The sequence below is a fragment of the Burkholderia sp. YHN3-13 genome, from assembly GCF_055810675.1.
In genome coordinates this window covers 227,455-282,386 of sequence record NZ_JBVVNQ010000009.1, presented here as the reverse complement: position 1 = coordinate 282,386, position 54,932 = coordinate 227,455, and the positions used below count along the sequence as shown (strand labels likewise).

The following is a 54,932-nucleotide window of genomic DNA, read 5'->3' as shown; positions in this document are numbered from 1 at the left end:
CGCACGTCTCGCGCCACGCCCCACCTTTATGCGGCCACGTCGCGCGCCCTCGCCGTCAGCCTCGCGATCAACCTGATGCTGCTCGCCGCCGAGACGGCCGCGGCGTGGTCCGCGCATTCGTCGGGGCTGCTCGCGGATGTCGCGCATGCCGCGATCGACCTCGCGGCCGATGCGCTGATCCTCGTCGCATGCCGGCTCGACGCACGCCTGCCGCCGGAGCGGCGTCCGACCTACGAACCGCTCGCGCTCGCGGGCCTCGGCGCGCTGCTCGTCGCGACCGGCGCGCAGATGATCTGGCAGGCGATGAACCGGTTCGATGCGCCGCCCGTCGTGCAGCCGGGTGCGGCGACGCTCGCGCTCGTTGCCGTCACGCTCGTCGGCAAGGCCGCGTTGTCGCACTGGATGCTGCGCAAGGCGCGCGAGACCGGTTCCGCGCTGCTCGAGGCAACCGGCTGGCATGTGCGTACCGATGCGCTGTCGTCGTTGCTGGCGGCGCTCGCGATGAGCGCGGCGCTGGTCGGCTTCGCCCGCCTTGACGACGTGGCCGCGCTCGCGATCGGCGCGCTCGTGATCCGCACGGGCGCCGGGTTCGTCCGGCGCGGCTGCGCGCAATGGCCGGCGCTCGCCGGGTGGGCGAATCGATCGACGCGCGGATCGTGAACGCGGCGGGGTGAACGTCCGATACATGCCCTCGGCGGCACGGCATGAAGAAGAGGCTCGCACGGTGCGAGCCTCTTTTGCAGAAGGCCGTCGCCACCGCGCAATTCACGACCCCTCGCCCGATGCCGATGGCTCGGCCACTTACCCGAGCGGCACCGCACTTCCGAGCGGAATCCGCATGAGCGTTGCCTGCCGCGTGACACCCGCCTTCGAAAAGATCGCGCGCGGGTGCGTGCGCGCCGTGTGCTCCGGCGCCTGACCGCTCAGCCGGCGGCGCGCGCGCGGGCGAGCGCCGCGAGGTTTCCTTCGCCGAACCCGTGGTGCCCCTGGCGCTGCACGATCTCGAAGAAAATCTCACCGGGCCGGCGCTTCACGAAGGTCTGGAAGAACAGCTTCGGCACGCCGTCGCTGCCGATCTCGCCGTCGACCAGCACCGCACGGCGGCGCAGCGCATCGAGATCGACGCCGTGCCCCGGCAGCCGCGCATCGACGTCGTCGTAATAGCGCGCGGGCGGCTCGATGAATTCGACGCCGTTCGCACGCAGCGCATCGACGCACGACAGGATGTCGTCGGTGGCCAGCGCGACGTGCTGCACGCCCTCACCCGGATGATCGGGCAGATACGCGTGCATCAGCTCGGTGCGCCGCGTGCCTTCCTCGTAGACCGGAATCCGCACCGCGCCGCACGGCGACACCATCACACGCGATTCCTCGGACACATGCCAGTGGGCATCGATTTCGTGGATCTCGCGAAAATGCAGCAGGTCATGGTAGAAATCCAGCCACTCCCGCATGCGCCCGGCGCCGACGGTTTGCGTGAAGTGGTCGACCTGCTGCAGGCCGACGCCGACGCAGTCGAGATCGGTGTGCGCGGTGGCGATGTCGATCGGCCGGAAATCGATGTCGAAGATCGAGATGTCGCCGACGCCGCCGCGCTGGCCGCCCCGCCCGCGCCAGCGGTCGACGAAATACAGGTGCGAATCGCCGATGCCCTGGATCGCCGGGATCTTCAGCTCGCCCACGCCGACCTTTTCACCCTCGAACGCCCACGCGCCGAGCTCGATCGCGCGTTCGAACGCGCGCCGGGCGCTCGCCACCCGCAACCCGATCGCGCAGACGCCCATCCCGTATTCCTCCGCATAGCGCGCGGCGAACGAATCGGGCTCGGCATTGATCAGGAAGTGCATCTGCCCCTGCCGGTACAGCGTGACGTTCTTGCTGACGTGGCGTGCAATCGCCTTGAACCCGAGCTGCTCGAAGCGCTGCGCGAGCGCCTCCGGCACGGGCGCAGCGAATTCGACGAATTCGAGGCCGGCCATTCCGAGCGGATTGGCGGCCGGATCGGCAACGGGCGGCGTATCGCTGGGCAGGGGGTGGGAATTGCCGGGCATTCCAGTCTCCGGGGGCATGCGGTCGATGGGGATGGCGCCCGTCGCGTGCGGCGTGCGCGGCTGATGGTGGACCACGCATCCGCGCCGAACGGGCGAATTGTCGATGCTGCAGATTTTAACCAGATCGTTCACGACGGCACACCCTGGCCGAACGGGATATCGTCACGACGCCTAGTGCAAACCCGAAAAGCGTTCGATAATCGCACGAATTTGAACGATAATCGCGCATTTCGTCCGTTTGGCCAATTGCCGCCATGCGGCGCGCACCCTATTCTCCGTTCACCCATCGACTTCAATGCAGCATTGAACGCGGCGCCGCCACGATTCCACGATGCGCCGTGCCAGGAGACACCGCCATGACCCCAACCTTCGACACCCTCGACGCCGCGGCCGGCGCCCGAGCCCGCAACCAGGCCCGCAAGGCCGCGATCGGCAGCTTCGTCGGCGCCGTCGTCGACTGGTACGACTTCCTGCTGTACGGGATCGTCGCCGCGCTGGTATTCAATTCCGAGTTCTTCCCGAAAGTCAGTCCGACGATGGGCACGCTCGCGGCGTTTGCGACGTTCGGCGTCGGCTTCCTGTTCCGGCCGCTCGGCGGCGTCGTGTTCGGTCACTACGGCGACCGGCTCGGGCGCAAGCGGATGCTGGTGCTGACCGTGATGCTGATGGGGCTGTCGACGGTCGCGATCGGCCTGCTGCCGACATTCGCGACGATCGGCTGGTGGGCGCCCGTGCTGCTGGTGCTGATGCGCGCGATCCAGGGTTTCGCGGTCGGCGGCGAATGGGGTGGCGCGGCGCTGATGGCCGTCGAGAGCGCGCCCAAGCAAAAGAAGGCGTTCTACAGCAGCGGCGTGCAGGTCGGCTACGGTGTCGGCCTCGTGCTGGCAACGGGCATCGTGTCGATCCTGAGTCATACGCTCGGCGAGGCCGCGTTCAAGTCGTGGGGCTGGCGCCTGCCGTTCGTGTTCAGCATCGTGCTGGTGCTGATCGGGCTGTGGGTCCGCAAGAACATGGACGAGTCGCAGGAGTTCGTCGAGAAGGTCGAGCACGGCAATCGCAAGCTTCGCCTGCCGGTGCTGGAAGCACTGACGCGCCATCCGAAGGCGTTCCTGCTGATCATCGCGCTGCGGCTCGCCGAACTGTTCACGATGTATATCGTCACCGCGTTCGCGCTCAGCTATTCGACGACGAACCTCGGCATGTCGCGCGACCTGTTCCTGAACATCGGCCTGCTGGTCGGCGCGGTGAGCTGCGTGACGATCCCGTGCTTCGCGTGGCTGGCGGACCGTTACGGCCTGCGCCGGATCTACCTGATCGGCGCGCTGATCGGGCTCGCGTCCGCGGTGCCGTTCTTCGTCGCGCTGGAGGCGCGGTCGATCGCCTGGATCGTGATCTTCTCGATCCTGTTGGCGAACGCCGCGCACGACATGGTCGTAAGCGTCCAGCAGCCGCTGTTCACCGAGTTGTTCGGCGCCGAGTACCGCTATAGCGGCGCGGGTGTCGGCTACCAGTTCGCGAGCGTCGTCGGCGGCGGGTTCACGCCGTTCATCGCGGTCGGCCTCGTCAGCCTGGCCGGCGGTTCGTGGCACCTGGTCGCAGGCTATCTCGCGGTGGGCTGCCTGATCTCGCTGGTGGTCGCCGCGCGAATGCGCGCGGCGGGGTGAGGGAATGAGTGCGTGGCCGGCCCGACTCGCTGCCGGCCATTTTTCGTGCGTCGGCGGGCAATCGACCGCCGTATCGCGGGCCAACGTCAAACACCGTCAATCGCGCGCCCGATTCCCCCTTTTCCCCTCTGAACATTCCACGCCACCGGCCGACCAATGGCATCATATGGGCCTACGTCAGTCACCGATACGCCCCCATATCATGTCGAATCTCATCGTCCACGGCGGCACTCCGCTGCGCGGGGACATCAAGCCGTCCGCGAACAAGAACGCCGTCCTGCCGATTCTGTGCGCCACCCTGTTGACCGATCAGCCGTTGCGCCTCGTCGGCGTGCCGGACATCACCGACGTGCGCAAGATCCTCGACATCTTCCGCACGCTCGGCAGCGACGTGTCGGTCGACTTCACGACCGGCCTGCTCGAACTCCACCATCGCAACACCAGGTTCGATCCGGCCGTCCACCGGCTGCCCGAGGCGATGCGCTCGTCGATCATGCTGATTCCGCCGCTGCTCGCGCGCTTCGGCGTCGCGCGCCTCGAGAACGACGTGAAGGGCTGCACGCTCGGCGTGCGCGAGATCGACCCGCACGTCGAGGTATTCGAGCGCTTCGGCGCGCACATCGAGCGCACGCCCGATTCGCTGATCGTTCGCACCGACGGCCCGCTGACGGCCAACGATCACTGGTTCGACTACGCGTCGGTGACGACCACCGAGAACTTCGCGCTGTGCGCGACGGCCGCGAGCGGCACGTCAACGCTGATGAACGCGGCGTCCGAGCCGCACGTGCAGGAGTTCTGCCAGTTCCTCGCGATGATCGGCGTCTCGATCGAGGGCATCGGCACGTCGCGGCTGTGCGTGACGGGCGGCGGCAAGCTCGGCGGCGGCGAGTTCCGCTTCGCCGAGGATTTCCACGAGATCGCGACGTTCCTCGCGCTCGGCGCGATCACCGGCGGCGACATCACGGTGCGCAACTCGTCGCCCGAGCATTTCCCGCTGATCGATCGCACGTTCGCGAAGTTCGGCGTCAACGTCACGCACCGCGACGGCTGGTCGCGCGCGGAACGCGACGGCCCGCTGCGCGTGCGCCGGCCGTTCACGCAGAACATCCTGACCAAGGTCGAAGCCGCGCCGTGGCCGTACCTGCCGGTCGACCTGCTGCCGATCTTCATCGCACTCGGCGTGCGGGCGGAAGGCAGCGCGATGTTCTGGAACAAGGTCTACGACGGCGCGCTCGGCTGGTCCGGCGAGTTGTCGAAGTTCGGCGCGCACGTGCTGCTGTCCGATCCGCACCGGCTGATCACGTTCGGCGGGCTGCAACTGACGCCGGCACGCGTCGAGAGCCCGTACATCATCCGCGTCGCGATCGCGCTGCTGATGGTCGCCGCGAGCATCGAAGGCCGCTCGGAAATCATGAACGCGCTGCCGATTCGCCGCGCGCATCCGCATTTCGTCGAGAACCTGCGGTCGGTCGGCGCGAACGTCGAGTGGACAAGCAGCGAGTAACGCGCTGAAGCACGCGGCGCGCGCGATTCGGGCGCCGCGTTCACGTGGCGGCTTTGACCGGCCGCCGGCCTCTGCCAGGCCCCCTTCCCGCGTTACTCGCCGCCACTGCAATCGGCGTCGCCGGCGCCCATGTGGTCGAATCCATTGAGCATCACGGCCGTCGTGCCGCGTGCAGGGTTGCTCGGCCGCTTCGCGAGGCGTTCATCGAGCGCGGCCGACGGATACTGGACGCTCGTATCCATCACATTGCCCGGCTGCGACCGCAGTTCCGCCTCGGTCAGCTTGCTTCCCTCCGCACGCGGCAGCCCGAATGCCTTGCGCACCTCCGCTTCGTTCCACGTTCCCTTCAGCGTGACCGTGACCATTTGCAGGTTGCCATGCTCCCAGTCCAGGTCGACCTTCGTCGCGAGCGGATGCACGCTGGCCGCAAGCCGGTCGGGGAACGCCGGGCCTTCGTAGTACGCCTTCGTGTTCTTGCATGCGTCGCCCGCGTTCCGGTACTTCTTGAGCGCGCAATTGAAGCGTTTGTCGCGGTAACCGAACGTCGTTTCGACGTAGCAGCCGAATGCCGGCGACGCCATGCGGGGCCACGCACGGATGTCGACGGCCGGTTTGGGGAGGGTTGCGTCGCCAGTCGCGGGATTCGCCGCGGCAAGCAGCGGCACGGCCGCGGCGAGCGCGGCCAGGGCGGATTCTCGGATTTTCATTGTTCTGTTCCAGTCGGAGCGGCGATTCTAGCGCGGCTTCGCCAGCCCGGTCGATCTGCGCGATAATCGCCCAATTCTGCGCGCTCACCGCGCACACGCGTTCCGCCATCCACCGATGAAAAAGCCCGAGCTCGACCGACGCGACTGGATTGCCGGCCTCGAAAAAGGCCTGATGATCCTCGAAGCCTTCGACAGCCAGCACGCACGCATGACGCCCACGCAGGCCGCCGCCCGCACGGGCCTCACGCGCACGGCCGCGCGGCGCTACTTGCTGACGCTCGAATCGCTCGGCTACGTGTACACCGACGGCAAGCTGTACGGCCTCACGCCGCGCGTGCTGCGGGTCGGCTGGTCGTACTTTGATTCGGCGCGTCTGCCGCGCACGGTCCAGCCCTATCTGCAACAACTGAGCGCGTCGCTGAACGAATCGGCGTACGTCAGCGTGCTCGATGGCTGGGAACTGGTGTTCATCGCGCGCAATGGCGTGTCGCGGGTGATGACGACCGGCTTCGTGCTCGGCGCACGCGTGCCGGCGCCGCTGACGTCGCCGGGGGTCGTGCTGCTCGCCCATCACCCCGATCGCGAGGCCGTGCGCGCGTGGCTCGACGAAACCGAGCTGCCGCCGTTCACGCCGCATACGATCACCAACAAGGCGCGGCTGCTCGAACAGGTGGACCATGCGCGCGACGCCGGTTTCGCGGCGATCGAGCAGCAATTGCAGGTCGGCGTGCGCGGGATCGCGGTGCCGCTGAAGAACCGTCACGGCGAAGTGGTCGCCGCGCTGAGCACGAACATGCCGATCGGCGCGGAGACGGCCGACGCAGCCGTGCGGCGCGTGCTGCCGCACCTGCAGGAAGCCGCACTCGCGATGCTCAACGTGCTGTAGCGGCGGGCAGCCCCACCTGCTCCGTCATCCGATCCGCCACCATCGCGGCAGCAGGTCGCGTACTTCGCGCCTGCGATACCGGTCGTCGATCAGGTGCACGACACCTTCGTCGTGCTCGGTGCGGATCACGCGCCCGGCCGCCTGCACGACCTTCTGCAAGCCCGGATACAGGTACATGTAGTCGTAGCCGTTGCCGAAACGCGCCTCCATCGTGCGCCGCATCTGCTCGTTGATGTCGTTGACCTGCGGCAGCCCGAGCGTCGCGATGAACGCGCCGATCAGCCGCTCGCCGACCAGGTCCACGCCTTCCGAAAACGCCCCGCCCAGCACGGCGAAGCCGACGCCGCGCCCGCCCGCGTCGAAGCGCGCGAGAAACGCGTCGCGCTCGCTTTCGGCCATGCCGGGCGCCTGAGCCCATACGGGCACGTCGGGATGGCGCGTTTGCATCAGCGCGACCACGCGCCCGAGGTAGTCGAAGCTGCTGAGGAAACCGAGGTAGTTGCCGGGCCGCGTCGCGTATTGCGCGGCGATCAGGTCGGCGATCGGTTCGAGCGACCGGTCGCGATCGCGCCAGCGCGTCGACACGTGACTCGCGACGCGCACCGTCAGCTGCTCGGCGCGGAACGGCCCGTCGACGTCGAGCCAGCCGGTATCGCTCGGCAGCCCGAGCGTGTCGCGATAGAAATGGAACGGGCTCAGCGTGCCCGAGAACAGCACGGTCGCGCGTGCGGTGTCGTAGCGCGCGGCCAGAAAGCCGGCCGGAATCACGTTGCGCACGCACAGCGTCGACTGGACGCGGCGGCGCCGGCTCGCCGAGGCGACACCATCGAGCGCCGGCTGGCGCGGCATCGGTTGGCCATGCAGCGTCGCGTCGAAGATCGATGCGCTGTCGAACGCTTCGGCGAGTACGCCGAACTGGATCGCGTCGAAATGAAATCGCAGCAGCGCATCGCCGTTCGCGCGCGGCGCGTCGGTCAGGTGTTCGCCGATCGCCGCGACGAGGTTCTGCACGGCCGACACGATCGGGCCCGGCACGTCCGGATACGCGGCATAACGCTCGGTCTGCGCGCGATTGACCGTGCCCCAGGCACGAGCGAGCCGGTCGAACGCCTTGCGCAGCGCCGCCGGCGCAGCTTCGCGGGCGGCCGCGAACGCGAACGGATCGAGCGACGCGCTGTACATCCTGCGCGCGCGGTCGAGCAGGTTGTGCGCTTCGTCGACGAGCACGCCGACGCGCCACTGGTTCTGCTGCGCGAGCGTATGCAGCATCGCGCTGCCGTCGTAGTAGTAGTTGTAGTCGCCGATCACCATGTCCGACCAGCGCGCGAGTTCCTGCGACAGGTAGTACGGACAGACGTCGTGAGCCCGCGCGGCCGTGTGCACGGTATCGCGATCGAGCAGCCCGGCCTCGATCGCCGCATCGCGCGCGGCCGGCAGCCGGTCGTAGAAGCCTTTCGCGAGCGGGCACGATTCGCCATGGCACGCGCTGTCCGGATGCTCGCACGCCTTGTCGCGCGCGACGAGTTCCAGCACGCGCAGCGGCAGCGCGCGCGTGCCGGCGCCGAGCGTCGTCGCCGCTTCGAGCGCGAGCGCCCGGCCGGGCGTTTTCGCGGTCAGGAAGAATACGTGGTCGAGTTCGCCCTCGCCGCACGCCTTCAGCAGGGGAAACACGGTGCCGAGCGTCTTGCCGATGCCGGTCGGCGCCTGCGCCATCAGGCAGCGCGCGTCGCGCGCCGCGCGATAGACCGAGACCGCCAGCTCGCGCTGGCCGCTGCGGAACTGCCCGTGCGGAAATGCCAGCGCACGCAGCGCCGCGTCGCGTGCGGCGCGATGAGCCGTTTCGCGCTCGGCCCAGCCGACGAAGCATGCACATTGCTCGGCGAAGAACGTGGCGAGCGTGCCGGCATCGAGCGTCTCGGTCAGCACGGTCTCGCGCTCGGACACGATGTCGAAATACACGAGCGCGACGTCGATTTCCTTCAGGCCGCGCGCGTCGCACATCAGGTGCGCATAGACCTTCGCCTGCGCCCAGTGCAGCGTGCGGTGGTTGGCCGGCATCGCGTCTAAGCTGCCGCGATAGGTCTTGATTTCCTCGATGCGGTTCGCCACGGGATCGTAGCCGTCCGCGCGGCCGCGCACGGTGAGCGTGCCCCACGTGCCCGTTAGCGCGATCTCGGTTTCGTAGCGCGCGCCGCGCTTCGACGTGACCGCGCCGTGGCCGGCGATGCCTTCGAGCGCGGTCGGCGCGGGCGTGAAGCGCAGGTCGAGATCGCCGCGCCGCGCGGTGAACTCGCACATCGCACGCACCGCGACGACGTAGCTCATGCGGACAGCCCCGCCGCTTCCGCGCGCGCCACGCCCTCGCCGGCCCATGCCACGTCGACGACGCGCACCGGCATGCCGTGCGCGACGCAGTAGGCGAGCCAGCGCGTCTGGTTGTCCTGCAACCGGTCGCCGGGGCCTTTCACCTCGATCAGCTCGTAACGGCGCTCATCGGGCCAGAAGCGGACCAGATCGGGCAGCCCCGAGCGGTTGCTGCGGATATCCGCGAGCAGGCGCGTGAACCACAGCCGCAGGTGCTCGGGTGGCAGGCACGCGAGCGCCTCTTCGAGCAGCGCGTCGGTCAGCACGCCCCAGAATACGAACGGCGACTGCAACCCCGCCTTCGTCGCGAAATGCCGGCGGATCGTGTCGCGGTACGCGCCCGAATCGAGCTGCGCGAAACAGGCGTCGAATGCGTCCGCCCGGCGCACGGCGAAATCGGGCGCGTGCAGGTCGGCCGGGCCGCGCTGGAACGGGTGGAAGAACGCACCGGGCACGGCCGCGAACACGGGCTCCCAGCACAGCAGGCCGAACAGCGAATTGATCAGCGTGTTTTCGACGTAATGGACCGGCGCCGCCGGCTGCGCGAGATGATCGCGCACCGCGAATTCGACGCTGACGAACGCGTCGGGACGCGCGAGCACGAGCGTCTCGCGCGGCACGTCGGCCGCGGCTGCCGCACGTTCGACGCGCTGGCCGGCGCGGCGCAGCAGACGCGGCAGCATGCGCTCGACGCGCTGGCGTTCCTCGTCGCTCTCGAAGCGGCCGCGCGCATCGAGCGCCAGCGCGAGCGCGTCGGCGTCGCGCCCGCAGCGCTCGAGCACGCGGATGCGCCGGTGGCGGCTGCCGGGCCACGCGCTGCGCGCATACGCATCGAGCGCGGCGTCCCAGTCGGCCCGCCGCTCGCAGGTCTGCCCGAGCGCAAACAGCAGTTTCGCGCGACGCGTCGCGAGCCATGGCTGCGCGCAGCCGACCGCATCGATCGCGCGCGTCAGGTCGTCGAACGGCACGTCGTCGGGCCACGCATCGAGCGCGTCGCGGCACGTCTGAAGCGCGAGATACGCGTCGACGTCGCCGCGCTGCTGGAACGCGCGCGACGACGGCGCGATCGGCACGCTTTCGTACTGGAACACGCCGAGATCGGCGAGCACGAACTCGCTCCAGTCCTGATGGAGATTGCCGAAGAACATCAGCCGCAGCCGGTCGCACAATGCGCCGACCGTCACGCGCAGCACACGGTCGCCGGCCTGCGCGCACCACGCGTCGAGCGGCTGCGCGGTGTCGTCGTACGTGGCCCGCAGCCGTTCGAGCCATTCGGGCTTGCGCTCGCCCGCATGCGCCGCGAGCGACGGGAAGATGTGCAGCAGGTCGGCCTTGGTCGACAGCGCGAACAGCGCGTCGAGCGTGAGCGCGGGCGCCGGGTCGACCCAGCCGAGCGCGACGAGCGGCGCGGCCGCGTCGAGCGTGCAGCCGATTTCGTCGTACACGAGCTTGCTCGCGCGGAAGTCGGACCCGCTGCGCATCAGCATCCGCACGAGCAGCGCGCGCGACGGCTGCGGCAGCGTCGCGAACTGCCGGACGAACGTGTGCTCGTGCGCGTCGAACAGGTCGTCGTAACGCTCGCCGAGCCAGGCCAGCGCGCGTTCGAAATTGGTCAGGTAGTAAAACGCCGGGGGCGTCGGCGAAGCAGGCGTCACGGAGATCGATCACTGTACGTTTGTACAGGTCGGAATCATATCAAATGTGACGGCCGATGCCGCGTGCGGCATCGGCCCTCCGCGGCCCGGCGCGGTCAGAACTGGTAATTCACCGACATGTCGAACACGCCGTTGGTCGACTGCTGCGTGATCGGGCTGCGCGCCGCGCGGCCGACGAGCTGCTCGAGCGCGCCGTCCATCGTGACGAACCAGTGCTTGTTCACGAACCACACCATCGTCACGCCGACGCCGGCCGACTTGATCCCCGCGCCCGACGAATAGGCCGGCAGCCCGGAGCGCGCGGCGGCGCCCGCGTTCACGCCGAACCAGCTGTTCATGTAGCGCGAGTCGGCGAACGACACGGTCGGCCCCGCGAACCAGAAGAAATTCTCGTTGCTGCCCGGCATCGGCATGTACGCGGAGAAATCGCCGGTCCAGCCGTTCGAGCCGCCGATGCTGCGCCGGACATCCGCACGCAGCACGAGCGGGAAATCCTTCGAGATCACGTAATCGGCCGCCAGTTTCATCACGGGCGCCGCATTGATGTTGTCGAGGCCGTTCAGGTGGCCGAGATCGTCGGCCGAGCGGCGCCCGAGGTCATAGCCGACCGACAGGCTCACGCGCCAGTTCGGCCCGCGCAGCACGTTCGCGCCGAGGCCTTCGCCCGTCGACAGGAAAAACAGGTCGCGGTAGCGGATGTCGACGTTCGGGCCGCCCATCACGCGATAACGATCCGAGCCCGCGTAGCGGGGCTGCAGCGTCATCGCGGCGCCGAGGCTGACCTGCCAGGTCGGAATGTTCGGGTCGAACAGTTTCTGGAGCGGCACGCCCGCCGAGTATTGCCATTCGCCGAGCGGCGAAGGCGTCTGGGCCGACGCTTCGCGGGCGCCGGACGCGGCGAGCGCCGCGAATGCCGAAAGACCGGATACGAACCGGCGGGTGCCGGGTGACAGCAACAGGCGAGCAACTGTGGCCAAGGTGGTCTCCGTCGGTTGCGCGAAACGAACCTGGGGGAAAGCGCATCGCGCGTCGTCGGCGGCACCGGCCGGCAGCGTGCTGCGCGAACGTAGCGTGCGCTGAATTAACGGACATCCTACGCGACACGCGCGCAGACGCAAAGCGCCCGTTGTGCGCGGGCACTTTGCCGGATTCCGGCACGCGCCGGTGTTGGACGGCGGAATCAGAAACGCTCGACGTGATAGTCGCCGGCCAGCGCGGCCGGGCTGCGCGACGACATCATTCGCGAGAAGCCGTCGGCGAGCCGGCCGAGCGCCAGCTGTTTCTGGCTGGCGTCCCAGTGCGTATAAGCGTCGTACGCGGCATCGTCGAACGACACGGTGACGGCGGCCGGGCGGCCGCTGGCGCGAAAGCCGATCTGCAGCACGCCGCCCGGCAGTTCCTCGATGTGATAGCGCAGCGAACGCGATTCGAAATAGCGGCCCAGCACCTGAGCGATCGCGCGCTTGTCGGGTGATTGCACGTGAATGTCCATGACGGTCCTCCTTTTCAGTGTTCGCGCGGCCGGTTGTGGCGCCCCGCTTCCGCCCGGCATCCGCATCGGCGGCGGGTTCGACGGCGGGTCGCCCTGCGGCAGCCCGTCGGGCACGGGCGGGTCGACCGGATCATCGGGTCCGGGCGGTACCGGATGCGGGTCGACGTCGGGGGTCGTCGGTTCGGGGCGGTGCAGCGTGGATGGCGTCTTCATGTTTCTCCTGCGCGACGGCGCGCGCCTCTCGATGGCGCCGCGAGCGCGCAAGCGGCGTGCCCGCTCTTACCCGTCATGCATGCGGCCGCTCAGTCGTCATAGGCCGCCATCACCAGCCACATCATGCGCCCCTCCGCGTTCAGCCGAACCGCGAGCGCGAACGGATCGGACGGCGCGCAATGCGCGACGAGCGCCCGCTGCGCACGCTCGGGGCCGTCGTAGACGGTGTCGTTCAGTTCGCGTACCTCGTCCTTGCCGTCGAACATCCGCCGCTCGGGCCGATAGACCAGCGATTCGCGCTTCCACGCGGCGAATCGCGCGCGCACGCTGGCGAAATCGCCGCCGCAGACGTTCGCGTCGTAACGTATCCTTTCCCTGGTTGCATTCATCACGATGTCCTCTTGTCCATGCGGACGGCACGCGGCTCACGTCCCGCGTGCGCGTCCGGATTCCCCGGCGCGCAAGCGCCGTGCCGTCGGCCCGTCACGGGCACGGCGCTTGCGCGTGCATCCATGACCAAGGAGGTTCGACCATGACCGCTTACGCCACCGGCCGCCGCGACGCCGTGTCACCGGCTGCCGGACCGTTCCGTCTCGCCCCGTCGCGCCCGCCGTCCGAAGACAAGACGGAGGAACGCATCGACGAAGGGCTCGAGGAGACGTTTCCGGCCAGCGATCCGCCCGCCGTCGGCGGCGCGACCCGTATCGACCCCGCCAAGCCGTCCGGCAAGCACGAACGTCGCGCGCCGCACGCCCCTTCCCCGCCCCGCGATCACGGCTGACGGCGGCACCCGGCTCGCGATGCGCACCGCCGCATCGGCGGGCCGGATCCATTCGGAGCGATCTGATGAAACACCTCGAACGCAGATGGCATGAGATCAGCGGCGCCGCCGGCGTCGCCGCGCTGGCCGCCATCGAGAGCGCAGTGGTGCTGGCCATCGTCGTCATGACGGGCGTCGGCCACTGACGTTTCGCGCCGCCCGTCGCGGCAGCCGCCGTGGAAGATGTACAAGCGGGCTGGCAAATTTCTCCGTTGCGCGGCCGTCGAGGCCCGGCGCATGCGCAGTGCGCGCGGCACGGCATCTGCTCCCGTTTCGTCCTGCTCACGAAGGAGGCGTTCATGTATCGCGTCAACGAGATCATGTCGCGCGACGTGGTGTGCGTCGCACCGACCGACACGATTCGCCATGCAGCCGAACTGATGCAGCGCTTCGATATCGGCGTGCTGCCCGTTTGCGACGGCACCGAACTCGTCGCGATCGTCACGGACCGCGACCTGGCGGTGCGCGGGCTGTCGCACGGCCATGCGCCCGATACGCCGGTGCTGGCCGTCGCATCCGCGCCCGTGCAGTGGTGTGTCGAGGACGACGGCGTCGGCGACGTTCAGCAACGGATGGCCGACGTGCAACTGCATCGCTTGCCGGTGCTCGACCGCGACCGCCGGGTGGTCGGCATCGTGTCGCTCGGCGACATCGCGACACGCGCGGGCGGCCCCGAACGCGACGAGCTGGCCAATACGCTCGAGGACGTGTCGCTGCCGCGCCGGCGCTGACCGCCCCCGGCTTCGACCAGGAGAAGATCGATGACTATGGACAGAGCGTCGCGCGGCGACACGCGCATCGTGGGCGGCGATCGCCGCCCGACCGGCCGCGGGCCGGGGCCTGACGTGATGGCCGCCCGGACGCTCGCGGGCGATCGCGTGCTGACGATCGAAGGTGACGACATCGGCCAGGTGGCGAACATCATGCTCGACGTGCGGGCCGGCCGCGTCGCCTACGCGGTCGTCGCGTCGGGCGGCATACGCGGGCTCGGCGGCAAGCTACTCGCGGTGCCGTGGAGCATGCTGGTGCTCGACGTCGAGCGCACATGCTTCGTGCTGCCGGTCGCGACCGAACTCGTGCGCGACGCGCCCGGCTTCGACCCGGACTGCTGGCCCGCGATGGCCGATCCGGACTGGGCCGGGGCGCTGCATGCGTACTACGGCAGTGCGCCGTACTGGCTGATCGAGGAAGGCGAAACGGCACTCGACTCGCCGCCGCACGAGGCGTCGCCGGACGGTCCCGAGGACGCCAAGCGGCGCCGTTGATGCCGGTCAGTGCGCGGCCGCGACGGTCCGCGCGAGTTGCCGCGCGGCGGCCAGATGCGCGTTCAGCGTCGCCAGCGTGCCGGCCGCGAACGCGCGAAGCTGCGGATCACGGCCGTTCCTCGCTTCGGCTTCGTACAGCCGGATCGCCTCCTCATGCGCTCGCGGGCCCGCCAGCGCGACATATGCGGTGTCGAACGCATGGCCCTCCTTCGTCCGCAATGCCGTCACCGCCGGATCGACGAGCATCCGCGCCTGTACCGGTACGCCCTTTTGCGCGCCGAGCTGCCGCAATTCGCCGGCGATGCGGGCGTGATCGTCGATCATCCGGCGCGCGAACGCCTTCACGGCGGGATTCGACGCACGGTCGAGCGCGAGCTGGCTGGCTTGCCGTTCGACCTTGTCGAGCATGCCTGCCTTGTCGACGAACTCGGCATCGATGCCGGTGGGCCGCTGCGTCATGCCGGCCTCGTCGGCGGTCGTGCCGGGGCGGACGACGCCCGGCGCGACCTGTATCGACGACGCGGGCGGCGTCTGCGCGTGCGAATACGCCAGCGCCAGTACGCCGACGGCGGCAGCCAGCGCGAGGGTCACCCGCGGGCGACCGTGCCGTTTTCTCGGGCTCCTGGTCATCCTGACCTCCGTGTGCCGCGACGGAGCGGGCCGGCGCTGCCCGCGCGTCACGTTACTTCCGGCGGATCTGCAGCTTGTCGCTCACCCCGCGTACGCCGTCGACGTCACGCGCCACGCGGATCGCGGTCGCGCGCTGCCGTTCGTCGGGCACGCTGCCCGACAGTTCGGCGACACGATGACGAACCTGGACGTCGATGTCGCCGGACGCCAATCCGCGTTCGGCGACGAGCGCGGCCCTGACGCGGGACGCGAGCGTCGCATCGCGGATCTGGCCGCCGACGGCCGACGCCTGGCTCGCGAGCTTCGCACCGACGCTCTCGTCGGCCGCTGCATGACGGGGTGTCGCGATCCATGCACACGACAGCATCAGCAGGCTCGCGATCGACACGACCGGCCGCATGCGCCGCCGCGCCTGCTTGCTGCCCGCGCCGTTGCACCGCCTGGTTTCCGTTGCATCCATCGATGCCTCCCTCGTTCCGTTGTCGCCGGGCGGCGCTCAGCCGCGCCGTTTCCCGCGCTGCGCATCGTCCGGCGCGACGTCGACGATCACGCTCGCGAGCGTCGGCATGTCGACCGGCTTGCACAGATACGCATCGAAGCCGGCGGCCAGCACACGGTGGCGGTCGGCCTTGCCGGCGTGCGCGGTGACCGCGACGACCGGCAAGTGCCCGCTGCCGCCCGGCAAATGGCGAATCCGGTCGAGCAACCAGAAACCGTCGCCGTCCGGCATCGCAAGATCCGACAGTACGACGCTCGGCGGATGCTGCGCCACCGCGTCGAGCGCGTCGTGCCCCGACTGCGCGGTCGACACCTGCGCGCCCATCGTTTCGAGCGCCGCGGCGAGGCTCGCGCGCGAGGTGGCATCGTCGTCGACGACGAGCACGCGCTGGCCGTCGAGCGCGACCGAGTCGGGCCCGCCTGCGCGGCGCGCCCGATTCTCGGCCGGGTCGTCTGCGTCCCAGCCGGCCGGCAGCGTGACCGTCACGGTCATCCCGCGTCCGGGGCCGGCGCTCGTCGCGACGACGTCGCCGCCGTGCAGCTGCGCGATGTTGCGCACGATCGACAGGCCGAGCCCGAGGCCGCGCTTCGGCGACGCGAACGCGCCTTCGGGGCGGCTGAAGGTCTCGAACAGATGCGGCAGGTATTCCGGTGCGATCCCTTGGCCCGTATCGGCGACCGACAGCCGCACGCGTTCGCCCGCACGCGTCAGCGATACGGTGACGCGGCCGCCCGCCGGCGTGAACTTGATTGCGTTCGACAACAGGTTCGACAGCACCTGGCGCACGCGCTCGCCATCGGCCGGAATCACGCAGGCGGGCATCGTGTACGCCGCCGACAGTTCGAGGCCGTTCGCCTGCGCGGTTGCAGCGAGCTCGCGCGTTGCATCGCGCACGACGCGCACGAGATCGACCGGCACGCGCTCGAGACGCAGCCGGCCCGTCGCGAGCGACGACGCGTCGAGCAGGTCGCCGACCATGTGCGACAGCGACCGCGCGCTGCGGTCGATCGCGTCGATCGCCTGCTCCGCGAGCCCATGCCCGTCCATGTTGCGCAGCACCTCGACCCATCCGTAGATCACGTTCAGCGGTGTGCGCAGCTCGTGCGACACCGTGGCGAGCAATTCGTCCTTCAGCCGGTTCGCGGTGTCGGCCTGCGCACGCGCGTCGCGGGCGCCGCGCAACGAGCGCAGGTCGCGCCGCTCGCCGCGGCGGCGTTCGCGCGCCTCGCGCAGCGTCATCGACAGGCCCGTGCAGTTGCCCTGCGCATCGACGATCGGCGACGCGGCGAAGGTCGCGCGAAAACGGCCGCCGTCGCGCCGCACGCACAGTACGTCGAGCGGCCCGACCGGCGCATGCAGGTTCGCGAACGTCGCGGGCACCGGATGCCGCCGCAGCCAGCGCGGCGTGATCATCTCGGCGACGTCGCGCCCGCTTGCCTGCGCCGCGTCGAGCCCGAAGAGCCGGCGCGCGGCCGGGTTCCAGCTCGTGATCCGGCGCGTGGTGTCGACGCCGACGATCGCATCGGGCGACGCGTCGACCACCCGGCGCAAGAGGCTGTCGTCGGGATCGCGTGCGAGCGGCGCGGGCTCGCGATGCAGCGGGCGCGCTTCGGTGTTCGCGTCGTCATCGTCGTCGACTGCGTGCAGGCGATCGTTCGCGATCAGCGGCTTCACCGCCGCCACCAGCACGCACTCGACGAAGCTGATCGCGACGAACGCGCCGGCCTGCGCGAGCAGCGTGGCCAGCGGCGCATCGCGCCACCACAGCGTGCCCATCACGGCCACGCTCGCGACGGCCGCGGCAAGGCCGCCACCGAACGACGTCAGCCATGCGGCAGCCGCAACCCCCGCATAAAAAGGCAGCGGCGCAAATGGCGCGTGCCCGCCGACGGCGTGAATCGCCCACGCCTGCAGCGCGGACGCCAGCCCGACGGCCAGCACGACCCATGCACCCTGCCGCAACAGCTCATGGGTCAGGGTCTTCATTGCATCCTTGCCTCGCGCCGGTTCCCGTCGTGCGGCGTCGTACCGTTCGGCCATCCGAGATACCGTCGAGCGTGCCGGGCGGGCCCGGAGACATCCGCAAGCCATGTGCCCGGGACGGGCGTGACGCGGCGATCCGGCGAGGATGGCGGGACGGTGCATGAGCGCAGGCGGTCCGGCGCCGATGCAGGCTGGCCGCTGCTTCGGCCGAAAGCGGTCGCGACCGCCTTTTTTCATCGGCTTTCTGTAAAAAGGCGCGAGTCCGACCCTCGATCGAGCTGCCTTTCGCGGTGAGCCCGGACACCGATGGGCGAATTCTTCCGTCCCCGTCGCGGACATTGGAAATTACTATTCCGCGGCACCTTCGCGGCCGTTTCGCTGTCGATGATAAATATTGCAATGAACGGAACGCGTGATGCCGAATTTCAAAACGGCCCGCCTATGCCGATGAATGAAACCGCAAACCGGTCGAAGCAGCGCGCAGACGGCCGCCGGCTGTCCGGCCGGTCCTCCGCGATGCGCACGCTGCTCGGCCGCATCGAGAAAATCGCGCCGACCCGCGCCAGCGTGATGATTGCCGGCGAAAGCGGGGTCGGCAAGGACATCGTCGCGCGCCGGCTGCACGATCTGAGTGCGCGGCGCGACGGCCCGTTCGTGCCCGTGAATTGCGGCGCGATTCCACCCGATATCGCCGAATCGCAATTGTTCGGGCACGAGAAAGGCAGTTTCACGGGCGCGATCGCGCAGCGGGAGGGCTTTTTCGAGGCCGCGCGCGGCGGCACGCTGCTGCTCGACGAGATCGCCGAGATGCCCGCGGCGCTGCAGGTGAAGCTGCTGCGGGCGATCGAATCGAACGTGATCGTGCGGGTGGGCGGCACCGAGCCGATTCCGCTCGACGTGCGCATCGTGTCGGCCACGCGCCACAACCCGGCCGACGCCGTGCGCGACGGCCGGCTGCGCGAGGACCTGTTCTACCGGCTCGCCGCGTTCGCGCTGTACGTACCGCCGCTGCGGCAGCGCGACGGCGACGTCGAGACGATCGCGCAGGAATTCGTCGACACGCTGAATGCGCGGCACCGCTCGCACAAGCGGCTGACCGACGCCGCGATCGCGGCACTTCGCGCATACTCGTGGCCCGGCAACGTGCGCGAGCTGCACAACACGATCGAGCGTGCGTACATCCTGTCGGACGACGGCATCGACGTGACGCTGCCGAAGCAGCCGATGCCGCCCGACCGCACGTCGGAGGGCGCGATGGCGCTGCCGCTCGGCGCGACGCTGCACCATGCGCAGCAACGCTTCATCGCCGCCACGCTGCGCCACTTCGACGGCAACAAGCCGCGCGCGGCCAAGGCGCTCGGCATCAGCCTGAAAACACTCTACAACCGGCTCGCGCTGATGCGCGACGGCGGCTGCTCCTGAGCGCGGCGGCGGCGCTTTCCGGCCGCGGTTACGCGACCTTGAACCGCCCGACCGTCGTCGCCAGCGCATTCGCCTGCGACTGCAGCGCGGTCGCCGCGGCGGTCGACTGCTCGACGAGCGCCGCGTTCTGCTGGACCATTTCATCGAGCTGCGTGACCGCGCGGTTCACTTCCTGGATGCCGCGCGTCTGCTCGTTCGCGGCATGCGTGATCTCGGAGATGATGGTCGTCACGTTCGACACGTTGGACACGATCTCGCGCATCGTGTCGCCGGCCTGGCGCACCTGCCCGGAGCCGGCCGACACGCTCGCGACCGTCGATTCGACCAGCACCTTCACTTCGCGCGCGGCCTGCGCGCTGCGTTGCGCAAGGCTGCGCACTTCCTGCGCGACGACCGCGAAGCCGCGGCCTTGCTCGCCCGCACGCGCCGCTTCGACGGCCGCGTTCAATGCGAGGATGTTGGTCTGGAACGCGATGCCGTCGATCACGCCGATGATGTCGCCGATCCGGCCGGACGCTTCCTCGATCTTCTCCATTGTCGCGACGACGTCCGACACGACCACGCCGCCGTGCGACGCGATCCGCGAGGCCGCCGCCGCGCGCTCGTCGGCCTGGCCGGCGGCGGCCGCCGACTGGCCGACGGTCGCGGTGATCTCTTCCATCGACGCAGCCGTCTCCTCGAGGCTTGCCGCGGCCGATTCGGTCCGCGACGACAGGTCCTGGTTGCCCGCCGCGATCTCGTTCGCGGCCGTGCGCACCGATTCGCTTGCGTCGCGGATCTCGCGCATCACGTCGTTCAGCTTGTCGACGAAGCTGTTGAACGACCGCGCGATGTCGGCGACTTCGTCGCGGCCTTCGGCCGGCAGGCGCTGCGTCAGGTCGCCGGCACCCGAGCCGATCGCGGCCATCGCCTGGCGGACCTGCGACAGGCGGCGGAACGCGGTCGCGGTGATCGCGCCGATGATCAGCGACGCGACGCCGACGATCACGACCAGCGTGATCAGCGACGCGGTCAGCAGCGAGCGCATGCCGGCCGTCGCCTCAGCCTTGTCGAGCAGCACCAGCGCATACCAGTCGGTGCCCGGCACGGGGCGCGCACGCACCAGCTTCGCGTCGCCGCCGACGCTCACCTCGACGGGGGCCGTCGCGGCCGCGATCGTCGCCGCGCCCGTCGCGCCGAGTTCCGGCGACACGTCGGCGACCGGCTTCAGCGTGAGCTTCGGGTCCGGATGCGCGACGACGTGGCCGCTGCTGTCGACCAGCATCCCGAAGCTCGCGGGCGTCGGGCGGATCGACTTCACGTTGGCGATCACGCTGTCCATCGCGACGTCCGCGGCAACGACGCCCTTCAGCGCGCCGTCACGCAGGATCGGCACCGCGAACGTGACGACGAGGTTGCCGGTGCCGGCATCGACGTAAGGCGGCGTGACGACCGGCTTGCCGGCCTGCGCGGCCTGCTTGTACCACGGGCGGCCGGTCGGATCGTAGTCGGGCGGGATGCCGGTCGGGTCGGAGAAGCGGAACGCCTTGTCGGCATAGCCAGCGTAGACGTTCGTGAAGCCGCCGGCCGTGGCCATCTGCTTGAACACCGGCAGCGGATCGGGCGCGAGCGCCGCATCCTGCAGCGACGCGATCATCCGGCTCCGGGTCGCGACCCAGTCGGCGATCCCGACCACGTGGCCGCTCGCGACGGAGGTCAGGTTGCGGTCGATCGCGTCGTCGTTGTACGAGCGCGCGATGAAGTAGTTGATCAGTGTGCTGGCGACGAGCGCGAATACGACAATGGCGACGCACGCGGCAAGGATGCGGGCGCGGATGGACGAAAACATGGCAACGACTCGGTAAGGGAGCGCGAACGCCCGGTGGACGAATTCACCGGGTAAACGGCAATCGCGCCACTTACTTGAGGCCGTTGTGACAATTCAATGAAATGGATGGCGAAAGAGGTGGGCGACTGTCAGCGGATCGTCAGGTTGCGCGCTGCGAAACCCAGGCGGCTGGCCCCGCTTGAAAGCGGTCGAGCGCGATTCGGCCGCGGCCGGCGACGGTCCGTGTCAGCCGCGGCAATCGCCTGTCACAGGCGGACGCTCGGGCGCGGATCGGCTTCCGCCGGCGCCGCGCGGGCCTGCGTGTCGGCGTCGAAATCGTCCCGCTGCCGCATCCGTTCGCGCAGGTTCCGGATCGCGAACACGTGGATGTAGTCGTGCACGCGTGCGCCGGACGACAACACACGCACCTCATCGTCGAGCATCGCACGCAACTGATCCGCGCCGATCGCACGCTGCTCGGCAATTTCCTTCAGTGAATCGAGCAAATTGTCCCTGGACATCGACAGACTCCTGACAGTCGAGGAATAAAGAAACGACGGTACTGGAAGCTTAGACACGGGTCGGCCGCGCGGCGTGCGATGCGCCGGCGCGTGTTTGCGCGCGATCAACGGCACGTTGCGTGCCGCCGTGCCGATCCGTTCCCGAACCGGCCGCGCTTGATTCGCGGCGCAAACGGCCCGCGAACGAGACTGGACGTGCTGCCACGCCACCCCGGGGCGCGACACCGGCGACAGGCGGGCGATGGTCCCCCGCTCGACGCAGATGCACGGCAGACCATAGACCGGCCGAAAACCTGAGTCAAGCGACGCCCGCCCCCGGTTCATTCATCGGAACGAATGAGCCGGATCGACGGCCGGCGGACGAACGGCCAATTGGCCGCGATGCGTGTCAGCGGATTCCGATACGCGCCGCGCAATACCTGACAACGACTTCAGCGCGCGCCGCTTGGCAGCCTGCTGCCGCCACACGATACTGATGCCATGAACAACGCGTTCATACGCGTTCATGCCGGATCATCGCCCAGCCAGCCATCGAGCGAGGCACGCGGGGCCTGGCGCAGGAGACCAACCATGGCACATCGCAACTTCCCGGGCCGGGACGGCCAGCGGCGCGCGTCGGGCAACGCGCGCGCCCTGCCCGCCCGGACCGTATTGGCCGGCAACCGTCCGTCCGACGATCTCGACACCTTGCTCGCGCTCGCTCGCGAAGCCGGACTGCTCGTCACGCTCGACGGGCAGATCGGCCGCGAAAAGTACCAGAGCGTCGCGGGGTCGATCCTCGCGCTGCAGCGGTTCGCCGCGGCGCTCGGCGCGCGACAAGCGGGCGACGCGCCGGACGAATCGGAGCCGCGCCGCAAGGCTCGCCCCGGCTGGCCGCATGCGAACCGGCTGCGCAGCCGCGCGTGCAACGCATGCGGGCCGATGCACGTCGTGCACCCGCGCTCGCACGTGCGACGCGGCGTCGTCCGCCGGCACGACCTGTGCTCGATTCTTCGCACCACCTGAACACGCCTGCAGTCGATGCACGGCACGCGGCCGTGCGATGGCTGCGCGTCGCGACACTTCCGCCGCGCCCGGCTCGACCTTCGCCGCGATCGGCCTCGACATCGCGCGCCCATACGTGCCGTTCTGAACGGCCACATGCAAAATAATACCTGCGGGGAAAGTGATCCGACGGGGCCAGCCAGGCGGAAAGCGGACGGGGTGCGTGCACCCCGCCCGTCCTCCAAGGCAGCCGCGGGCTGCCTACCCTCGTGCCAGAGAGTTCTCGGTCGGATGACACGCCATGCAGTCGATGGCGCGGCTCCGGAAATGGTTGCGGCGATTTGAACGCGCCGTCGAGCGCGGCCGGCCGGATCGGCGATTTCGATGCTTGTCATGCAGGCATGGCTGTCGTCGCCCATGCACGAAAGACCATCGTCGCGGCCGGTTGTTCCATTACTGTCTCACGCGAAGCGCATGCCGTTTCTGATGCAGGTCAATCGACATCGGCTTCGTGCAAGATGTCGCATCGTTCTTGCCACTCACGCGGCGCCCCGCACGAGCAACACGGGCACCTGGGCAAGATGCGCGACACGGCGTGCGACGCTGCCGATCAGCCAGGCGGCAATGCCGCGCCGGCCATGCGTGCCGATCACCAGCAGTTCCGCTCGCCAGTGCACGGCATCGCGCATCAGTGCATGCGCCACGTCGTCGCTGGTCGGACGCGTTTCGACGATGCCGCGCTTGGTCGGATTCCCGGTCGCATGAAACAGCGGCGCGACTTTCGCGAGCGCCTCCTCGCCCTCCGCACGGTACGCATCCTCGAGCGCACGCACCGGCACGATATCGGTCAGACGAATCGCGCGATCGATCACGTAGGCGGCGTACAACAACGTCGTCGGTGCCGCGAAGCCGAGCCCGACGCGCACCGCGTGCAGCGACGGCTCGCTGCCGTCGACCGCGAACATCAGCCGTTGCAGCTCACCCTCCGACGGCCGGGCGTAGGCAGCCGGTACGATCAGCAGCGCACAGCGCGCACGCTTCGACAGCGTGTCCGACATCGCGCCCTCGACGAGCCGAAGCAGCCCGTGGTGCGGATTCGCGCCGACCACCAGCGCGTCCGCCTGCCACGCCGACGTGTCGTTCACCAGCGCATCGGCGACCGTGCCGCCCGTGACCGATGTATCGATGACGGCCTGCTCGACCTCGATGCCGCTGTCGGCAAACAGCGCCGCGATCCGCGCGTTGATGGCGTTCGCTTCGCCGATCATCTCCTCGCGCGCGGAGGTCAGCAACGCGTCGATGCGCGGGATGTCCGGCAGGACGAGCCGCGGGTTGTCGATCACGCAGACGATGCGCAATCGCATGCCGGGACGCAGCAGCGTGTGCACGTAGCGTGCGGCGGACAGCGATTCGGGCGTGGGATCGACGGCCAGCGCGATCCGCGCGAGCGTCGGGATGGACTGGGCAGGCTGCATGGCGAAGGCCTCCGTGCGTGCGCGGTGCGTGCGCGTCGTCGCGGAACGACGACGGGAGCCTCGCGCGGCAGCGGCGCGCGGCGGCCGGGTGGACGCCGCGGTCGCGGGGATCGGCGGATAGCCACGCGAAGCGCGGACAAGCGATTCGTTCAGCATAGGTCGTCCCGCCCGCCGGTGCATGATCGCGATCAACGATCGCGCGGCTCCCTGCCCCGGCGCTTACGGCTTCGTCGGTATCGAGGCGGCCGGACGGTTCGCGTAGAACAGCGCATATGCGATGCCGAGCAGCACGATCCACACGGGCCCGATCACGAGCGCGACGCGTGTATCGGGCGTCAACGCCATCAGCACGACGACCAGCACGAGAAAACCGAGCGCGACGAACGAACCGAGCGGATAGAACGGCACGCGGATCGGCAGGCGCGCGATCTTGTCGGCCGACAGCATGCGGCGAAAGCGCATCTGCGCGATCAGGATCACGCACCACGTCCAGATCGCGCCGAACGTCGACACCGACGTGAGCCACGTGAACACGTGTTGCGGCGCGAGATAGTTGAGCAGCACGCCGATCAGCAACAGCGCGACCGACACGATCACGCCGTACACCGGCACGCCGTTGCGGTTCACGCGGCCGAGCATGGCCGGCGCCTGACCCTGCTGCGCGAGGTTGTAGAGCATCCGCGCGGTGCTGAACAGGCCGCTGTTGCACGACGACAGCGCCGCGGTCAGCACGACGAAATTGATGATGCCGGCGGCCGCCGGAATGCCGAGCCGCGAGAACGTCATCACGAACGGGCTGCCCTGCGTGCCGATCTGGTCCCACGGATACAGCGACATGATCACGAACAGCGCGCCGATGTAGAAAATCAGCACGCGCCAGAACACCGAGTTCACGGCCTTCGTCAGCGACTTTTCCGGGTTGCGCGCTTCGCCGGCCGTGAGGCCGAGCATCTCGACGCCCAGATACGCGAACATCACGATAGGCAGCGCGGCGATCACGCCGTTGATCCCGTTCGGCATGAAGCCGCCGTGCGACCACAGGTTCGAGATGCCGGTCGCGACCCCGCCGTTGCCGATGCCGAACGCGATCATCAGGCCGCCGCCGATGATCATCAGTACGATCGTGACGATCTTGATCAGCGCGAACCAGAACTCGAATTCGCCATACAGCTTGACCGCGATGAAGTTCACCGAGCCCATCGCCATGAGCGCCGCGAGCGCCCAGATCCAGTTCGGCACGCCGGGGAACCACATGTGCATGTAGACGCCGACCGCCGTGATTTCCGCCATGCAGGTGACGATCCACACGAACCAGTAGGTCCAGCCGGTCAGGTAGCCGGCGAGCGGTCCCAGGTAGTCGCGCGCGTAACGGCTGAACGCGCCGGCGACCGGATTGGTGATCGCCATTTCGCCGAGTGCGCGCATGATCAGGAAGATCGCGATGCCGCCCAGCAGATAGGTCAGCAGAATGGCCGGGCCGGCCGTGCGGATCGCGGTGGCCGAGCCCAGGAACAGGCCGACGCCGATCGTCGCGCCGAGCGCCATCAGGTTGATGTGCCGTTCCTCCAGCCCGCGGTGCAACTGGTCTTCTGGTTGTTTCAAGTCCGTCTCCTGGCAGCCGCGAGCGGGCCGCCGTCATTGTGTCGATGTCAATGCGCGACCATTCATGCCTATTTCGGCAACCGAAAACGAAATAATCTCCGGCGTCATTTTCCGAATGAGAAACGACGCGGATATTGCGTCAATCCGATGGGAATCGCCGCGGATTATCCGTATGCTCCGGAGCAATCCGGAAAACGGATCGGGCCTTTCACGGAATACGCCCGTGCGGCCCGTCTGACGCGGCTGTGCGCGTGGCGGGCGACGACGGGATCAATCGCTTTCGGCGTGAACGGACACGCGTCGAATGTGCGCGATCATGCGCACGCAATATGCAGGCGGGATTATAGGGAGGATCGGAGGTTTCGCGCCAGCCGATTTTCGTAAAAATCGCGGCGCGTGAAATCGGTGGTCGGATTTGAATACGCGCGCACGGCACGCGCATTATTTCGACAACGTCGCCCGCACCGTATATTCGCCTTCGAGCGCACCGTGATCCGGCCGCACGAAATAACGCGACGAATCCAGATCGGCCGGCAGCGGCTCGACCGGATAACCATGCTTTTCCCACGCATCGAGGCCGCCCTTCAGCGCCCGGATGTTGTGGATCATCTTCTTGCGCTGCATCTTCGCGATCAGACGCTTGGCCGTGGCCTCGTTCGGACACACGCAATAGACGACGATCGGCCGTTTCAGCATTTCCGGGTCGAGCAGGTCCGGCGAATCGAGATCGACCGGCACCGCGCCGGCGATCCGGTACGGCTCGCGCTCGCGGATCGCCTTCGGCCGCGCGTCGAAGATCAGCGGCGGCTCGTCCGACGTCATCATCTCGACGAGTTGCGGCGGCGAGATGCGCACCTGCGCGAGATAGCGGCGGAACTGCACGCGGCGCACCCAGCGGTACAGCAGGAACGTGATGAAGATGGCGAGGAACGCATCGAGGATCGTGCCGCCGCTCGCGCGCACCCACAGCACGAACTGGACGATCTGGTCGTGAATGGCCGCGCCGCCGACCAGCCAGAACGCGGCCCACAGCGATGCACCGGCCAGATCCCAGAACAGGAACACGCCGACGCCGATCGCGGTCGTGCCGAGCAGCGGTGCCGATACGAGGCCGAGGCCGGGCAGGAATTTCGACAGCACCAGCAGCGGCGCACCGTATCTTTCGAATACGTTACGGGCAAAGCGCAGCGTCGTGTCGAGCGACAGCGAGAAGCGCACGAGGCCGTTCAGCAGGCGCCGGCCGCGCGTACGGCCCATGAAGAACCACATCGAATCGGCCAGCATCGTCGCGCCGATCGCCGCCGCGAACATGCTGGCCCAGGACGCCTGCCCCATCGCCGCCATCGTCCCGCCGAGAATCAGCATCGGCACGGCCGGCACCGGCACGCCGAGCTGCGTGATCAACACGCTCGCGAACACGGCCCACGGGCCGAGCGACGATGGAATAGCGATGGGAAAGTGCCACACGGCGGCGCTCCTGGAAAGCATGCGGGCCGCGCGACGGGGGCCGTCGGTACGGCAGTGCAACGGCCACCGCGGCACGTCCGCAGCCGACCACGTGCATCACCGGCATTCTAAACGGGTTTGGCCGCGCTCGCGCGGAACACGCACCGTCGGCACGGGCTTCGCGCCGATGGTTGCACAACCGTGACGGTCACACGTCGGCGCGCGGCGCGAGCCGGGCGACGTGTTCCGCGTAATCGGGAAACGCGGCCGCCAGCGCGGCCGTGTCGGCCAGCTCGAATTCCGCAAACTCGAACCCGGGCGCCACCGTGCAGCCGACGAGCGCGACGTGCTCGGGCGACGCGCAGCGCGCGCCGAACCAGCGCCCGGCCGGCACGACCGCCTGGAACACCGTGCCCGGATGCGTGAGCGGGTTGCCGAGCCGATGAATCGTCAGCCCGTCGCGCGCGTCGAGCACCCACACTTCGATCGGGTCGCCCGCGTAGAAATGCCAGACTTCGTCGGAGCGGATCCGGTGCCACGACGAATACGCGCCGTCGCACAGCAGGTAGTAGATCGCGGTCGACGCGGCGCGTGGCGCACCGTCGGCCGGCCGCACGACCGAATCGGTCGCGCGGTAGGTTTCGCGGAAATAGCCGCCTTCGGGATGCGGCTGCAGGTCGAACTGGCGAATCAGGTCGGGGGCGGAGATCGGCATGGCGGATGACGTCGGTAAGGTAGGTAACCGGCATCCGGCGGCCGGCCCGGTTCATCGCCCGTGCGACCGGTTCCAGCCGGATACCCCTGCGTCGATCGCTGCGGCCATGCGCGCGGCGATCGAGCGGACTCCGGTCGATGCTGCCAGAACTGCATGTCGGGATGCAACCGTGCGCGTGCAATCGCGGACATTCGGGTGCGCGCGATGCGCCGCCAAGGACGTCGTGCGTTTCAGCGGACAGACTGCCGGTGCACGTGCGCCGCCGCGTTCCGTTCGCGGCAGCCCATGCAGTTGCGCCGGACCGCGTGCTACGCCGCCGCCGGCGTACCGGGCTCGTCGTGCCGCACCAGCAGCACGGGCCGGTCGGCCGCGCGCAGCAGCGATTCCGCGACGCTGCCGAGCAGCAGCCGGCGCAGGCCGTGCCGGCCGCTCGTGCCCATCACGATCAGGTCCGCGTCGGCTTCGGCCGCCGTGCGCATCAGCACGGTGGCGACATCCTCGCCGTATGCGTCGAGCGCACGCACGGAGCCGGTCACACGCTGCTGCGCGAGCGCCGCTTTCGCGTCGTCGAGCACCGGCGTCACGGCATCGGTCGCGGCCGCATCGCCGTCGTGCTCGGCCGCGAAGCCCGCGTCGACGTCGACGAGTTGAGGCCGGTGCTCGACGACATACGCGCAGGTGACTTCACCGCCGGACGCCGCCGCGATCCGGATCGCCTCGTTCAGCGCGAGACGCGCGCTCGGGCTGCCGTCGAGCCCGACGAAAATCCGCTTGTACATGGTCCGTCCCTCCGACCGGGCACGCGTCGCGCATCGCGCCGCGGCGGCCCGTTATCGCCAGCCGGCCCGGTGCCGGCTGGCCTGCCGAACAGTCTGCCCCACGTGCCGACGCGCCACTTGACGCGCGTCAAGCGCGGCCGGCGGACTCGCTGCTTCACGCCGCCTGCCGCAATTTCAGGTGACCCTATTACAAAAAATGCGTAAACCGCGCACAATTTCATCTCGAAAACAGACGCTACACGCAACCGGTGCGAGTTTTCCCCGGTTTTGCTGCGCTGCCCGAGTGCCCCGGGCAGCCCGAACAACAGTCATGGCCATTGAATGACCGCCAGTGGAACCCCGACGCGTGACGCCCGAGGGCCCACGCGCCTCCCGACCATGTTACGCCAGCCGCTCGCGGCTGGCGTCGTTGCGCTGTGCGCCGGCGCCCTGCTGTCGCTGTGCGTCGCGCTGCTGGTGCGCGAGCAGTGGCAAGGCGCGGTGCATGCGCGCTTCGAACGCCGCACGACGCACGTGAGCGCGATGCTGCGCCACGAGCTGCAGACCGGTGTCGCCGTGCTCGAAGGCGCGCGCGGCGCGTTCGGTCTCGTCCCGGGCATGACGCCCGAGCAATGGCGCCGGTACGCGGAGACGCTCGATCTCGACAGCGCCCGCTCGCCGGTCCGGCAGATCGGCTATGCGCCGCTGACGCCCGCCGCCCGCGGCGCCCTCGCCGGCGCGAAGCCGTTGCCGGCCGGCCCGCTCGCGGCCGCGGCGCTCAGCGCGCCCGCCTCGAACTCGCCGGTCGTCCGCTTCGGCGCATCCGACGCGGCGCCGCTCACACGCGCGCTGCAGAGCGGCGACATCGCGCTCGGCGTCCACCCGGTCGACGACGATACCTCCCGCGACGCCCGCACGCTGACGCTGTTCCTGCCCGTGACCACCTCGCCGCATGCGGCCGTCACGCCGTCCGGCACGCGCGAAGCCGGCGTCGACGGGGTGCTGTTCGCGGCGCTGAGCCCGCGGCGCCTGGTCGAGCGCGCGCTCGACGCGGAACGCGGAATCGACCTGCGGATGACGGCCGGCGGCGATCCGCGCGCGATCGCCAGCGTCGAGTCGACGACCGACGAAGCGTCGGCATCGCCCGACCTGATGCGGCGCACCGACGTGCTGAATTTCGGCGGCACCGCGCTGTCGCTCGCCTATTCCGCGGACGGCCGCCCGAGCGCGACCGGCGCGCAGCGCGCGGCCGGCACCGTGCTCGCCGCGGGGCTGATCGCGTCGTTCGCGTTCGCGGCGCTCGTCCATGCGCTGCTGCGCGGCCGTGCCGGCGCGGCCGCCGATGCCGGCGCGAGCAGCCGCGGCATCCTCAACGAGGCGCGGATGATGGGCATCATCCGTTCGTCGATGGAAGCGATCATCACGATCGACGAGAAGCAGACGGTCGTGATCTTCAATCCGATGGCCGAGCAGGTGTTCGGCGTGTCCGCGATGGAGGCGATCGGCGCGCCGCTGTCGCGCTTCATCCCCGAGCGGTTCCGCGCCGCGCACGCGAAGCACGTCGACCAGTTCGGCGTGACGGGCGTCTCCGAGCGGCAGATGGGCCGCCAGCGCGTGCTGTTCGGGCTGCGCGCGAACGGCGAGGAATTCCCGATCGAGGCGTCGATCTCGCAGATCCGCGACGCGTCGGGCAAGCTCTATACCGTGATGCTGCGCGACATCACCGAGCGGCTGCGCGCCGAGAACGCGCTGAAGCAGTCGCGCGAGGAATTGCGCGAGCTGTCGGCGAACCTGCAGAACGTGCGCGAAGAAGAAAAGACGCGGATCGCACGCGAACTGCACGACGACCTCGGCCAGCAGCTCACCGCGCTGAAAATGGACTTGTCGGTCGTCGAGCAGCAATTGCGGATGCCCGGCCGCGCGCAGCCGGACGCGGGCGTGCAGACGCACCTGCAGGGCATGCGGCGGCTGATCGACGCGACGGTCGCGTCGGTGCGGCGCATCGCGGCCGACCTGCGCCCGGTGATGCTCGACGATCTCGGCCTCGTGCCCGCGATCGAATGGCTCGCGAACGATTTCACGAACCGCTACGGAATCGATGTCGAACGCCACATCGAAACGGGCGGCCTCACGTTCACCAGCGCGGGCGCGACCACGCTGTTCCGCATCGTCCAGGAAGCGCTGACGAACGTCGCGCGTCATGCGGACGCGACACGCGTCGCGCTGCGGCTCGACATCGAGGAAGGCTTCTGCGTGCTGCGCGTCGCGGACAACGGCCGCGGCGCGGCCCACGGCGCGCCGGCCCACGAGGACAAGTCGTTCGGCCTGATCGGGATTCGCGAACGCGCACACATGCTCGGCGGCACCGTGACGATCGACACCGCGCTCGCGCGCGGCTTCTCGATTACCGTCGCATTTCCGCTCAGTACCGTTCAACAGGAAACGCTCATCACATGATCAAGGTGCTCATCGCCGACGACCATACGCTCGTACGCGACGGTCTGCGGCACATCCTCCAGAACGCCACCGGATTCGAGGTGGCCGGCGAGGCTTGCGACGGCCCGTCGACGATCGCGCTCGTGCGCGCGACGCCCGCGCAGGTGCTCGTGCTCGACCTGTCGATGCCGGGCCGCAACGGCGTCGAGCTGATCAAGCAGATCAAGGACGAGAAACCCGCGCTGCGCGTGCTCGTGCTGACGATGCATGCGGAGCAGCAATACGCGGTGCGTGCGTTCCGCGCGGGTGCGTCGGGTTATCTGACGAAGGAAAGCGCGAGCGCCGAGCTGGTCGGCGCGGTCACGAAGGTGGCGTCGGGCGGCGTCTACGTGAGCCTCGCGATGGCCGAGCAGTTCGCGCAGAGCCTGAACGAGCCGGCCGAGACGCTGCCGCACCAGCGGCTGTCCGATCGCGAATTCGACGTGTTCCGGCGGATCGCCGCCGGCCAGACGCTGACCGAGATCGCGAACGCGCTGTGCGTGAGCGCGAAGACCGTCAGCACCTACAAGACGCGAATCCTGGAAAAGATGCAGATGCCGCACGAAGCGGCGCTGGTGCGGTACGCGATGCGGCACAAGCTGCTCGACGAGACGGACGACGTCTAGCCGGCGTATCGCGGGCCCGGCCGGGCCCGCGCCTGCCCTTTACTTGCCGGGCACCGGGCACGCGAGATCGCCTTCCTCGCAGGACAGATAACCCTTCAGCGTTTCGGTACGCACTTTCGTCAGATCGTCGAGGCAGGTCGATACGACCATCGGATACGCGCTGCCGCCCTCCGCGTTCGCGCTGGAGAAACCGCATTCGGCATCGCGGTAGGCAATCCACGCGCGCTGCGCGTTCACGAGCTTGTCGGCGAGCGGCCGCGCATCGCGCAGGCGCGCGGTGACGGCCTGGTAGGTCCGGTTCAGCTCGCCGTCGGATTTCCTGTACGCGCGATCGGCACATGCCGTCATCGCCGCCTGATCCGCCGCGTCCGCACAATTCGCCTGTGCATGGGCGACGTTCGCCAGCAGCGCCAGCGAGCACAACAGACCGGTCAAGACACGCATGGATGCTCCTTGTTGTTCGTTGAAATGCGGAACCCGGTGCCGGGCCGGTTGCCCTGCCGCGCCTCGGCGCGCGGCGACACCGTCCGCGATGCTAGCGCACGCGCAGACGCTTGTCAGCCGGCGCCTTGCATATCGGCCCCGCACGCCTACACTGGAAAATCGATACGCCGTTTCAGGCCGCGCTATCGCATCCATCCCGTCTTCGCTTCCGCCGCATTCCTCAGCGCATTTCGCGTTCGCGACGCCGAGCGGTCGTGACGTTTCGTCAGCCGGTTTCCTCCGCCCAGCACAACGCGCAAGCGCCGTCGCTCCCCTGGAGGAAATCATGAGCTATCACCTGGAAGGCCGTCTGCTCGAGGTCTGCAACTGCCGCGTACTCTGCCCGTGCTGGATCGGCGAGGATCCGGATTTCGGCGTCTGCGACACCATCGTCGCGTGGCACGTCGACAAGGGCACCGTCGACGGTGTCGACGTCGGCGGCAACACGATCGCCGCGGTGTGCCGCGTGCCGGGCAACATCCTGCAAGGCAACTGGACGGCCGCGATCTACGTGAGCGACACCGCATCCGACGCGCAGGAGCAGGCGCTCCTCAAGGTCTATACGGGCCAGGCCGGCGGCCCGATCGCCGAGCTCGCGAAACTGATCGGCAAGGTCGTGTCGGTCGAACGCGCGCCGATCACGTTCGATGTCGTCGGCGCCCGCGGCACGCTGTCGATCGGCACCGACTACCACGCGGAACTCGAACCGTATCTCGGCCCGAGCGGCGCGCAGACGACGCTGGCGGATACCGTGTTCTCGACGGTACCCGGCGCCCCCGTGTTCGTCGGCAAGGCGCCCGTCTACCGGTCGAAGAACGCGGCGATCGGCATCGACGTCGATCTGAAGAATCACAACGCGCTGCAGAGCACGTTCCAGTTCGACGCATGAATCGCGGCCGCACGTAACCGACCATGGCCGCGCGGCTGCACCGGCGACTGTTTCCGTTCGTGCTCGCGAGTCTCGTCGGATTCGCGTGGGTCACGCTGTGGGCGTGGACGCGCAGCCCGTACGGGCGCTATCTCGAGCACGGCGAGAACGCGTCGTCGTTGCCGTTCAGCACGCTGTGCCGCGCGCTGCCGGGCGGCGCGCTGTGGCTGCCGGCCGCGTTCGACGCGGCCGCCTGGGCGCTGATGATCCTCGCGATGATGCTGCCGACGACGCTGACGCTGTTCGACACGTTCTCACGCGTCGTGGCGGAGCGCCCCGACCGCGCGCGGCTGCTCGCACTCGTCGGCCTCGGCTACGTCGCGGCATGGAGCGGCTTCGGTCTCGTCGCGCATGGCCTGCACGCGCTGCTGCTGGCGGGCGTCGCGCATGTGCCGGCGCTGGCGTGGCGCGGCTGGTTGATCGGCGCGGCCGTCCTTGCGCTGGCCGGCGCGTTTCAGTTCAGCGGATTGAAGGCGCGCTGTCTCGAACGTTGTCGCACGCCGCTCGGTTTCGTGATCGGCCACTGGCGCGGCCGCTCGCCGTTGCGGCACGCGTTCGCGCTGGGCGCCAGTCACGGCCTGTTCTGCGTCGGCTGCTGCTGGGCGCTGATGCTGCTGATGTTCGTCGTCGGTGCGGGCAGTCTCGGCTGGATGCTGTCGCTCGCCGCGCTGATGGCCCTCGAAAAGAACGCCGTGTGGGGACGGCAACTCACCGCGCCGCTCGGTGCCGCGCTGTTCGGCGCGGCCGTGCTGATCGTCGCCGGTCACGCGTGAGGCCCGCGATGCGCCCGCCCGCCTCCGCACTCGCGTCGCACGTGCGGCCGGGCGCACGCGCCGCCGTGCTGACGTCGGTCGCGATGCTTGCGTTCGCATCGAACTCGCTGCTGTGCCGGCTTGCGCTGCAGGCCGGCCGGATCGACGCGGCCAGCTTCGGCACCGTGCGCCTCGTGTCAGGCGCGCTGATGCTCGCGCTCGTCGCACGCGCGGGGGCGCGGCGGGCCGCCCAGCCGGCGGACTGGCCTGCGGCGGCGATGCTGTTCGCGTATGTCGCATGCTTCTCGTTCGCGTACCTGACCGTCAGCGCCGCCACCGGCGCGCTGATCCTGTTCGGCGCGGTGCAGCTGACGATGTTCGCGGCCGGCTGGCGCGCCGGCGAACGGTTTGCTCCCGCGGGCTGGGCCGGATTCGGCGCGGCGCTGGCCGGGTTGCTGTATCTGGTCTCGCCGGGGCTCGCCGCGCCGACGCCGGGCGGCGCCGCACTGATGACGGTCGCCGGCATTGCATGGGGCATCTATTCGATACGCGGCCGTCGGACCGCCGATCCGGTCGCGGCGACCGCCGGCAATTTCATGCGGGCCGCGCCGCTGGCACTCGCGTTGAGCGCCGCGCTCGCCGGCCGCCTTCACCTGACACCGGCCGGCATCGCGCTCGCCGTGCTGTCCGGCGCGCTGACTTCGGGCATCGGCTACGTGATCTGGTACGCCGCGCTGCGGCACCTGACCGCGATGCGCGCCGCGGCGGTCCAGTTGTCGGTGCCGCCGATCGCCGCGTGCGGCGCCGTGCTGTTCTTGTCGGAGCAGCCGACCTGGCGTCTCGCGCTCGCGTCGGCCGCGATCCTCGGCGGTGTCGCCGCCGTGCTCGCGAGCCGTGCCCGCCATGCGGGCGCCGGATCGTGATGCCGATCGGCCGCCCCAATGCAAAACCCGCGCACGGCGGACACCGTGCGCGGGTTCAGCGGAAGCGGCCAGTCCGGCACCCTCGCGGGCGCCTGCCGGCTTAGTGGCCGAAGTACACCGACGAGCGATCGGCGGCGGTCGGCACGACCACGCGCTGGCCCGACTGCGACGTGGCGGCGGCATTCGCGCCGTAGCCCGTTGCGTCGGCTTGCGCGCCGGTGTTTTGCGCGGCGGCGATCTTCGCTTGCGCGGCCTGGATGTTTTCCGGGTAGTTCATCCAGTCGTTCGGGTTGTAGCCGGCCTTTTCGAGCTGGACCAGCTCGGCGCGCACTTGCGCGCGCGTCAGCGGCTGCTGGTTCGATTGGGCGAACGAGACGACCGGTGCGGCCACGAGGGCGGCCAGTGCAACTGCCTTGATCAGCGATTTCATGATGCGTTACCTCCAGGATTGTTTTGTCAGGCGCTTCGGACTCGGGGTCGTTGCGCATGAGTAGAAGTCTAGGAGTCGCGGCTATCAGGGTAAATACTTAAATCGCAAATTCACTGTTGACGGAAACCGTACAATCTCGCGGGAATAAGCCGATTCATCAGATGATTATCGGCGCTCACGCACCGAATACCTCGATGCGCTGTCCGCCGTGCGCCGGCCGCCCGTCAGCGCAGGCGATCGGTATCCGCCGACGCCATCAGCCGGTCGAACAGCAGCGCCTTCAGGCGGACCCGGTCGCCGTCGGCGGGTTCGCCCAACGCCGTGTGATGCAGCGTCAGCGCCGGCGTCGCCGGATCGGCATGGACGGCGCGCACCGTGCCGTCGAGCGCCAGCAGCTCGACCCGGTCGGCGGCCGCATACGGGAGCAGCACGCGCAACGGCTCGCCGGTTGCGGCGATCGTCCGGTCGACGGCAATCGACAGCCCGTTCAGGCTGATGTCGCGCACCATCCCGATGCCTTCCGCAGGGTCCGCTCCGCCCGCGCAGCAGGCCGCGATCCGCACCGGCACGCGCGGCTCCGCGCGCGTGCGCAGCCGGTCGACGAAGCCGGGAGGCGACAGGATCATGAACGGCGCGGCCCCCGACGCCTGCACCGCCTCGATCGTCGCACCGAAACGGGACACCGCGGCGCGGCCGATCGCGACCGCCTCGATGTCGTCGCCGCGCGCGAATTCCAGCACGGCCGCCGGCTGCGGCTCGACGAACAGCGCGCCCGATGCGGCGACGCCGATCAGCCGGCAGCGCTGCAACGCGCGTGTCGTGCCGACCCGGCGGCGGATGCCGATCGCGGCACCCGCCGACAGTCCCATGCGCGTGGCCGGCGGCATCGCGGCCTGCGCGCGCGGATCGGCGTCGGCGTCGCCGCGACGGCGCATGGGCCGGAAATGGTCGAACAGGAAAGCGTGCTGCGCGGCATCGCGCAGTGTCGTGCCGGCCGGCAGCAGTGCGGCGCCGTCGGCATCGTAGAGATCGAAGCCGAGCGGAACGCCGGCGCAAAGATCGTCGCGCGCGAGTGCGACGTAGTCGGGGGAAAGCCGCATCGGAGAGGCGCGGAGCGACCGCGCGAGCTGTCGTGACAACTTGATTACGGCAGCATCGCGCGAAATCTGAACGGCTTCGTTACTGGGAAGCGCCGCTCGCGTCGGGCGCGGACGGCGCCGGCGGCTGCAGTGGCGCGGCGGCAGGCGCCGCACCAAGGCCCGCGCTGCCGCCGCTCGTCGTGCCGGCGCTCGCCGGCGGCTGCGCGGGCTGCGGTTGGGACGCGCCCGCCGACAACGCGGCGGCCGATGCGGCCACTTCGGACGCCGGCACCCATTCCTCGACGAGACCGCCGGACGCGGCCTCGGGTGCCGATGCGGCCGACGCATCCGAAGCCGCACCTTCGTCGACCTCGGGCGGACGCTCGATACGCTGTGTCCTGACGGGCGCGGACGCCTTCTTCGATTCGGGCGGGAACCACGTGTCGAACAGGTCCGTCACACGCTCGCGCAGCGACGCGAACCAGCCGGGTGACGGCTCGGTATCGAACTTCGCCTTCGCGTCGACGAGGCGGGCGCGTTGCGCACGCTGGAAGAAATCGCCGACGATCGGCAGCGCGCTGTGCGCGCCCTGCCCCCAGTAGTCGCTGCGCAGCGTCACGCGGCCGTCGTCGAAGCCGACCCACGCGCCGGCGACGAGGCCCGGCTGCATCAGGATGAACCAGCCGTCCGCGTTGTCCTGCGTCGTGCCCGTCTTGCCGGCCACGTCGCCGCGGATCCCGAAACGCGTGCGGATGCTGCCGCCCGTGCCGCGCGTCACGACGTCGCGCATCACGCCGAGCAGCGTCTTGTCGGTTTCGGCGTCGAGCGCGCGTTCGGGCGGCGCCGGCGCGTATTCGGCGAGCACCTCGCCCTGGCGGTTCTCGATGCGCGTGACCATCTGCGGCTCGACGTACAGCCCGCCGTTCGCGATCGTCGCGTAAGACGCGACCATCTCCTTGAGCGTGACCGGGCTCGTGCCGAGCGCGAGCGACGGCACGCGTTCGAGCGGGCTTTCGCGCACGCCCATGTCGCGCGCGAGCCGCGCGACCGCGGCCGGCCCGACCTGCTCCATCACCTGCGCGGTGATCCGGTTGCGCGACAGCGCGACCGCGTCGCGCAGCGTCATCGGCTTGCCGGTCGGCGGCACGTCGTCGTTCGGCCGCCAGATCTCGCCGCCCTTCAGCGGGATCTCGACCGGCTGGTCGATGAACGTGTCGTCCGGCTTCATTCCCTTCGCGAACGCGACACCATAGACGAACGGCTTGAACGTCGAGCCGGGCTGGCGCCGCGCCTGCGCGACGTGGTCGAACGGCTCGCGGGCGAAATCGCGGCTGCCGACCCAGGCGCGGATCTGCCCGTCACGCGGATCGATCGCGAGGAAACCCGCCTGAACGTCGGTCTTCGCCTTGCACAGCGCGCGCATGAAGCCGCGGTCGGCCGCGAGCAGCTTCATCGCGGCCGCGTCGTCCTTGCCGGCGTCCTGCGCGGCCTTGTACTCGGGCGACTCGCGCATGAAGGTGCGGAACACCTCGTTGTCGGTGCCGCAGCCGTCGCGGCCGCTCCATGCGCCGTTCGCGATGCCCTGCAACTGGTTGCCCTGCAGCGTGAGCGCCTGCGTCGCCATCTGCTGCAGCCGCGAGTCGATCGTCGTGCGCACGATCAGCCCGTCCGAGTAGATGTTGTAGTCGTTGCGGTCGGCCCACGCGATCAACCACTTGCGCAACTGCTGCGCGAAGTGCGGCGCCGGCCCCGGCGGCTCCTTCTGGCGCTCGAAATCGATGCGCAGCGGCCGGCGCTGCAGCTGCGCGAACTGCGCCGGCGACAGCTTGCCGTACTTCACCATCTGGCCGAGCACCGTATTGCGCCGCTGCAGCGCGCGCTCCGGGTTCAGCACCGGGTTGTAGTAGCTGTTGCCCTTCAGCATCCCGACGAGCGTCGCGCTGTCGAGCACGTCGAGCTCGTCGGCCGACTTGTCGAAGTAGGTGCGCGCGGCCATCTCGACGCCGTACGCGTTGTACAGGAACGGCACCGTGTTCAGGTAGGTTTCGAGGATCTGGTCCTTGCTGTAGACCGCCTCGATCTTCAGCGCGGTGATCGCCTCCTTCACCTTGCGGGTGAGCGTCGGCGCGCGGCCGATCTCGTCCGGATACAGGTTGCGCGCGAGCTGCTGCGTGATCGTCGAGCCGCCCTGGCGGCTGCCGGAGAACGTATGGAGCGCGGCCGAGGCCGTGCGCTTCCAGTCGAGGCCGTGATGCGCGTAGAAGCGGTGATCCTCGGTCGCGATCAGCGCGTCGACCATGTGCGGCGAGATCTGCTTGAGCGGCACCCACTCGCGGTTGGACGGCTTGAATTCGGCCAGCAGCTTGCCGTCGGCGGACAGCACCTGCGCCGGCTGGTCGACGCGCGCCTTGCGGATGTCGCCGATGCCCGGCGTGAACGGGATCAGCGCGACCACGTACGCCACGAACAGCGCCGGCACGGCGGCGCCCGTGAGCAGCACGCCGCGGCGCGTCGGGTGACGGAGATGGCGCCACGCGGTGGCGGCGAGAGGCTTGACCCGCGCCACGGCGGCAGCCGCGACGGGTTGGGCGCGCGCGACCCATCTGGCACAGAAGGCACGCACTGACGACACGTTTCGGCGATTCACGCGGGTGGAGCTCGGCTGAAAAGGCTGCATCGTACCAAACTCGCGCGGCCCCACGGCCGCGGCGGCGTTGCGCGGGCGCGCGCCGCGCGGCTGCGCCCGTGTTGCGCACGCAAAAAAGGCGCGTGCCCCGCAACGGGAACGACGCGCCAAACCTGGTACGACAACCGGGAAACGGCTCGACGGCGGCTGATCGGCGCCGCCGCTCAGCGCACGAGGAAGCCGTAAGTCAGCGGGTCGCGCTCGTCGACGATCCAGTTCGCGAACCCGCAGATGTGCGCACTGCCCTCCACCTCCGGAATCACGGCCGGGATGTCGCCGACCGTCGTTTCGCGCAGCACGCGCCCCTTGAAGACCGTGCCGACGATCGATTCGTTGACGAGCGTGTCGCCGGCCGCGAGCAACCCGCGCTGGTACAGCTGCGCGACACGGCCGCCGGTGCCGGAGCCCGTGGGCGAACGGTCGACCTCGCGATCCGCGAACACGCAGCAGTTCGCCTGCGTCGAGCCCGGATGGCGCGGCGCGTTCGCGATGATCGTGCCGTAGATGTGGTTGATCTCCGGGATTTCCGGATGCACGACCGGGTACTTCGCGTTCGCGGCGGCCTTCACTTCCGCGCCGAAGCGGATCAGTTTCTCGACCGCCGACTCGCGCACCGGCAGGTCGAACGGCGCACCGTCGACGTAGAAATAGAACGCGCCGCCGTACGCGATGTCGCCGGTCACGGTGCCGAACGACGGCGTCTCGACCGACACGTCGCGCTGCCAGATGAACGACGGCACGTTGACGAAGCGCACGGGCCCCGCATGCTCGCCGTCCCACCGGACGAAGGCCTCGATGAAGCCGCACGGCGCGTCGATGCCGACCCGCGTTTCCGGCACCGTGCGCTGCACCCAGCCGAGCTCGACGGCGGCGGTCGACAAGGCGATCACGCCGTGCCCGCAATGGTCGCTGTAGCCTTCGTTGTGCACGAAGATCACGCCGAAATCGGCATTCGGCGAGACCGGCTCGGTCAGGTAGCCGCCGTACATGTCGGCGTGGCCGCGCGGCTCGAACATCAGCGCGCGGCGGATCTCGTCGGCGTGCGCCTTGAGCCACGCGCGGCGCTGGACGATCGTGTCGCCGGGCAGGCGCGGCAGCCCGCTCGTGACGATGCGGAACGCCTCGCCGCCCGTATGGACTTCGACGGTGGAAAGGGATCGGGAAATTTTCATGTCGAATCGGATGCGTTGAAACGAAGGATGGCGGCCGCGCCGCCGTCCGGTGGCAAGCGTGGGCGCCGGTTACTTCGCGTACGGCTCCGGCAGGCCGTTGCGGATCACGTAGACGGTCGTCGGCGCGCCCTTCAGGTCGCCGTTCGCGTCGAACGAATAGGTGCCCGCGACGCCCGCATAGTTCGACTTCGCGAGCTGCGCGATCAGCTTCGCCTTGTCGGTGGTCGTACCGGCCTTGACCATCGCGTCGGCGAGCAGCTTCATCCCGTCGTAGTAGTTGACGCCATAGACCTGCGTATCGGTGTGATAGGTGTCGTGGTACTTCTTCAGGAACGCGCGTCCGGCCGCCGTCTTCTCGAGCGCGACGCCGCCCTGCGCGCAGTAGACGATCGATGCCGCGTCGCCCGCGACCTTGCCCATGTCCGCCGAGCAGATGCCGTCGCCGCCGAGCAGCTTCGCGCGCAGCCCGCGCTGCTTCATCTGCTTGGCCATCGGCGCGCCCTGCGCCGCATAACCGCCGAGGAAGATCACGTCGGGGTTGCCGGCCTTGATCTTGGTGAGGATGCCGAGGAAGTCGGTGGCCGACGAGTTCGTGTACTCCTGGTCGACGATCCGGATCCCGTTCGCCTTCGCGACGTTCATGAACTGCTCGGCAACGCCCTGCCCGTAAGCGGTGCGATCGTCGATCACGGCGGCCGTCTTCGCGTTCAGCGTCTTCGCGGCGAACGTCGCCATCGTGCCGCCGAGCTGTTCGTCGCTCGCGCCGATCCGGAAGATGTTCTTGAAGCCCTGCTTCGTCAGCGCCGGGTTCGACGCGACCGGCAGGATCGGCACGCCGGCAGTCGAGTACACGCGCGACGCGGGGATCGCGACGCCCGAGTTGTACGGTCCGAGCACCGCGACGACGCCCTTGTCGACGAGGTTCTGCGCGACCTGCACGCCGGCCTTCGGGTCAGCCTGGTCGTCTTCGGAAACCAGTTTGAACGTGACGGCCTTGCCGGCGACCTTGATGCCGGCCTTGTTGAGTTCGTCCACGGCGAGCCGCGCGCCGTTTTCGTTGTCCTTGCCGTTCGCGGCCTGCGGCCCGGTGAGCGGCGCCGAATGGCCGATCATCACGACTTCCTGCGCGTGCGCGGAAGTCAGCGCGCCGGCGGCAACGGCCACCGAGAGCGCGGTAACGAGGTGTCGCATGATGCCTCCTGATTGGTTTTGAGTGAAACCAATGTAGGACACACGTGGTCACATCGCAAGCAATTTCAAAATAATTTCGGAATTTTGGTCATATTTAAGACCAGAATGCATTCGCGCGGATTCGTTCTACTTCGGCGCGATGTCGCGCCGCACGCGGCGGATGTGCTGCTCGACGTAGAACGCGGCCGCATCGGCATCGCCCGACACGATCGCCTCGTAGATCAGCCGGTGCTCGGACACGTAGAGCCGGATTCGGCCCGCGTCGTAGATGCCGTCGTCCTTCAGCCGTTTCCACAGCGGCTGGTCCATCGTCTTCGCGACTTCGTCCGCGATCTTCACCATCAGCGCGTCGCCCGTCATCAGCGCGAGCTGCCGGTGGAACAGCCGGTCGCTCTCGTTCCAGAGCGCGCGCTGGTGCGGATCGTCGACGTCGGTGATGGTTTCCATCTGCGCGAGATAACGCTCGGCACCGGGATCGGCGCGGCCATGGGCGGCCGCGAGACGTGCGATCGCGGGCTCCAGGATCAGCCGGACGTCGAGTGTCGACGTCGGGCTGAAGTCGGCCTCGGACGCCATCGGCGCGTCGCCGCGCCGCGCGAGCACGTCGAGCGGCGCCGCGACGACATAGGTGCCCGAATTGCGCTTCGTGAACACCAGCCCTTCGTTCTGCAGCGCGCCGAGCGCCTCGCGCACGGCCGGCCGGCCGACCTGGAACAGCGCGGCGAGCTCGCGCTCGGACGGCAGGCGCGACTCGGCCGCGTAGCGCCCGGCGCGGATTTCGTCGCGGATCTTCTCGGCTACCTGCTCGTAGATCTGCAGCGGCCGGAAACCGCCTTCGATTGATTCGGGACGCGCGGACATCATCGTATGGCTCCTGCCCGGTCGCGGGCGTGGATCTGGAATGGGTTCGCACTATACCGGAGCGGTGCCGGTATCGCGCCACGGCAACCCTTCTGGACAGATATTAGAACCAAAACCGGCTCGACGCTTTATTTTCTGGGTTGCGGGTGCGCCAGAAAGTGGTATAGATTCGATCCACGCTGCCTGGTGTCGCGGTATCCGGCAGCCCCGTGGCGGGCGCGGCATGCGCCCGCCGTCCACGCTCACGACGCATACGACGTACACGATGACCGCCCTTTCCCCGATTCCCGTTTTCGATGCGGCCGACACGGCCGCATTGCTCGACTACCCGGCGCTGCTCGCCACGCTCAGGCAAGCCGTTGCCGAGTATGCGGCGGGCAAGATCGTCAGCCCCGAGCGCCTCGTCGTGCCGCTGCAGGCCGGCGGCGTGATGCTGTCGATGCCGTCGAGCGCGCGCGACCTCGCGAGCCACAAGCTCGTGAACGTCTGCCCCGGTAACGGCACGTGCGGCCTGCCGACGATCCTCGGCCAGGTGAGCGCGTACGACGCGACCACGGGCGAACTGCGCTTCGCGCTCGACGGCCCGACGGTCACCGGCCGCCGCACGGCGGCCGTCACCGCGCTCGGCATCGAGGCGCTGCATGGCGCCGCGCCGCGCGACGTCCTGCTGATCGGCACCGGCAAGCAGGCGGCCAATCACGCGGAAGCGCTCGCGGCGATCTTCCCGGAAGCGCGCCTCCACGTGCGCGGCACGCGCGCCGACAGCGCGGCCGCGTTCTGCGCGGCGCATCGCGCGCAGGCGCCGCGGCTCGCACCGCTCGACGGCGAAGCGATTCCCGACGCGATCGACGTCGTCGTCACGCTGACGACGAGCCGCACGCCCGTCTACCGGGAAGCCGCGCGCGAGGGCCGGCTCGTGGTCGGCGTCGGCGCGTTCACCGCGGATGCCGCCGAGATCGGCGCGAACACCGTGCACGGCAGCCGGCTCGTCGTCGACGATCCGGCCGGCGCGCGCCACGAGGCCGGCGACCTGATCGTCGCGCAGGTCGACTGGCAGCACGTCGCGTCGCTCGCCGACGTGCTGAACGGCACGTTCGCGCGCGGCGGGCCGATGCTGTTCAAGAGCGTCGGCTGCGCTGCATGGGATCTCGCCGCGTGCCGCACGGCGCGCGATGCGCTCGAGGCGCGCGGCGCCGGCTGACCGCGTACCCGGCATCGCGGCAACATCGGAGCCGCGCCGGCGGTTTCCCGGACGCGTTGTAGGAAACGCCCTACAACGCGTCGAAGCGGCCTACACGAACTTCCAATTCGGCCGATTTCAATTTCGGCGGCGCAACACGATACTGCCGGCATGAATGCCAGCCTGTCACCCGCCGCGCTCAGGGTGTTTCTCGTCGATCACGCCGTCGCCGTCCGTCAGCGGATCGCGCTGCTCGTCGGCGCGATCCGCGGCGTCGCCGTCGTGGGCGAAGCGGAAGACGGCCAGGATGCGTGGACGCACATCCGCAGTTGCCGGGCGGATGTCGTGATCGTCGACGTGCGGCTCGCGGACGGCAGCGGCCTCGCCCTCATCGGGATGCTGTCGAAGGTCGCACCGCGCATCGTCACGATCGTGCTGACGAATCATTCGGCGCCGGCATTCAGAGAGGCATGCGCGACGGCGGGAGCCGACTACTTCTTCGACAAGACCGTCGAATTCGACGCCGCATGCCGTGTCATCGAATCCCTGGTGCACGCTCGTGTGCACCACCCCTGACGAGCCGGAGTGACTTATGTCCACAGCCACCGCCTGCGCCGCCGACGTGTCCGTCGTACCCCGGCCAACGATTCCGCTGCGCGCGGCCGCGCGCGCCGACGCCGCCAAACATCCGGCCGCACGCTGCTCGGCCTGCGCGATGCGCTCGATGTGCCTGCCGCACCTGACGGCCGCCGAGTACGGCCGCCTCGACTCGATCATCTGCACGACCCGGCACGTTCGCCAGGGTGACGCGCTGTTCCGCATCGACGATCCGTTCCAGAGCATCTATGCGGTGCGCGCGGGTTCGTTCAAGACGGTGATGATGCATCGCGACGGCCGCGAGCACGTGACGGGCTTCCAGATCGCCGGCGAAACGCTCGGGATGGACGGCATCGGCAGCGGCCAGCATTGCTGCGACGCGATCGCGCTGGAGGACAGCGTCGTGTGCATCATTCCGTTCGGCGCGCTCGAAGCCGCCTGCCGCGAGATCAAGCCGATGCAGCACTTCCTCTACCAGATGCTGAGCAGCGAGATCGTTCGCGAATCGAGCCAGATGCTGCTGCTCGGCACGATGTCGGCCGAACAGCGCGTCGCGCATTTCCTGCTGAACCTGTCGTCCCGTTTCGAGGCGCGCGGTTATTCGGCGACCGAATTCAACCTGCGGATGACGCGCGAGGAAATCGGCTGCTATCTCGGGATGAAGCTCGAAACCGTCAGCCGGATGTTCTCGCGGTTCCATCGCGACGCGTTGGTCGAAACGCGCGGCAAGCGCGTGCGCATCCTCGACGCGCACGCGCTCGCGCAGGTCTGACGCGCGACGCCGGATCATCGGCGCAGCGCCGCCCTTGCGCCGCTCGCCTGCCACGCGATCAGCGCCTGCTCGGCCTGGGCGAATGCGCGGCGCAGCGCGTCGTCGAGGTCGTTTCCCGCGCATGGCGGCAGCGGCCTGAGCGCCGCGTCGTGCATCACCAGGTCGAGCCGCACGTCGTACAGCCGCACGCCATCGGTCGCCACGCGCGATTCGATCGCGAGGTGGCAGCCGCCGATCAGCGCGCGGAACCGCTCGAGCCGCACCAGTTGCGCGCCGGCCTCGGCTTCCACCGCGGCGGACCCGGTGAATCCCCGGCAGGCGATCTGCATGCCCACGCCCATCTCCTACTCTCCCGACGGGGCCGCCCGCTCGTCGACCGCCTTGCATGCGCCCGCCCGCACACGATGCGGCGGCACGCGTTTCCCGTGGCGTGGCGCGATTCTGCGATCGCGGCCCGGCCGACAATCCTCCCGCGCCGTCCTGGCGCGGGTCCGTTCATACGTTGAAGACCTGCGACGTCTTCATCTCGATCCAGGTCATGCCGGCGCGCAGCCCTTCGATCATGGCCTCGCGCTCGGTCGGATACGCGTGACTGTGCTCGAACGTATGATGAAACCGCGCGGCACCGGCGCCGTGCTCGACGGACACGCGGCAGCGGAATTCGCCCGATTCGCACGGTCGCGTCTCGACTTCGACCGACCAGTCGCGTTCGTGAATGTTGCCCTGCAGTGTCATGCGCCCTCCTGCGGTATCAGCCTTCGAGCCGGAAGTGGCCGCTGTGCAGCAGCACCGGCCGGCCGCCGATTTCCTCGAGCATCCGTCGCGCCATCGCCTCGATCGCCGGGCGGTGCCCGTCGAATGCGGTCAGCAGGTCGCTTTCGAGCAGCGACCGCGCGCCGAAATGGTCTTCCAGCGCCTCGGCCGTGACCGCGCACTGTACGCAACGTCCGTCGACCAGCGCCGAAAACGCGACGACCAGGTCGCGCGCGCAATATTCGGGCGGCTCGGGCGGAAAAGTGATGTGCATCGGTCGGCCTGTCATCGTCGTGATGGCTCCATGACGAGAGCATAGTGGCGCGCGCGGCCGCGCGCTTGACCCACGTCAAGCGGTCCGCTGCACCGCACGATCCCGGTGCAGCCGCGCGACACGGCTTCAGCCCGCGTCGGGCTCGATCGCCGCGCCGCGCTGCGCGAGCAGCTCGCGCAGCACGCTGCGGTGGCAATGGCGCTCGTCTTCGCAGTAGCAGCCGATCGAGAACGCCGTGGTGGCCGACAGCGCCGCCAGCAGGTCCAGCACCTTCGCCGGGTCGCCCTGCGCCATCTCCGCGCGAAAGTGGCGCTTGAATGCATTCCATTCGGCGTCGGTTTCGGCGGCCTGTGCCTGGGCAACGAGTTCGGCACTCGGCGACAGCGTCGGCAGCCATACATCATAGTAGTCGCGCGACGCGAATTCCGCCTTAGGTACGCCGCGCGGCGGCCGCCGCACCGTACCGATCCGCAGCCCCTCGCCGGCCGCGCGCGGCGTGCCGAGCCGGATGATCCGGATGCCCATGTCGCTCCCTTTTCGTGTTGCGTCCGATGCCGCATCGTACCGCCGCACGCGCCGTCGCGTCTGTCTTCCGGCGCACGTTGCCGCCGCGCAAGAAAAAACCGGCTGCCCCCGCGACGGGGGACAACCGGCTCATCCTGCGTCGTTCGGTGCGCGCCGGAGCGCGCGCCGCGCTCAGACGCCGCTCTTCAGCACCTTGCCGATCGCGTCCGCGACGATGCCGACGTTCGAGTCGTTCAGGCCCGCCACGCACATCCGGCCCGAACGCAGGATGTACACGCCGTGCACTTCACGCAGCGCGTCGACCTGCGATTCGGTCAGGCCCGTGTACGTGAACATCCCGCGCTGCTTCACGTAGCGCGTGAGCGCCTCGCCGCCGACGTGGTCGCGCAGGCCGTCGTGGATCGACTGGCGCATCCGCGCGATGCGGCGGCACATGGCCGACAGCTCCTCTTCCCATTGCTTGCGCAGTGCCGGCGTGCCGAGCACGGCCGCGACGACCTTCGCACCGTAGGTTTGCGGGTTGCTGTAGTTCGAGCGCACGGCGCCGGCCAGCTGGCCGAGCACGCGCTCGGCCGCGGCTGCGTCTTCGCAGACGACGCTCAGCCCGCCCACGCGCTCGCCGTACAACGAGAAGTTCTTCGAGAACGAGTTCGCGACGAGCGTCGGCACGCCGCGGCGGGCCAGTTCGCGCACCGCGAACGCGTCCGCGTCGAGACCCGCGCCGAAGCCCTGGTACGCCATGTCGACGAACGGCAGCAGCCCGCGCGCCTCGATCACGTCGATCAGTTTCTCCCACTGGCCTTCGTCGAGGTCGACGCCGGTCGGGTTATGGCAGCACGCATGCAGCAGCACGATGCTGCGCGCCGGCAGCGCGTCGATCGCCGCGAGCATCGCGTCGAACTTCAGGCCGCCCGTCGCCTCGTCGTAGTACGGGTAGGTATTCACCGTGAAGCCGGCGCGCTCGAAGATGAAGCGGTGGTTTTCCCAGCTCGGATCGCTGAGCCACACCTGTGCATCCGGGAAGTAGCGCTTCAGGAAATCGGCGCCGACCTTCAGTGCGCCCGAGCCGCCGAGCGTCTGCAGCGTCGCGATGCGACCGGCCGCGCGGGCCGGGTGATCGGCGCCGAACACGAGCGATTGCACGGCGTCGCGGTACGCGGCCAGGCCGACCATCGGCAGGTACGGCTTCGGGCCGCTGTCGCGCTGCAGCGCGGTTTCGGCTTCGCGCACGGCGCCCATCACCGGAATCCGGCCTTCGGCGTCGAAATAGATCCCGATGCTCAGGTTGACCTTCTGGTCGCGCGGATCTTTCTGGAAGTTCTCGTTGAGCGTCAGGATCGGGTCGCCCGGGTACGCGTCGATGTGTTCGAACATGGCTATGTCGGTCTCGTTTGGAAGAATGATCGGTCGTGGCCTGCGTCAGCGTGCGGAGGCGCCGTCGTGCATCGCAAAGCCTGCATTCTTCTGACGGAAGCGATACCCGATCGCGAGCACCGCGAGCCATACCGGGATCAGGTACACCGACAGGCGGAGATCCGGCGTCAGGTACATCACGACGAGAATGCCGGCCATGAATGCCAGGCACAGGTAATTCGTGAAAGGATAGCCCAGACTGCGGAAGGAAGTCTTCTCCCCGGCCGCGCGCTTGGCCTGGCGGAACTTCAGGTGGATCAGGCTGATCATCGCCCAGTTGATGATCAGCGCCGACACGACGAGGCCCATCAGCACCTCGAACGCCTTGCCCGGCATGAAGTAGTTGACCAGCACGCACACGCCGGTCGCGAGCGCCGACGCGCCGAGCGCGGCGAGCGGAATGCCGCGCTTGTTCACCGAGCACAGCACCTTCGGCGCGTTGCCCTGCTGCGCGAGGCCGAACAGCATCCGGCTGTTGCTGTACACCCCGCTGTTGTAGACCGACAGCGCGGCCGTCAGCACGACCACGTTCAGCACGTTGGCGACCACGTTGCTGCTCAGCGCGTGGAAGATCAGCACGAACGGGCTGCCGCCGGTGACGACCTTTTCCCACGGATACAGCGACAGCAGCACCGCGAGCGCGCCGATGTAGAAAATCAGGATCCGGTAGATCACCTGGTTGGTCGCGCGAGGAATGCTGTGCTTCGGATCGTCGGCCTCGGCCGCGGTGATGCCGATCAGCTCCAGCCCGCCGAACGAGAACATGATCGCGGCCATCGACATCACGAGCCCCGACACGCCGTTCGGGAAGAAGCCGCCGTGCTGCCACAGGTTCCGCACGCTCGCCTCCGGCCCCGCGTGGCCGCTCGCGAGCAGCCAGCCGCCGAAGCCGATCATGCCGACGATCGCGGCGACCTTGATGATCGAGAACCAGAATTCCGTCTCGCCGTACGACTTCACGCTCGCCAGGTTGAGCAGGTTGATCGCGACGAAGAACACCAGCGCCGACACCCAGGTCGGCACGCCGGGCCACCAGTACTGCACGTAGATCCCGACGGCCGACAGCTCGGCCATGCTGACGAGGATGTACAGCACCCAGTAGTTCCAGCCCGACAGGAAGCCGGTGAAGTGGCCGACGTACTTGTTCGCGAAAAAGCTGAACGAGCCGGCGACGGGCTCGTCGACGACCATCTCGCCGAGCTGGCGCATGATGAAGAACGCGACGATGCCGGCCACCGCATAGCCGAGCAGCACGGACGGGCCGGCCATCTTGATCGTCTGCGCGATGCCGAGAAACAGCCCCGTGCCGAGCGCGCCGCCGAGCGCAATCAGCTGGATGTGCCGGTTCTTCAGCCCGCGCTTCAGGCCGTCGCTCTCGTTACCAGAAACCATGTCTTCTCCACTCTGTCCGCCTCCGCCTGACGCGGTGCGGCGCGCCTCGGTGTGCCGGGCGCTGTTTTACTGTGCCGGCGGCCGTTCGTGGGGGCGCCGGGTTGGGGACTGCAATCTTCGCGTGAGGCGGCAACCGATTTGCGTCGGCGTGCCGGCCACACTGGCCGCCGACTCCTCCGCCCACGCCGCGCTGCCGCGGCCGCATACGAAAATCCGGGGTCAGTTTAGCGTCGCGACCGCGAAATCGGGTTGCGTAACCCGCTCATGCAAACCCTACATTATGAGATAAGATTGCATCCAGGAGACGAATGAGGAAACAAAAATGCCTGACCCGGTTCTCGATCGCATCGATCGCCACTTGCTGTCGGTGCTGCAGGAGAACGGCCGCGCGTCGAACCTCGATCTGGCGAAGGCCGTGGGACTGTCGCCCGCGCAGACGTTGCGGCGCCATCGCCGGCTGGAGGAAATCGGCGCGATCCGCCGTTACGAAACCCGGCTCTGCGCCGACACGCTCGGCTTCGGCGTCACCGCGTTCGTGCACGTGACGATGGAGCGCGGGCATATCCGCGATTTGTCGAAGTTCCAGAAACTCGTGTCGGATCTCGCGCAGATCCAGGAATGTTTCTCGGTGACGGGCGACATCGACTACGTGCTGAAAGTCGTCGCGCACGATCTGAAGGGGCTGTCGCGATTCCTGCTCGAGACGCTGATGCGCATCCCCGGCGTGAGCGGCGTGCATTCGAGCGTGTGCCTCGACGAAATCAAGTGTACGAGCGCGATGCCGGTGGAAGCGTAACACCCGCGCGGGCGAGGTGTTCACGCGAAGGTCGCCGGTGCCGCAGGCATCATCATGGTTCCGGCTGCGTCAGGCAGGCGTTGAGCAGCTCGCAGGGCCACAGGCTGCGCTTTCCTGCGCAACGTAGCTGTCGCGGCGCGTCTGTCGTGATCGACATTGCCCGGAAAACGTGTTCGACTGCGGCATCGTGCGATGGCACCGATTAATGGGACGCCCATCAATCGGTAGCAAATTCCACGAAAAGTCGTACAAGTCTAATAGGCGACTTGTTTCTAATCAGCGATCGTCTTCGATTCCTTAATGCATCAGGAATCGACTATGCAACCCGCCGTAGCAACAGCCAGCGATCCGACCGCTTCCGTCGGATTCGTCATCGCCGCCACATATGGGGCGTAGCCGATGCCGAACCCGTCCACGAAAGTCCGCACCAATGACACGCCGCATTCTCAAAAAACGGTACAGCTCAAAACACTGACATTTCAGGAGCTTTGGAACGCATATCCGAAGAAGGATCCATATGATGACCCGACCGGCGAGTATAAAAATCAATGTGCGATCCGGATGAGCGTAACTTTCCACGCAATCGGCAGCGGCATGAAGTCGTTTTCTCAGAAAGTATTGAAGCCCATGCCAGGAAAACGAACGCTCGGACGCCTCATCCTCGATGGGAAGGCAACTGCGACCCGCGCCTACGAACTAGCAGAATGGTTGAAGCTTCGCCCATTCCTTGGCTTGGGCAAGCCGGAAAATATCACCGGACAGGATTGGCAGGACAAGGTAAAAAGCCGAACCGGTATCGTCTATTTCTTCGGTTATTGGCGGCAGGACGGTGATTCGGCTGACGCATTCAGCGGCGGACATATCGATCTGTGGAACAAGGACACGCTCACACCCTCGGCTGCGTCGTTCTGGCGATTTCGCATTGGCGTGCCGTCCATGATTAACCCGCTCGATTATCTTCGGGGCCGACGCGGAAACTGGTACTCGGACCTCGCCAATTCGAACGAAATCCTTTTCTGGGAAGTTGAATGAAACGGCTGGCCGTCACCCTCGGCGGATTCATATGGGGCTTGCTCGTTACCTGGGCATCCCTTTACACGTTCAGCCGAATTCATTGGCACACTACACCGTCACATTCGACCGGCTGCAACGACATGGAGCACTGCGCTCCTCAGGCGGTATTCGTGGTCGGTCTGCTCGCACTCACGTTGTGGCCCTCGGTCCTCTTTGCCGTCATCAATGCGTTCGCTTATCGGCGCTGGTCGTCGCGTAGATGGGGAAACGTGTTCGTTATGGCTACGCTATTCGTCGTCGTTTTTCATCTCGCGAGCTACGCGGCGCCTGCGCTAGGTCTCTTCAGCTAGGCCGGATCACCGGAGCGGCGCAACGCAGTTTGTGCGCCGCCTCGCCCCGTCAAGCGACGGCCCGTTACATCGGTGCGCGTGACGATTTCGTCTGCAACCGCCTAAACTTGCGACTGTCGTCAATGCTCACCGCACCGCCTCGAACGCACTGATCAACAACGCCCCGCAAGCAATCACCATGCACCCTGCCGCCCGGCGCGGCGTCAGCCGCTCGCCGAGATACACGCGCGCGATCAGCGCCGCGAACACCACGCTCGTCTCGCGCAGCGCCGACACCGGCCCCATCGGCGCCCGGTCCATCGCCCAGATGACGATGCCGTACGCAAGCGCGGCGAACACCCCGCCGCATGCGGCCTTCGCCGTTTCGCCGACCTCCTGCGTCAGCCGCAACGGCCCCGCGCGCAGCCGGTAGTACGCGGCCATCATCGCCCCCGTCAGCACGAACATCCACGCGGTATAGCCGACCGTGTTGCCGCTCTCGCGCACGCCGATCCCGTCGACCACGCTGTACGCCGCGATCGACACGCCGGTCGCGAACGCGGTCGGCAGCACCCTCGCGATCGGATGCGTTGCGCCGCGTCCGCGATCCAGCCCGATCGCCAGGATGCCCGCGCAGATCAGCACGAGCCCGCCTTGCGCGCCGACGTTCAGCCGCTCGCCCGCGAACGCCGCCGCGCCGAGCGTGACGAGCAGCGGCGCGGTGCCGCGCGCGACCGGATACGCGACGGTCAGGTCGCCATGCTCGTACGCGCGCACGAGCAGCAACGTGTAGACGACGTGCAGCACCGCCGACGCGACGACGCACAACCAGCTCGACGCTGAAATGGGCGCGGCGGCCGGCAGGAACAGCAGCGCGAACAGCCCGATCGCGATCTGCAGCACGGTGGCCGAACGCAGCCGGTCGCCGCTGCCGCGGACCAGCGCGTTCCACGCCGCATGGAGGAACGCGGCGCACAGCACGGCAAACAGGACGGGAATCGGCACGATGAATACTCGCAGACGCGCGGCGACGTCGATCGTCGCCGCAGGGCGTTCATCGTATGAATCCGTCACCGGATTGTCAAAAACGTCGGCGTGCGCGGCGGCGCGAACGCGCCCGCCGGCCGTGCGCCGCCCCGCCCGGCGCGGCATCGGCGGCCGCGGCCCGCCGCGCCGCGGCACCTGCCGCGGCGGCCGCACGCGGTCTGCCCCTTTCCGTTCTCTTTCGCGCCTCGTGCCGGCGTAATGGAATCGATACCGCGGTGCAACCGTCACGAAACCACTCCGTCCCCATATCTTCATATGCGGCTGTTTCAATGCGCGTGCTCTCTCACGCGCTCCGCGCCGACCGACACGCCACGGCGACGGAGCCGCGCCCCACCCTCGAAGACCTTACCTGGAGTTTCCCGATGTTCCGTCAAGCCTTGCTCGTCACCGCCTGCGCAGCCGCGGCGCTGGCGCTGTTCGCCTGCGGCGGCAGCGACGATCCCACGTCGACGCCCGCCGTGTCGTCGCAGGATGCGCTGCAGACCGCCACGCCGATCAAGCACGTGGTCGTGATCTACGGCGAGAACATCTCGTTCGACCACTACTTCGGCACCTATCCGAACGCGACGAACCCGTCGGGCGAACCGGCGTTCACCGCGAAAGCGGGCACGCCGACGTCGAACGGGCTGACGGGCACGCTGCTGACCGCGAACCCGAACTTCACGAACACGGCCAACGGCACCGACGCGGCGAACCCGTTCCGCCTCGACCGCACGCAGGCCGCGACCGCCGACCAGAACCACGCGTACACGGCCGAGCAGCAGGCCGAGGACAACGGCCTCGCCGACCTGTTCCCGAAGTACACCGGCAAGGGCTCGTCCGGCGGCGCCGGCGCGTTCGGCACGAAGGGCCAGGTGATGGGCTACTTCGACGGCAACACCGTGACCGCGCTGTGGAACTACGCGCAGCGCTTCGCGATGAGCGACAACACGTTCACGACGGTCTACGGCCCGTCGACGCCCGGCGCGCTGAACGTGGTATCCGGCCAGACCAACGGGATGCAGATCGTCAAGACGTCGAAGCAGCCGTCGACGCTCGCGGCCAGCTCGTACTACATCAATGACGGCCAGGGCGGCTTCACGATGATCAACGACGTCGACCCGGGCTTCGACGTGTGCTCGAGCACGACCGACCAGGCGATGATGACGGGCAAGAACATCGGCGACCTGCTGAACGGCGCGAAGATCACGTGGGGCGGCTTCATGGGCGGCTTCAACCTGTCGACGACGAACGGCAACGGTACGACGGGCTGCGCGCGCAGCACGGTCGCCACCGCCGTGAACGCCGCGACGGCCGACTACATCCCGCACCACAACTGGTTCCAGTACTACGCGTCGACCGCGAACCCGCAGCACACGCGCCCGAGCTCGGTCGCGGCGATCGGTTCGAGCTTCCAGGCCGACGGCAAGACCGCCGAGCCGGCGAACCACCAGTACGACACGGACGACTTCTTCGCCGCCGTGAAGGCCGGCAACTTCCCGTCGGTCAGCTACCTGAAGGCGCCGGCCGCGCAGGACGGGCATGCGGGCTATTCGGATCCGCTCGACGAGCAGGCGTTCGTGACCAAGGTCGTCAACTTCCTGCAGCAGCAGCCGGACTGGCAGAACACGGCCGTGATCGTCACGTACGACGACTCGGACGGCTGGTACGACCACGTGTACACGGCGCCGACGCACGCATCGTCGGACCCGGTCGACCAGGTCAACGGCGCCGGCAAGTGCGGCACGGGCGGCACCACCGGCGTGAACGGCGCGACCGTGAACGGCCGTTGCGGCCCGGGCGTGCGCATTCCGCTGGTCGTGATCTCGCCGTATGCGAAGCAGAACTACGTCGACCACACGATGCTCGACCAGGCGTCCGTCGTGCGCTTCATCGAGGACAACTGGCTCGGCGGCCAGCGCATCGGCGGCGGTTCGTTCGATGCGACCGCGGGCGACCTGCGCAACCTGTTCGACTTCACGTCGAAGCCGAACACGACGCCGCTGTACCTCGACCCGACGCTCGGCACCGCACTGAGCGCCGCACCGGCGATCTGAGCGTCGCCTGCCCGACCGCATGGCCGGCGCCTCGCGCGCCGGCCGTTTCCATTTAACGCGCCGCGTCGAGCGGCGCCCGAGTTCCGATCGACAGCATGACAGCCCGACCCGCGTTCCCCTCTTCCGACGCCTCCGGCCCCCCCGCGCCGCGCGCCCCTTCCCGCCTGCCGCGCCGCGCGGCGTTCGTGTTCGGCGCGGCCGTGCTCGGCTACGGCGCGTTCGCGATCGCGTTTCCCGCGCGGGTGCCGGCGGCCATCGGCACCGTCGTCGCCGACTGGACCGGCGCGAACCCGCATCCGGTCGTGCTGCAGCGGCCCGCCGCGCAGCCGCTGTCGGCGGTCGCGCAGCTCGGGCGCGCGCTGTTCCACGATCCGTCGCTGTCCGCGTCGGGCAAGCAGTCGTGCGCGTCGTGCCACAGCCCCGACCACGCGTACGGGCCGCCGAATGCGCTCGACGTGCAGCCGGGCGGCCTCGCGATGACGCAGCAGGGCTATCGCCCGCCGCCGTCGCTGATGTACCTGTACCGCCAGCCGAACTTCAGCATCGGCCCGGATGCCGGCGAAAACGACGCCGCGCCGAGCGTCGCGCAGCAGGCCGCGTCGGCGGCCGGCGTCGTCAAGGCGCAGAAGGTGGCCGGCACGTCGGCCGCGCCGCAGCTCGTGCCGCAAGGCGGGATGTTCTGGGACGGCCGCGCCGACACGCTGCAGCAGCAGGCGTTCGGCCCGCTGCTGAATC

53 protein-coding genes (2 of these 53 only partly in view) are annotated in these 54,932 nt (G+C 68.7%); 21 read left to right on the top strand and 32 right to left on the bottom strand.

Features of this window, described 5'->3' with window-relative positions; translation table 11 throughout:
* Positions 1–660 carry the 3' portion of a cation diffusion facilitator family transporter gene (locus AC0KUR_RS21755; RefSeq protein WP_175027505.1) on the top strand. It extends 6 nt beyond the left edge of the window, so 660 of the gene's 666 nt are visible here — the last part of the coding sequence; its start codon lies beyond the left edge, outside the window; the stop codon is at positions 658–660.
* 263 nt (positions 661–923) lie between these two features.
* On the opposite strand, the gene AC0KUR_RS21750 is transcribed toward AC0KUR_RS21755, so the two are convergent.
* Complete coding sequence (locus AC0KUR_RS21750) at positions 924–2,051, bottom strand: 4-hydroxyphenylpyruvate dioxygenase family protein (protein ID WP_034191392.1); 1,128 nt, start codon at positions 2,049–2,051, stop codon at positions 924–926.
* 356 nt (positions 2,052–2,407) lie between these two features.
* On the opposite strand from AC0KUR_RS21750, the gene shiA reads away from it, so the two are divergent.
* Together shiA and AC0KUR_RS21740 are read left to right on the top strand one after the other, a co-directional pair.
* Positions 2,408–3,715, top strand: coding sequence for a shikimate transporter (gene shiA, locus AC0KUR_RS21745; RefSeq protein ID WP_049028589.1), 1,308 nt, complete (start codon positions 2,408–2,410; stop codon positions 3,713–3,715).
* A gap of 202 nt (positions 3,716–3,917) precedes the next feature.
* Positions 3,918–5,219, top strand: coding sequence for a UDP-N-acetylglucosamine 1-carboxyvinyltransferase (locus AC0KUR_RS21740; RefSeq protein ID WP_034191394.1), 1,302 nt, complete (start codon positions 3,918–3,920; stop codon positions 5,217–5,219).
* A 92-nt stretch (positions 5,220–5,311) separates the two neighbouring features.
* Here the strand turns inward: AC0KUR_RS21740 and AC0KUR_RS21735 are convergent, their stop codons facing one another.
* Positions 5,312–5,926, bottom strand: coding sequence for a hypothetical protein (locus AC0KUR_RS21735; protein WP_034191395.1), 615 nt, complete (start codon positions 5,924–5,926; stop codon positions 5,312–5,314).
* Positions 5,927–6,041: 115 nt separating this feature from the next.
* Here AC0KUR_RS21735 and AC0KUR_RS21730 point away from each other — a divergent pair, with 115 nt between their 5' ends.
* Complete coding sequence (locus tag AC0KUR_RS21730; RefSeq protein WP_034191396.1) at positions 6,042–6,812, top strand: IclR family transcriptional regulator domain-containing protein; 771 nt, start codon at positions 6,042–6,044, stop codon at positions 6,810–6,812.
* Between the two features lie 24 nt (positions 6,813–6,836).
* Here the strand turns inward: AC0KUR_RS21730 and AC0KUR_RS21725 are convergent, their stop codons facing one another.
* From AC0KUR_RS21725 to AC0KUR_RS21705, 5 genes are all read right to left on the bottom strand, one after another.
* Positions 6,837–9,137: an ATP-dependent DNA helicase gene (locus AC0KUR_RS21725; RefSeq protein WP_473376411.1), complete on the bottom strand. Its 2,301-nt coding sequence runs from the start codon at positions 9,135–9,137 to the stop codon at positions 6,837–6,839.
* Positions 9,134–10,831 carry a VRR-NUC domain-containing protein gene (locus AC0KUR_RS21720; protein WP_301740893.1) on the bottom strand — a complete coding sequence of 566 codons (1,698 nt, stop codon included), beginning with the start codon at positions 10,829–10,831 and terminating at the stop codon, positions 9,134–9,136. Before AC0KUR_RS21720 ends, AC0KUR_RS21725 begins: the two co-directional genes overlap by 4 nt.
* Before the next feature lie 95 nt (positions 10,832–10,926).
* A complete protein-coding gene (locus AC0KUR_RS21715) occupies positions 10,927–11,808 on the bottom strand; it encodes a MipA/OmpV family protein (RefSeq protein ID WP_473376410.1) in 882 nt (293 codons plus the stop codon).
* Positions 11,809–12,011: 203 nt separating this feature from the next.
* Complete coding sequence (locus AC0KUR_RS21710; protein ID WP_034191672.1) at positions 12,012–12,323, bottom strand: ATP-binding protein; 312 nt, start codon at positions 12,321–12,323, stop codon at positions 12,012–12,014.
* Between the two features lie 302 nt (positions 12,324–12,625).
* On the bottom strand, positions 12,626–12,925 hold the full coding sequence (locus tag AC0KUR_RS21705) for a hypothetical protein (RefSeq protein ID WP_049028584.1): 300 nt from the start codon (positions 12,923–12,925) through the stop codon (positions 12,626–12,628).
* Between the two features lie 143 nt (positions 12,926–13,068).
* Here AC0KUR_RS21705 and AC0KUR_RS21700 point away from each other — a divergent pair, with 143 nt between their 5' ends.
* The 3 genes from AC0KUR_RS21700 to AC0KUR_RS21690 all read left to right on the top strand — a co-directional run bounded on the left by AC0KUR_RS21700 (position 13,069) and on the right by AC0KUR_RS21690 (position 14,621).
* Entirely contained in the window at positions 13,069–13,317 is a 249-nt protein-coding gene (locus AC0KUR_RS21700; protein ID WP_034191401.1) for a hypothetical protein, read from the top strand.
* Between the two features lie 338 nt (positions 13,318–13,655).
* Entirely contained in the window at positions 13,656–14,087 is a 432-nt protein-coding gene (locus AC0KUR_RS21695; RefSeq protein WP_034191673.1) for a CBS domain-containing protein, read from the top strand.
* Positions 14,088–14,117: 30 nt separating this feature from the next.
* The gene (locus tag AC0KUR_RS21690; RefSeq protein ID WP_034191402.1) at positions 14,118–14,621 is read left to right on the top strand and encodes a PRC-barrel domain-containing protein; all 504 of its coding nucleotides are present in this window, start codon (positions 14,118–14,120) and stop codon (positions 14,619–14,621) included.
* 6 nt (positions 14,622–14,627) lie between these two features.
* Here the strand turns inward: AC0KUR_RS21690 and AC0KUR_RS21685 are convergent, their stop codons facing one another.
* The 3 genes from AC0KUR_RS21685 to AC0KUR_RS21675 are packed head-to-tail and all read right to left on the bottom strand — an operon-like array spanning position 14,628 to position 17,736.
* Complete coding sequence (locus AC0KUR_RS21685) at positions 14,628–15,251, bottom strand: DUF4142 domain-containing protein (RefSeq protein ID WP_124608348.1); 624 nt, start codon at positions 15,249–15,251, stop codon at positions 14,628–14,630.
* Positions 15,252–15,303: 52 nt separating this feature from the next.
* Positions 15,304–15,711 carry a BON domain-containing protein gene (locus AC0KUR_RS21680; RefSeq protein ID WP_124608349.1) on the bottom strand — a complete coding sequence of 136 codons (408 nt, stop codon included), beginning with the start codon at positions 15,709–15,711 and terminating at the stop codon, positions 15,304–15,306.
* Between the two features lie 36 nt (positions 15,712–15,747).
* Complete coding sequence (locus AC0KUR_RS21675; protein ID WP_200088379.1) at positions 15,748–17,736, bottom strand: hybrid sensor histidine kinase/response regulator; 1,989 nt, start codon at positions 17,734–17,736, stop codon at positions 15,748–15,750.
* A 381-nt stretch (positions 17,737–18,117) separates the two neighbouring features.
* On the opposite strand from AC0KUR_RS21675, the gene AC0KUR_RS21670 reads away from it, so the two are divergent.
* On the top strand, positions 18,118–19,155 hold the full coding sequence (locus AC0KUR_RS21670; RefSeq protein WP_034191405.1) for a sigma-54 interaction domain-containing protein: 1,038 nt from the start codon (positions 18,118–18,120) through the stop codon (positions 19,153–19,155).
* 28 nt (positions 19,156–19,183) lie between these two features.
* Here AC0KUR_RS21670 and AC0KUR_RS21665 read toward each other — a convergent pair whose 3' ends face one another.
* From AC0KUR_RS21665 to AC0KUR_RS21655, 3 genes are all read right to left on the bottom strand, one after another.
* Positions 19,184–20,983, bottom strand: coding sequence for a methyl-accepting chemotaxis protein (locus AC0KUR_RS21665; protein WP_034191406.1), 1,800 nt, complete (start codon positions 20,981–20,983; stop codon positions 19,184–19,186).
* A gap of 245 nt (positions 20,984–21,228) precedes the next feature.
* Entirely contained in the window at positions 21,229–21,483 is a 255-nt protein-coding gene (locus AC0KUR_RS21660) for a DUF3562 domain-containing protein (RefSeq protein WP_034191407.1), read from the bottom strand.
* Positions 21,484–21,807: 324 nt separating this feature from the next.
* Positions 21,808–21,990 carry a hypothetical protein gene (locus AC0KUR_RS21655; RefSeq protein WP_473376409.1) on the bottom strand — a complete coding sequence of 61 codons (183 nt, stop codon included), beginning with the start codon at positions 21,988–21,990 and terminating at the stop codon, positions 21,808–21,810.
* A gap of 63 nt (positions 21,991–22,053) precedes the next feature.
* Here AC0KUR_RS21655 and AC0KUR_RS21650 point away from each other — a divergent pair, with 63 nt between their 5' ends.
* Positions 22,054–22,488 carry a hypothetical protein gene (locus AC0KUR_RS21650; protein WP_473376408.1) on the top strand — a complete coding sequence of 145 codons (435 nt, stop codon included), beginning with the start codon at positions 22,054–22,056 and terminating at the stop codon, positions 22,486–22,488.
* 518 nt (positions 22,489–23,006) lie between these two features.
* On the opposite strand, the gene AC0KUR_RS21645 is transcribed toward AC0KUR_RS21650, so the two are convergent.
* From AC0KUR_RS21645 to AC0KUR_RS21625, 5 genes are all read right to left on the bottom strand, one after another.
* On the bottom strand, positions 23,007–23,942 hold the full coding sequence (locus tag AC0KUR_RS21645; protein ID WP_034191675.1) for a universal stress protein: 936 nt from the start codon (positions 23,940–23,942) through the stop codon (positions 23,007–23,009).
* 219 nt (positions 23,943–24,161) lie between these two features.
* On the bottom strand, positions 24,162–25,544 hold the full coding sequence (locus AC0KUR_RS21640) for an amino acid permease (protein ID WP_124608352.1): 1,383 nt from the start codon (positions 25,542–25,544) through the stop codon (positions 24,162–24,164).
* Positions 25,545–25,985: 441 nt separating this feature from the next.
* Positions 25,986–27,011 carry a DedA family protein/thiosulfate sulfurtransferase GlpE gene (locus AC0KUR_RS21635; protein WP_034191410.1) on the bottom strand — a complete coding sequence of 342 codons (1,026 nt, stop codon included), beginning with the start codon at positions 27,009–27,011 and terminating at the stop codon, positions 25,986–25,988.
* A 187-nt stretch (positions 27,012–27,198) separates the two neighbouring features.
* Positions 27,199–27,705, bottom strand: a complete 507-nt coding sequence (locus AC0KUR_RS21630; RefSeq protein ID WP_059556515.1) for a cupin domain-containing protein — start codon at positions 27,703–27,705, stop codon at positions 27,199–27,201.
* A gap of 308 nt (positions 27,706–28,013) precedes the next feature.
* On the bottom strand, positions 28,014–28,484 hold the full coding sequence (locus AC0KUR_RS21625) for a universal stress protein (protein WP_034191412.1): 471 nt from the start codon (positions 28,482–28,484) through the stop codon (positions 28,014–28,016).
* 321 nt (positions 28,485–28,805) lie between these two features.
* Between AC0KUR_RS21625 and AC0KUR_RS21620 the strand changes: the two genes are divergently transcribed.
* Both AC0KUR_RS21620 and AC0KUR_RS21615 read left to right on the top strand, forming a co-directional pair.
* Positions 28,806–30,920 carry a PAS domain-containing sensor histidine kinase gene (locus tag AC0KUR_RS21620; protein ID WP_034191413.1) on the top strand — a complete coding sequence of 705 codons (2,115 nt, stop codon included), beginning with the start codon at positions 28,806–28,808 and terminating at the stop codon, positions 30,918–30,920.
* Positions 30,917–31,564 (top strand): response regulator, encoded by a 648-nt coding sequence (locus AC0KUR_RS21615; protein WP_006483707.1) that lies wholly within the window; start codon positions 30,917–30,919, stop codon positions 31,562–31,564. The genes AC0KUR_RS21620 and AC0KUR_RS21615 overlap by 4 nt, the downstream gene beginning before the upstream one ends.
* Before the next feature lie 39 nt (positions 31,565–31,603).
* On the opposite strand, the gene AC0KUR_RS21610 is transcribed toward AC0KUR_RS21615, so the two are convergent.
* The gene (locus tag AC0KUR_RS21610) at positions 31,604–32,008 is read right to left on the bottom strand and encodes a lysozyme inhibitor LprI family protein (RefSeq protein WP_034191414.1); all 405 of its coding nucleotides are present in this window, start codon (positions 32,006–32,008) and stop codon (positions 31,604–31,606) included.
* 325 nt (positions 32,009–32,333) lie between these two features.
* On the opposite strand from AC0KUR_RS21610, the gene AC0KUR_RS21605 reads away from it, so the two are divergent.
* From AC0KUR_RS21605 to AC0KUR_RS21595, 3 genes are read left to right on the top strand one after another with little or no spacing between them, the layout of a single operon-like run.
* Entirely contained in the window at positions 32,334–32,936 is a 603-nt protein-coding gene (locus AC0KUR_RS21605) for a DUF1326 domain-containing protein (protein ID WP_034191415.1), read from the top strand.
* 23 nt (positions 32,937–32,959) lie between these two features.
* A complete protein-coding gene (locus AC0KUR_RS21600) occupies positions 32,960–33,748 on the top strand; it encodes a DUF2182 domain-containing protein (RefSeq protein ID WP_473376407.1) in 789 nt (262 codons plus the stop codon).
* Positions 33,749–33,756: 8 nt separating this feature from the next.
* A complete protein-coding gene (locus AC0KUR_RS21595) occupies positions 33,757–34,650 on the top strand; it encodes a DMT family transporter (RefSeq protein ID WP_051701101.1) in 894 nt (297 codons plus the stop codon).
* Between the two features lie 100 nt (positions 34,651–34,750).
* Here the strand turns inward: AC0KUR_RS21595 and AC0KUR_RS21590 are convergent, their stop codons facing one another.
* The 6 genes from AC0KUR_RS21590 to AC0KUR_RS21565 all read right to left on the bottom strand — a co-directional run bounded on the left by AC0KUR_RS21590 (position 34,751) and on the right by AC0KUR_RS21565 (position 42,072).
* Entirely contained in the window at positions 34,751–35,080 is a 330-nt protein-coding gene (locus tag AC0KUR_RS21590; RefSeq protein WP_200088372.1) for a DUF4148 domain-containing protein, read from the bottom strand.
* A 224-nt stretch (positions 35,081–35,304) separates the two neighbouring features.
* On the bottom strand, positions 35,305–36,180 hold the full coding sequence (locus AC0KUR_RS21585) for a PilZ domain-containing protein (RefSeq protein ID WP_473376406.1): 876 nt from the start codon (positions 36,178–36,180) through the stop codon (positions 35,305–35,307).
* Between the two features lie 79 nt (positions 36,181–36,259).
* Positions 36,260–38,836 (bottom strand): penicillin-binding protein 1A, encoded by a 2,577-nt coding sequence (locus tag AC0KUR_RS21580; RefSeq protein WP_473376405.1) that lies wholly within the window; start codon positions 38,834–38,836, stop codon positions 36,260–36,262.
* A gap of 173 nt (positions 38,837–39,009) precedes the next feature.
* Positions 39,010–40,017 carry a trans-3-hydroxy-L-proline dehydratase gene (gene lhpH, locus AC0KUR_RS21575; protein ID WP_059556511.1) on the bottom strand — a complete coding sequence of 336 codons (1,008 nt, stop codon included), beginning with the start codon at positions 40,015–40,017 and terminating at the stop codon, positions 39,010–39,012.
* A 69-nt stretch (positions 40,018–40,086) separates the two neighbouring features.
* Positions 40,087–41,208 carry a branched-chain amino acid ABC transporter substrate-binding protein gene (locus AC0KUR_RS21570; protein WP_059556510.1) on the bottom strand — a complete coding sequence of 374 codons (1,122 nt, stop codon included), beginning with the start codon at positions 41,206–41,208 and terminating at the stop codon, positions 40,087–40,089.
* 126 nt (positions 41,209–41,334) lie between these two features.
* On the bottom strand, positions 41,335–42,072 hold the full coding sequence (locus AC0KUR_RS21565; RefSeq protein WP_034191422.1) for a FadR/GntR family transcriptional regulator: 738 nt from the start codon (positions 42,070–42,072) through the stop codon (positions 41,335–41,337).
* 262 nt (positions 42,073–42,334) lie between these two features.
* On the opposite strand from AC0KUR_RS21565, the gene lhpI reads away from it, so the two are divergent.
* The 3 genes from lhpI to AC0KUR_RS21550 all read left to right on the top strand — a co-directional run bounded on the left by lhpI (position 42,335) and on the right by AC0KUR_RS21550 (position 44,618).
* Positions 42,335–43,270 (top strand): bifunctional Delta(1)-pyrroline-2-carboxylate/Delta(1)-piperideine-2-carboxylate reductase, encoded by a 936-nt coding sequence (gene lhpI, locus AC0KUR_RS21560; protein ID WP_473376404.1) that lies wholly within the window; start codon positions 42,335–42,337, stop codon positions 43,268–43,270.
* 150 nt (positions 43,271–43,420) lie between these two features.
* Positions 43,421–43,825, top strand: coding sequence for a response regulator transcription factor (locus AC0KUR_RS21555; protein ID WP_034191423.1), 405 nt, complete (start codon positions 43,421–43,423; stop codon positions 43,823–43,825).
* Positions 43,826–43,841: 16 nt separating this feature from the next.
* A complete protein-coding gene (locus tag AC0KUR_RS21550) occupies positions 43,842–44,618 on the top strand; it encodes a helix-turn-helix domain-containing protein (protein WP_034191424.1) in 777 nt (258 codons plus the stop codon).
* Between the two features lie 14 nt (positions 44,619–44,632).
* Here the strand turns inward: AC0KUR_RS21550 and AC0KUR_RS21545 are convergent, their stop codons facing one another.
* The 6 genes from AC0KUR_RS21545 to AC0KUR_RS21520 all read right to left on the bottom strand — a co-directional run bounded on the left by AC0KUR_RS21545 (position 44,633) and on the right by AC0KUR_RS21520 (position 48,975).
* Positions 44,633–44,959 (bottom strand): hypothetical protein, encoded by a 327-nt coding sequence (locus AC0KUR_RS21545; protein WP_034191425.1) that lies wholly within the window; start codon positions 44,957–44,959, stop codon positions 44,633–44,635.
* Between the two features lie 154 nt (positions 44,960–45,113).
* Positions 45,114–45,353 (bottom strand): hypothetical protein, encoded by a 240-nt coding sequence (locus AC0KUR_RS21540; protein ID WP_034191426.1) that lies wholly within the window; start codon positions 45,351–45,353, stop codon positions 45,114–45,116.
* Positions 45,354–45,369: 16 nt separating this feature from the next.
* Positions 45,370–45,660 carry a DUF1488 family protein gene (locus tag AC0KUR_RS21535; RefSeq protein ID WP_034191427.1) on the bottom strand — a complete coding sequence of 97 codons (291 nt, stop codon included), beginning with the start codon at positions 45,658–45,660 and terminating at the stop codon, positions 45,370–45,372.
* A 111-nt stretch (positions 45,661–45,771) separates the two neighbouring features.
* A complete protein-coding gene (locus AC0KUR_RS21530; protein ID WP_034191428.1) occupies positions 45,772–46,170 on the bottom strand; it encodes a DUF488 domain-containing protein in 399 nt (132 codons plus the stop codon).
* 171 nt (positions 46,171–46,341) lie between these two features.
* Positions 46,342–47,544 (bottom strand): amino acid aminotransferase, encoded by a 1,203-nt coding sequence (locus AC0KUR_RS21525; RefSeq protein WP_034191429.1) that lies wholly within the window; start codon positions 47,542–47,544, stop codon positions 46,342–46,344.
* Positions 47,545–47,589: 45 nt separating this feature from the next.
* Entirely contained in the window at positions 47,590–48,975 is a 1,386-nt protein-coding gene (locus AC0KUR_RS21520) for an amino acid permease (RefSeq protein WP_034191430.1), read from the bottom strand.
* Positions 48,976–49,297: 322 nt separating this feature from the next.
* Here AC0KUR_RS21520 and AC0KUR_RS21515 point away from each other — a divergent pair, with 322 nt between their 5' ends.
* Positions 49,298–49,771, top strand: a complete 474-nt coding sequence (locus AC0KUR_RS21515) for an Lrp/AsnC family transcriptional regulator (RefSeq protein ID WP_049032428.1) — start codon at positions 49,298–49,300, stop codon at positions 49,769–49,771.
* 399 nt (positions 49,772–50,170) lie between these two features.
* The gene (locus tag AC0KUR_RS21510) at positions 50,171–50,803 is read left to right on the top strand and encodes a type VI secretion system amidase effector protein Tae4 (RefSeq protein WP_473376403.1); all 633 of its coding nucleotides are present in this window, start codon (positions 50,171–50,173) and stop codon (positions 50,801–50,803) included.
* A gap of 458 nt (positions 50,804–51,261) precedes the next feature.
* On the opposite strand, the gene AC0KUR_RS21505 is transcribed toward AC0KUR_RS21510, so the two are convergent.
* Positions 51,262–52,119: an EamA family transporter gene (locus AC0KUR_RS21505; RefSeq protein WP_034191678.1), complete on the bottom strand. Its 858-nt coding sequence runs from the start codon at positions 52,117–52,119 to the stop codon at positions 51,262–51,264.
* Between the two features lie 404 nt (positions 52,120–52,523).
* On the opposite strand from AC0KUR_RS21505, the gene AC0KUR_RS21500 reads away from it, so the two are divergent.
* Positions 52,524–54,197 (top strand): phospholipase C, encoded by a 1,674-nt coding sequence (locus AC0KUR_RS21500; RefSeq protein ID WP_034191434.1) that lies wholly within the window; start codon positions 52,524–52,526, stop codon positions 54,195–54,197.
* A 95-nt stretch (positions 54,198–54,292) separates the two neighbouring features.
* Positions 54,293–54,932: the beginning of a cytochrome-c peroxidase gene (locus AC0KUR_RS21495; protein ID WP_034191435.1), read on the top strand. The gene runs 782 nt beyond the window's last position; only the first 640 of its 1,422 coding nucleotides appear in the window; it begins with the start codon at positions 54,293–54,295; the stop codon falls past the right edge of the window.

What these genes read in the sequence shown, in the direction of transcription:
- AC0KUR_RS21750 (WP_034191392.1), bottom strand. Translation starts at nt 2,051, where the DNA reads ATGCCCGGCAATTCCCACCCCCTGCCCAGCGATACGCCGCCCGTTGCC.
- shiA (WP_049028589.1), top strand. Translation starts at nt 2,408, where the DNA reads ATGACCCCAACCTTCGACACCCTCGACGCCGCGGCCGGCGCCCGAGCC.
- AC0KUR_RS21740 (WP_034191394.1), top strand. Translation starts at nt 3,918, where the DNA reads ATGTCGAATCTCATCGTCCACGGCGGCACTCCGCTGCGCGGGGACATC.
- AC0KUR_RS21735 (WP_034191395.1), bottom strand. Translation starts at nt 5,926, where the DNA reads ATGAAAATCCGAGAATCCGCCCTGGCCGCGCTCGCCGCGGCCGTGCCG.
- AC0KUR_RS21730 (WP_034191396.1), top strand. Translation starts at nt 6,042, where the DNA reads ATGAAAAAGCCCGAGCTCGACCGACGCGACTGGATTGCCGGCCTCGAA.
- AC0KUR_RS21725 (WP_473376411.1), bottom strand. Translation starts at nt 9,137, where the DNA reads ATGAGCTACGTCGTCGCGGTGCGTGCGATGTGCGAGTTCACCGCGCGG.
- AC0KUR_RS21710 (WP_034191672.1), bottom strand. Translation starts at nt 12,323, where the DNA reads ATGGACATTCACGTGCAATCACCCGACAAGCGCGCGATCGCTCAGGTG.
- AC0KUR_RS21705 (WP_049028584.1), bottom strand. Translation starts at nt 12,925, where the DNA reads ATGAATGCAACCAGGGAAAGGATACGTTACGACGCGAACGTCTGCGGC.
- AC0KUR_RS21700 (WP_034191401.1), top strand. Translation starts at nt 13,069, where the DNA reads ATGACCGCTTACGCCACCGGCCGCCGCGACGCCGTGTCACCGGCTGCC.
- AC0KUR_RS21695 (WP_034191673.1), top strand. Translation starts at nt 13,656, where the DNA reads ATGTATCGCGTCAACGAGATCATGTCGCGCGACGTGGTGTGCGTCGCA.
- AC0KUR_RS21690 (WP_034191402.1), top strand. Translation starts at nt 14,118, where the DNA reads ATGACTATGGACAGAGCGTCGCGCGGCGACACGCGCATCGTGGGCGGC.
- AC0KUR_RS21685 (WP_124608348.1), bottom strand. Translation starts at nt 15,251, where the DNA reads ATGACCAGGAGCCCGAGAAAACGGCACGGTCGCCCGCGGGTGACCCTC.
- AC0KUR_RS21680 (WP_124608349.1), bottom strand. Translation starts at nt 15,711, where the DNA reads ATGGATGCAACGGAAACCAGGCGGTGCAACGGCGCGGGCAGCAAGCAG.
- AC0KUR_RS21675 (WP_200088379.1), bottom strand. Translation starts at nt 17,736, where the DNA reads ATGAAGACCCTGACCCATGAGCTGTTGCGGCAGGGTGCATGGGTCGTG.
- AC0KUR_RS21670 (WP_034191405.1), top strand. Translation starts at nt 18,118, where the DNA reads ATGATAAATATTGCAATGAACGGAACGCGTGATGCCGAATTTCAAAAC.
- AC0KUR_RS21665 (WP_034191406.1), bottom strand. Translation starts at nt 20,983, where the DNA reads ATGTTTTCGTCCATCCGCGCCCGCATCCTTGCCGCGTGCGTCGCCATT.
- AC0KUR_RS21660 (WP_034191407.1), bottom strand. Translation starts at nt 21,483, where the DNA reads ATGTCCAGGGACAATTTGCTCGATTCACTGAAGGAAATTGCCGAGCAG.
- AC0KUR_RS21655 (WP_473376409.1), bottom strand. Translation starts at nt 21,990, where the DNA reads ATGAACGCGTATGAACGCGTTGTTCATGGCATCAGTATCGTGTGGCGG.
- AC0KUR_RS21650 (WP_473376408.1), top strand. Translation starts at nt 22,054, where the DNA reads ATGGCACATCGCAACTTCCCGGGCCGGGACGGCCAGCGGCGCGCGTCG.
- AC0KUR_RS21645 (WP_034191675.1), bottom strand. Translation starts at nt 23,942, where the DNA reads ATGCAGCCTGCCCAGTCCATCCCGACGCTCGCGCGGATCGCGCTGGCC.
- AC0KUR_RS21630 (WP_059556515.1), bottom strand. Translation starts at nt 27,705, where the DNA reads ATGCCGATCTCCGCCCCCGACCTGATTCGCCAGTTCGACCTGCAGCCG.
- AC0KUR_RS21625 (WP_034191412.1), bottom strand. Translation starts at nt 28,484, where the DNA reads ATGTACAAGCGGATTTTCGTCGGGCTCGACGGCAGCCCGAGCGCGCGT.
- AC0KUR_RS21620 (WP_034191413.1), top strand. Translation starts at nt 28,806, where the DNA reads ATGACCGCCAGTGGAACCCCGACGCGTGACGCCCGAGGGCCCACGCGC.
- AC0KUR_RS21615 (WP_006483707.1), top strand. Translation starts at nt 30,917, where the DNA reads ATGATCAAGGTGCTCATCGCCGACGACCATACGCTCGTACGCGACGGT.
- AC0KUR_RS21610 (WP_034191414.1), bottom strand. Translation starts at nt 32,008, where the DNA reads ATGCGTGTCTTGACCGGTCTGTTGTGCTCGCTGGCGCTGCTGGCGAAC.
- AC0KUR_RS21605 (WP_034191415.1), top strand. Translation starts at nt 32,334, where the DNA reads ATGAGCTATCACCTGGAAGGCCGTCTGCTCGAGGTCTGCAACTGCCGC.
- AC0KUR_RS21600 (WP_473376407.1), top strand. Translation starts at nt 32,960, where the DNA reads ATGGCCGCGCGGCTGCACCGGCGACTGTTTCCGTTCGTGCTCGCGAGT.
- AC0KUR_RS21595 (WP_051701101.1), top strand. Translation starts at nt 33,757, where the DNA reads ATGCGCCCGCCCGCCTCCGCACTCGCGTCGCACGTGCGGCCGGGCGCA.
- AC0KUR_RS21590 (WP_200088372.1), bottom strand. Translation starts at nt 35,080, where the DNA reads ATGAAATCGCTGATCAAGGCAGTTGCACTGGCCGCCCTCGTGGCCGCA.
- AC0KUR_RS21585 (WP_473376406.1), bottom strand. Translation starts at nt 36,180, where the DNA reads ATGCGGCTTTCCCCCGACTACGTCGCACTCGCGCGCGACGATCTTTGC.
- AC0KUR_RS21580 (WP_473376405.1), bottom strand. Translation starts at nt 38,836, where the DNA reads ATGCAGCCTTTTCAGCCGAGCTCCACCCGCGTGAATCGCCGAAACGTG.
- lhpH (WP_059556511.1), bottom strand. Translation starts at nt 40,017, where the DNA reads ATGAAAATTTCCCGATCCCTTTCCACCGTCGAAGTCCATACGGGCGGC.
- AC0KUR_RS21570 (WP_059556510.1), bottom strand. Translation starts at nt 41,208, where the DNA reads ATGCGACACCTCGTTACCGCGCTCTCGGTGGCCGTTGCCGCCGGCGCG.
- AC0KUR_RS21565 (WP_034191422.1), bottom strand. Translation starts at nt 42,072, where the DNA reads ATGATGTCCGCGCGTCCCGAATCAATCGAAGGCGGTTTCCGGCCGCTG.
- lhpI (WP_473376404.1), top strand. Translation starts at nt 42,335, where the DNA reads ATGACCGCCCTTTCCCCGATTCCCGTTTTCGATGCGGCCGACACGGCC.
- AC0KUR_RS21555 (WP_034191423.1), top strand. Translation starts at nt 43,421, where the DNA reads ATGAATGCCAGCCTGTCACCCGCCGCGCTCAGGGTGTTTCTCGTCGAT.
- AC0KUR_RS21550 (WP_034191424.1), top strand. Translation starts at nt 43,842, where the DNA reads ATGTCCACAGCCACCGCCTGCGCCGCCGACGTGTCCGTCGTACCCCGG.
- AC0KUR_RS21545 (WP_034191425.1), bottom strand. Translation starts at nt 44,959, where the DNA reads ATGGGCGTGGGCATGCAGATCGCCTGCCGGGGATTCACCGGGTCCGCC.
- AC0KUR_RS21540 (WP_034191426.1), bottom strand. Translation starts at nt 45,353, where the DNA reads ATGACACTGCAGGGCAACATTCACGAACGCGACTGGTCGGTCGAAGTC.
- AC0KUR_RS21535 (WP_034191427.1), bottom strand. Translation starts at nt 45,660, where the DNA reads ATGACAGGCCGACCGATGCACATCACTTTTCCGCCCGAGCCGCCCGAA.
- AC0KUR_RS21530 (WP_034191428.1), bottom strand. Translation starts at nt 46,170, where the DNA reads ATGGGCATCCGGATCATCCGGCTCGGCACGCCGCGCGCGGCCGGCGAG.
- AC0KUR_RS21525 (WP_034191429.1), bottom strand. Translation starts at nt 47,544, where the DNA reads ATGTTCGAACACATCGACGCGTACCCGGGCGACCCGATCCTGACGCTC.
- AC0KUR_RS21520 (WP_034191430.1), bottom strand. Translation starts at nt 48,975, where the DNA reads ATGGTTTCTGGTAACGAGAGCGACGGCCTGAAGCGCGGGCTGAAGAAC.
- AC0KUR_RS21515 (WP_049032428.1), top strand. Translation starts at nt 49,298, where the DNA reads ATGCCTGACCCGGTTCTCGATCGCATCGATCGCCACTTGCTGTCGGTG.
- AC0KUR_RS21510 (WP_473376403.1), top strand. Translation starts at nt 50,171, where the DNA reads ATGCCGAACCCGTCCACGAAAGTCCGCACCAATGACACGCCGCATTCT.
- AC0KUR_RS21500 (WP_034191434.1), top strand. Translation starts at nt 52,524, where the DNA reads ATGTTCCGTCAAGCCTTGCTCGTCACCGCCTGCGCAGCCGCGGCGCTG.